Origin of the sequence: Umezawaea beigongshangensis (assembly GCF_016464305.1) — a bacterium.
In the GTDB taxonomy this organism is placed as follows: domain Bacteria; phylum Actinomycetota; class Actinomycetes; order Mycobacteriales; family Pseudonocardiaceae; genus Umezawaea_A; species Umezawaea_A beigongshangensis.
The window spans coordinates 57,672-108,250 of record NZ_JAEIOJ010000016.1; the positions used below are offsets into that span (position 1 = coordinate 57,672).

At 73.4% G+C, this 50,579-nt stretch carries 49 protein-coding genes and 1 pseudogene (1 of these 50 only partly in view); 25 read left to right on the forward strand and 25 right to left on the reverse strand.

Annotated elements, in window-relative coordinates; genetic code table 11:
- Positions 1 to 719: the 5' portion of a helix-turn-helix domain-containing protein gene (locus IMZ35_RS27415; protein ID WP_199444089.1), read on the reverse strand. Its footprint begins 124 nt before the window's first position; only the first 719 of its 843 coding nucleotides appear in the window; the start codon lies at positions 717 to 719; its stop codon lies beyond the left edge, outside the window.
- Between the two features lie 133 nt (positions 720 to 852).
- On the opposite strand from IMZ35_RS27415, the gene IMZ35_RS27420 reads away from it, so the two are divergent.
- The 4 genes from IMZ35_RS27420 (at position 853) to IMZ35_RS27435 (ending at position 3,666) form a co-directional block, all read left to right on the forward strand.
- Positions 853 to 1,194: a hypothetical protein gene (locus tag IMZ35_RS27420; RefSeq protein WP_199444090.1), complete on the forward strand. Its 342-nt coding sequence runs from the start codon at positions 853 to 855 to the stop codon at positions 1,192 to 1,194.
- Positions 1,194 to 1,511: a hypothetical protein gene (locus IMZ35_RS27425; RefSeq protein WP_199444091.1), complete on the forward strand. Its 318-nt coding sequence runs from the start codon at positions 1,194 to 1,196 to the stop codon at positions 1,509 to 1,511. Before IMZ35_RS27420 ends, IMZ35_RS27425 begins: the two co-directional genes overlap by 1 nt.
- A gap of 722 nt (positions 1,512 to 2,233) precedes the next feature.
- Positions 2,234 to 2,800 (forward strand): TetR/AcrR family transcriptional regulator, encoded by a 567-nt coding sequence (locus IMZ35_RS27430; protein ID WP_199444092.1) that lies wholly within the window; start codon positions 2,234 to 2,236, stop codon positions 2,798 to 2,800.
- Positions 2,797 to 3,666: an NAD(P)H-binding protein gene (locus tag IMZ35_RS27435; RefSeq protein ID WP_199444093.1), complete on the forward strand. Its 870-nt coding sequence runs from the start codon at positions 2,797 to 2,799 to the stop codon at positions 3,664 to 3,666. The genes IMZ35_RS27430 and IMZ35_RS27435 overlap by 4 nt, the downstream gene beginning before the upstream one ends.
- 12 nt (positions 3,667 to 3,678) lie before the next feature.
- Here the strand turns inward: IMZ35_RS27435 and IMZ35_RS27440 are convergent, their stop codons facing one another.
- The 4 genes from IMZ35_RS27440 to IMZ35_RS27455 all read right to left on the reverse strand — a co-directional run bounded on the left by IMZ35_RS27440 (position 3,679) and on the right by IMZ35_RS27455 (position 6,816).
- Positions 3,679 to 3,891, reverse strand: a complete 213-nt coding sequence (locus IMZ35_RS27440; protein WP_199444094.1) for a DUF5703 family protein — start codon at positions 3,889 to 3,891, stop codon at positions 3,679 to 3,681.
- Positions 3,888 to 4,901 carry a YncE family protein gene (locus IMZ35_RS27445; protein WP_199444095.1) on the reverse strand — a complete coding sequence of 338 codons (1,014 nt, stop codon included), beginning with the start codon at positions 4,899 to 4,901 and terminating at the stop codon, positions 3,888 to 3,890. Before IMZ35_RS27445 ends, IMZ35_RS27440 begins: the two co-directional genes overlap by 4 nt.
- Positions 4,902 to 5,003: 102 nt before the next feature.
- A complete protein-coding gene (locus tag IMZ35_RS27450) occupies positions 5,004 to 5,735 on the reverse strand; it encodes a carbonic anhydrase (RefSeq protein ID WP_199444096.1) in 732 nt (243 codons plus the stop codon).
- Between the two features lie 112 nt (positions 5,736 to 5,847).
- Positions 5,848 to 6,816, reverse strand: coding sequence for an aldo/keto reductase (locus IMZ35_RS27455; protein ID WP_199444097.1), 969 nt, complete (start codon positions 6,814 to 6,816; stop codon positions 5,848 to 5,850).
- Between the two features lie 102 nt (positions 6,817 to 6,918).
- Here IMZ35_RS27455 and IMZ35_RS27460 point away from each other — a divergent pair, with 102 nt between their 5' ends.
- The 3 genes from IMZ35_RS27460 to IMZ35_RS27470 all read left to right on the forward strand — a co-directional run bounded on the left by IMZ35_RS27460 (position 6,919) and on the right by IMZ35_RS27470 (position 9,562).
- A complete protein-coding gene (locus tag IMZ35_RS27460; RefSeq protein ID WP_199444098.1) occupies positions 6,919 to 7,968 on the forward strand; it encodes an LLM class F420-dependent oxidoreductase in 1,050 nt (349 codons plus the stop codon).
- The gene (locus IMZ35_RS27465; protein WP_199444099.1) at positions 7,965 to 8,792 is read left to right on the forward strand and encodes an undecaprenyl-diphosphate phosphatase; all 828 of its coding nucleotides are present in this window, start codon (positions 7,965 to 7,967) and stop codon (positions 8,790 to 8,792) included. The genes IMZ35_RS27460 and IMZ35_RS27465 overlap by 4 nt, the downstream gene beginning before the upstream one ends.
- Positions 8,793 to 8,872: 80 nt before the next feature.
- Positions 8,873 to 9,562, forward strand: coding sequence for a histidine phosphatase family protein (locus IMZ35_RS27470; protein WP_199444100.1), 690 nt, complete (start codon positions 8,873 to 8,875; stop codon positions 9,560 to 9,562).
- 381 nt (positions 9,563 to 9,943) lie between these two features.
- Here the strand turns inward: IMZ35_RS27470 and IMZ35_RS27475 are convergent, their stop codons facing one another.
- On the reverse strand, positions 9,944 to 10,519 hold the full coding sequence (locus IMZ35_RS27475) for a DUF4240 domain-containing protein (protein WP_199444101.1): 576 nt from the start codon (positions 10,517 to 10,519) through the stop codon (positions 9,944 to 9,946).
- A gap of 76 nt (positions 10,520 to 10,595) precedes the next feature.
- On the opposite strand from IMZ35_RS27475, the gene hrpA reads away from it, so the two are divergent.
- Positions 10,596 to 14,534, forward strand: a complete 3,939-nt coding sequence (hrpA, locus tag IMZ35_RS27480) for an ATP-dependent RNA helicase HrpA (RefSeq protein WP_199444102.1) — start codon at positions 10,596 to 10,598, stop codon at positions 14,532 to 14,534.
- Between the two features lie 193 nt (positions 14,535 to 14,727).
- Here the strand turns inward: hrpA and IMZ35_RS27485 are convergent, their stop codons facing one another.
- Genes IMZ35_RS27485 through IMZ35_RS27500 form a run of 4 tightly spaced genes read right to left on the reverse strand, consistent with a single transcriptional unit; the run spans position 14,728 to position 20,708 of the window.
- On the reverse strand, positions 14,728 to 15,606 hold the full coding sequence (locus tag IMZ35_RS27485; RefSeq protein ID WP_199444103.1) for a protein phosphatase 2C domain-containing protein: 879 nt from the start codon (positions 15,604 to 15,606) through the stop codon (positions 14,728 to 14,730).
- On the reverse strand, positions 15,603 to 18,392 hold the full coding sequence (locus IMZ35_RS27490) for a serine/threonine-protein kinase (RefSeq protein ID WP_199444104.1): 2,790 nt from the start codon (positions 18,390 to 18,392) through the stop codon (positions 15,603 to 15,605). Before IMZ35_RS27490 ends, IMZ35_RS27485 begins: the two co-directional genes overlap by 4 nt.
- 37 nt (positions 18,393 to 18,429) lie before the next feature.
- The gene (locus IMZ35_RS27495; RefSeq protein ID WP_199444105.1) at positions 18,430 to 19,407 is read right to left on the reverse strand and encodes a glutamate ABC transporter substrate-binding protein; all 978 of its coding nucleotides are present in this window, start codon (positions 19,405 to 19,407) and stop codon (positions 18,430 to 18,432) included.
- Positions 19,404 to 20,708 (reverse strand): GlnX family signal transduction membrane protein, encoded by a 1,305-nt coding sequence (locus tag IMZ35_RS27500; protein WP_199444106.1) that lies wholly within the window; start codon positions 20,706 to 20,708, stop codon positions 19,404 to 19,406. The genes IMZ35_RS27495 and IMZ35_RS27500 overlap by 4 nt, the downstream gene beginning before the upstream one ends.
- A 430-nt stretch (positions 20,709 to 21,138) precedes the next feature.
- Between IMZ35_RS27500 and IMZ35_RS27505 the strand changes: the two genes are divergently transcribed.
- On the forward strand, positions 21,139 to 21,465 hold the full coding sequence (locus IMZ35_RS27505) for a hypothetical protein (RefSeq protein WP_199444107.1): 327 nt from the start codon (positions 21,139 to 21,141) through the stop codon (positions 21,463 to 21,465).
- 4 nt (positions 21,466 to 21,469) lie between these two features.
- On the opposite strand, the gene IMZ35_RS27510 is transcribed toward IMZ35_RS27505, so the two are convergent.
- The gene (locus IMZ35_RS27510) at positions 21,470 to 22,441 is read right to left on the reverse strand and encodes a helix-turn-helix transcriptional regulator (RefSeq protein WP_199444108.1); all 972 of its coding nucleotides are present in this window, start codon (positions 22,439 to 22,441) and stop codon (positions 21,470 to 21,472) included.
- 64 nt (positions 22,442 to 22,505) lie between these two features.
- Between IMZ35_RS27510 and IMZ35_RS27515 the strand changes: the two genes are divergently transcribed.
- From IMZ35_RS27515 to IMZ35_RS27550, 8 genes are all read left to right on the forward strand, one after another.
- Positions 22,506 to 22,979 carry a hypothetical protein gene (locus tag IMZ35_RS27515; protein ID WP_199444109.1) on the forward strand — a complete coding sequence of 158 codons (474 nt, stop codon included), beginning with the start codon at positions 22,506 to 22,508 and terminating at the stop codon, positions 22,977 to 22,979.
- A 55-nt stretch (positions 22,980 to 23,034) separates the two neighbouring features.
- Positions 23,035 to 23,625 (forward strand): PadR family transcriptional regulator, encoded by a 591-nt coding sequence (locus IMZ35_RS27520; protein WP_199444110.1) that lies wholly within the window; start codon positions 23,035 to 23,037, stop codon positions 23,623 to 23,625.
- A 431-nt stretch (positions 23,626 to 24,056) separates the two neighbouring features.
- The gene (locus tag IMZ35_RS27525; protein ID WP_438816905.1) at positions 24,057 to 26,840 is read left to right on the forward strand and encodes an SCO1167/SCO6262 family helicase; all 2,784 of its coding nucleotides are present in this window, start codon (positions 24,057 to 24,059) and stop codon (positions 26,838 to 26,840) included.
- Entirely contained in the window at positions 26,837 to 28,000 is a 1,164-nt protein-coding gene (locus IMZ35_RS27530) for an SWIM zinc finger family protein (RefSeq protein ID WP_199444111.1), read from the forward strand. Before IMZ35_RS27525 ends, IMZ35_RS27530 begins: the two co-directional genes overlap by 4 nt.
- Before the next feature lie 95 nt (positions 28,001 to 28,095).
- A complete protein-coding gene (locus tag IMZ35_RS27535) occupies positions 28,096 to 28,401 on the forward strand; it encodes a hypothetical protein (protein WP_199444112.1) in 306 nt (101 codons plus the stop codon).
- Entirely contained in the window at positions 28,398 to 29,699 is a 1,302-nt protein-coding gene (locus IMZ35_RS27540) for a carboxylesterase/lipase family protein (RefSeq protein WP_199444113.1), read from the forward strand. The genes IMZ35_RS27535 and IMZ35_RS27540 overlap by 4 nt, the downstream gene beginning before the upstream one ends.
- Before the next feature lie 60 nt (positions 29,700 to 29,759).
- Complete coding sequence (locus tag IMZ35_RS27545; RefSeq protein ID WP_199444114.1) at positions 29,760 to 29,987, forward strand: hypothetical protein; 228 nt, start codon at positions 29,760 to 29,762, stop codon at positions 29,985 to 29,987.
- 67 nt (positions 29,988 to 30,054) lie between these two features.
- The gene (locus IMZ35_RS27550) at positions 30,055 to 30,831 is read left to right on the forward strand and encodes a hypothetical protein (RefSeq protein ID WP_199444115.1); all 777 of its coding nucleotides are present in this window, start codon (positions 30,055 to 30,057) and stop codon (positions 30,829 to 30,831) included.
- 122 nt (positions 30,832 to 30,953) lie between these two features.
- Here the strand turns inward: IMZ35_RS27550 and IMZ35_RS27555 are convergent, their stop codons facing one another.
- From IMZ35_RS27555 to IMZ35_RS27565, 3 genes are all read right to left on the reverse strand, one after another.
- Positions 30,954 to 31,139 carry a hypothetical protein gene (locus IMZ35_RS27555; RefSeq protein WP_199444116.1) on the reverse strand — a complete coding sequence of 62 codons (186 nt, stop codon included), beginning with the start codon at positions 31,137 to 31,139 and terminating at the stop codon, positions 30,954 to 30,956.
- 421 nt (positions 31,140 to 31,560) lie between these two features.
- Entirely contained in the window at positions 31,561 to 32,475 is a 915-nt protein-coding gene (locus IMZ35_RS27560) for an NADP-dependent oxidoreductase (RefSeq protein ID WP_199444117.1), read from the reverse strand.
- 112 nt (positions 32,476 to 32,587) lie between these two features.
- Positions 32,588 to 32,983: a winged helix-turn-helix transcriptional regulator gene (locus tag IMZ35_RS27565; RefSeq protein ID WP_199444118.1), complete on the reverse strand. Its 396-nt coding sequence runs from the start codon at positions 32,981 to 32,983 to the stop codon at positions 32,588 to 32,590.
- Positions 32,984 to 33,065: 82 nt separating this feature from the next.
- On the opposite strand from IMZ35_RS27565, the gene IMZ35_RS27570 reads away from it, so the two are divergent.
- The gene (locus IMZ35_RS27570; RefSeq protein WP_199444119.1) at positions 33,066 to 33,923 is read left to right on the forward strand and encodes an SDR family oxidoreductase; all 858 of its coding nucleotides are present in this window, start codon (positions 33,066 to 33,068) and stop codon (positions 33,921 to 33,923) included.
- A gap of 43 nt (positions 33,924 to 33,966) precedes the next feature.
- On the opposite strand, the gene IMZ35_RS27575 is transcribed toward IMZ35_RS27570, so the two are convergent.
- The 5 genes from IMZ35_RS27575 to IMZ35_RS27595 form a co-directional block, all read right to left on the reverse strand.
- Positions 33,967 to 34,425 (reverse strand): MarR family winged helix-turn-helix transcriptional regulator, encoded by a 459-nt coding sequence (locus IMZ35_RS27575; RefSeq protein WP_199444120.1) that lies wholly within the window; start codon positions 34,423 to 34,425, stop codon positions 33,967 to 33,969.
- A 121-nt stretch (positions 34,426 to 34,546) separates the two neighbouring features.
- Positions 34,547 to 35,011 (reverse strand): anthrone oxygenase family protein, encoded by a 465-nt coding sequence (locus IMZ35_RS27580; RefSeq protein WP_307868889.1) that lies wholly within the window; start codon positions 35,009 to 35,011, stop codon positions 34,547 to 34,549.
- Between the two features lie 118 nt (positions 35,012 to 35,129).
- Positions 35,130 to 35,606 (reverse strand): DUF6098 family protein, encoded by a 477-nt coding sequence (locus IMZ35_RS27585; protein ID WP_199444121.1) that lies wholly within the window; start codon positions 35,604 to 35,606, stop codon positions 35,130 to 35,132.
- A gap of 107 nt (positions 35,607 to 35,713) precedes the next feature.
- On the reverse strand, positions 35,714 to 36,544 hold the full coding sequence (locus IMZ35_RS27590; RefSeq protein WP_229373468.1) for a pentapeptide repeat-containing protein: 831 nt from the start codon (positions 36,542 to 36,544) through the stop codon (positions 35,714 to 35,716).
- A gap of 333 nt (positions 36,545 to 36,877) precedes the next feature.
- Positions 36,878 to 38,050, reverse strand: coding sequence for an epoxide hydrolase family protein (locus IMZ35_RS27595; protein ID WP_199444123.1), 1,173 nt, complete (start codon positions 38,048 to 38,050; stop codon positions 36,878 to 36,880).
- Between the two features lie 63 nt (positions 38,051 to 38,113).
- Here IMZ35_RS27595 and IMZ35_RS27600 point away from each other — a divergent pair, with 63 nt between their 5' ends.
- The gene (locus IMZ35_RS27600; RefSeq protein ID WP_199444124.1) at positions 38,114 to 38,875 is read left to right on the forward strand and encodes a TetR/AcrR family transcriptional regulator; all 762 of its coding nucleotides are present in this window, start codon (positions 38,114 to 38,116) and stop codon (positions 38,873 to 38,875) included.
- 354 nt (positions 38,876 to 39,229) lie between these two features.
- On the opposite strand, the gene IMZ35_RS27605 is transcribed toward IMZ35_RS27600, so the two are convergent.
- The 4 genes from IMZ35_RS27605 to IMZ35_RS27615 form a co-directional block, all read right to left on the reverse strand.
- Complete coding sequence (locus IMZ35_RS27605) at positions 39,230 to 40,114, reverse strand: alpha/beta fold hydrolase (RefSeq protein WP_199444125.1); 885 nt, start codon at positions 40,112 to 40,114, stop codon at positions 39,230 to 39,232.
- 77 nt (positions 40,115 to 40,191) lie between these two features.
- The gene (locus IMZ35_RS32340) at positions 40,192 to 40,464 is read right to left on the reverse strand and encodes an aromatic-ring hydroxylase C-terminal domain-containing protein (RefSeq protein WP_438816906.1); all 273 of its coding nucleotides are present in this window, start codon (positions 40,462 to 40,464) and stop codon (positions 40,192 to 40,194) included.
- 45 nt (positions 40,465 to 40,509) lie between these two features.
- Positions 40,510 to 41,796 carry a M20/M25/M40 family metallo-hydrolase gene (locus tag IMZ35_RS27610; protein WP_199444126.1) on the reverse strand — a complete coding sequence of 429 codons (1,287 nt, stop codon included), beginning with the start codon at positions 41,794 to 41,796 and terminating at the stop codon, positions 40,510 to 40,512.
- Positions 41,789 to 42,616, reverse strand: a complete 828-nt coding sequence (locus IMZ35_RS27615) for a M55 family metallopeptidase (RefSeq protein WP_199444127.1) — start codon at positions 42,614 to 42,616, stop codon at positions 41,789 to 41,791. The genes IMZ35_RS27610 and IMZ35_RS27615 overlap by 8 nt, the downstream gene beginning before the upstream one ends.
- Before the next feature lie 104 nt (positions 42,617 to 42,720).
- Here IMZ35_RS27615 and IMZ35_RS27620 point away from each other — a divergent pair, with 104 nt between their 5' ends.
- From IMZ35_RS27620 to IMZ35_RS32000, 6 genes and pseudogenes are all read left to right on the forward strand, one after another.
- Positions 42,721 to 44,526: an ABC transporter substrate-binding protein gene (locus tag IMZ35_RS27620; protein ID WP_307868891.1), complete on the forward strand. Its 1,806-nt coding sequence runs from the start codon at positions 42,721 to 42,723 to the stop codon at positions 44,524 to 44,526.
- Positions 44,523 to 45,557, forward strand: a complete 1,035-nt coding sequence (locus tag IMZ35_RS27625) for an ABC transporter permease (RefSeq protein ID WP_199444128.1) — start codon at positions 44,523 to 44,525, stop codon at positions 45,555 to 45,557. Before IMZ35_RS27620 ends, IMZ35_RS27625 begins: the two co-directional genes overlap by 4 nt.
- Positions 45,554 to 46,444: an ABC transporter permease gene (locus IMZ35_RS27630; RefSeq protein ID WP_199444129.1), complete on the forward strand. Its 891-nt coding sequence runs from the start codon at positions 45,554 to 45,556 to the stop codon at positions 46,442 to 46,444. The genes IMZ35_RS27625 and IMZ35_RS27630 overlap by 4 nt, the downstream gene beginning before the upstream one ends.
- Complete coding sequence (locus IMZ35_RS27635) at positions 46,441 to 48,066, forward strand: ATP-binding cassette domain-containing protein (protein ID WP_199444130.1); 1,626 nt, start codon at positions 46,441 to 46,443, stop codon at positions 48,064 to 48,066. Before IMZ35_RS27630 ends, IMZ35_RS27635 begins: the two co-directional genes overlap by 4 nt.
- Positions 48,063 to 48,356: pseudogene (locus tag IMZ35_RS32345) on the forward strand (class I SAM-dependent methyltransferase); the annotation flags it as partial. The gene IMZ35_RS27635 and the pseudogene IMZ35_RS32345, both read left to right, overlap by 4 nt.
- Positions 48,357 to 48,400: 44 nt before the next feature.
- On the forward strand, positions 48,401 to 48,538 hold the full coding sequence (locus IMZ35_RS32000) for a hypothetical protein (RefSeq protein ID WP_307868897.1): 138 nt from the start codon (positions 48,401 to 48,403) through the stop codon (positions 48,536 to 48,538).
- On the opposite strand, the gene IMZ35_RS27645 is transcribed toward IMZ35_RS32000, so the two are convergent.
- Together IMZ35_RS27645 and IMZ35_RS27650 are read right to left on the reverse strand one after the other, a co-directional pair.
- Positions 48,520 to 48,981, reverse strand: coding sequence for a GNAT family N-acetyltransferase (locus IMZ35_RS27645; protein WP_199444131.1), 462 nt, complete (start codon positions 48,979 to 48,981; stop codon positions 48,520 to 48,522). The two genes, IMZ35_RS32000 and IMZ35_RS27645, sit on opposite strands and share 19 nt — an antisense overlap.
- A 1-nt stretch (position 48,982) precedes the next feature.
- Positions 48,983 to 50,221, reverse strand: a complete 1,239-nt coding sequence (locus tag IMZ35_RS27650) for a GGDEF domain-containing protein (RefSeq protein WP_307868893.1) — start codon at positions 50,219 to 50,221, stop codon at positions 48,983 to 48,985.
- Positions 50,222 to 50,579: the final 358 nt, after the last annotated feature.

Consider the following 50,579-nt stretch of genomic DNA (forward strand, 5'->3'; position numbering starts at 1 on the left):
AGGGCGGCGCGGTAGCGCGCGACGTGCTCGGCACTTTCGCAGTAGGCGTTGCCGACGAGCAGTTCCTGCACCACCACGGGACGGTCGTCGACGGTGTCGAACAGGGTGAAAGCGCCGAACACGCCACCGTGGAATCCGAATCGCGACGGAACCACGCGAACGGTCGCCGGGCTCAGGAGCAGGTGCATCATCTGGTCGTGCATCACCGCCCGACCGCCGATCACGCGGTGCAGCGCCTGTTCCTCGACGTAAAAGGTGGTTTTCACCCCCCGGAGTGAACTCTCGCGGTCGAGGTGCATTTCAACCGGTACATTTGAAGTGATTGCGTGGACGTAGTCGGGAGCGCGCAGCAGGGCGGGCACGAGCATGGTGTCGTAACCGGTGATCTCGGTCGCGCGGGCCCGTTCCACCAGGAGTCTCGGCAGCCGGTCGGCCGGTTCGGGCCCCAGGGGCTGCACCCACACGTCACCGGGGGAAGCCCTGCTCAGGGCCAGGAGACGCTTGAACTCCGCCCCCGTCACCCCGCACACCGCCAGGTGGGCCGCCACGTCGACGTCGGCGGTCCCGCGCTCGCCGTTCTCCAGCTTGCTCAGCCGCGCGGACGTCCAGCCCAGCAGTTCGCACAGCGCCACCCCGGACAATCCCGCCGCCCGGCGCTTGGCGCGCAGTTCGTCTCCCAGTTGGCGGCTGCGCGCCGTCGAGTCCCGTCGCATCCCCATGCTTCCTCCCCGTGGTCGTGGGACGACAGTATTGGCGGGGTCCGACAGAAAACGGTGACCGCCGATCCGATTCCCCCGAACGAATCACATTCGCGGAATGGACCGGCCAGTGGTCACGCTGTCTACTTGACGCATGGTGCTGGAATCGCTGCGGATGCTGGTCGATCGAGGATTCTTCTTCCAGGCCCTCCGCGACCACGAGGGAGAGATCGAGGTGGTCGTCGGCTCGTTCGGGTGGCACGGGTACTTCGACCGCATCCACCTGTGGAGCGAGCACGAGGCGTGCGCGGCCAGGGAGAAGGGAGTGCGCCACCCGAACGTGGGGAACGTGGTCTGGAGCCACGAGGGGATCGCGGCCGACACCGCGCTGGCCCTGCTCGAACTGCCCGCACCGGGGGAGCCCGGCGCCCCGACGGTGGCGCGAGCGGCACCGTCGGGGCTGTGGCTCCCGCCGGGTGCGTCGAGGCTGTCGTAGTGCCCGGCCTGCCGCGGTCGGCCGTGTACGTGCCGGGGGTGAACCTGTCCTTCATCTGGTCTCGGGGCGACGCCTTCCAGCGCGTCGTGCCGGGCAACTGGCGCGACAACGACGTCCTCGCGCTGCTCGACGCCGGCGCGGGTGAGCAGTTCGAGCGGTTCGCCACCTCCAAGAAGGGCTGGGTCGACAACGTCGACGTCTACCGGGAGATCAACGCGTGGCTGCGCGCCAGGGCTCCGGACTGGCTGAAGCGGAACGGTCTGGTGACACCGGAGTACCGCGCCCCGGTGCGGGGTTCGCCCCACGCGAACCCGTAACACGGGGAACGAGGCCGCCGTGCTGCCCGCCGGTCCCGCAACAGCGCGGAACCGCGGCGCCCCGGAGCGGCCCGGCGCTGCTGTCGCAGCAGTTCACCGCGGCTCCTCGGTCGCGCACGCCCGCCGATGCCCAGTTCGACGCGGCCCTGATGTACGGGTCGTTCGTGCAGGGGGCCGGTGAACCACCTGGTGCGCAACGAGTTCGGCACGCACGTCGTGTTCTTCCCCGGTCCGATCCGCGGGGAGTTCCACTTCTGGTCCGCCGAGGACGTCTCCGTGGTGGGCGAGTGACCCGCTCGCGGCGCGTCCGTCGATCGCATGGTGGTCGTCGACCGCAGGGGTGCGCTGCGTCCGGTGCTCGCATCCGTGCCCGAGCACCCGGAGGAGGTCGTGGACACCGAGGAGTTGTGCGGCCGGTTCGCCGACTGACTCGTCCTCGCGCACCAGGTGCGCGGCCGGGGTGAGGAGTTGCGGGCGCGCGACGCCCTGGCGCACGCCCTCCGGCACCTGCTGCGGATGGCGCGGGCGGCCGCGCGACGGGTTCCGCGATGCGGAGCCCGTTCCACCACAGCTGTAGTACCACGCCCGTGGTGCTCAACGGGATCGGCGAGACCGGTGCTCGTCGTGCGGCACCGGCCAGAGCTGAACGTCCTCCATCGTATACCGACCTCTTTGGGACACGGGAGTCCCAAAAATGTTCTTCTGTGTCCTATGGTGGGAGCATGAGCACTGACGAGGAGTCCGGAACTCGCAGCCGCACCCGTCGAGCCGTCCTCGCGGCGGCCGCGCAGACCCTGAGCCGCGACCGCTCGGCGACCCTGGCCGACATCGCCTACGCGGCGGACGTCAGCCGCAGCACCCTGCACCGCTACTTCTCCGACCGCGACGAGCTGGTGGCCGCGGTCGTGGAGGACTCGCTGCGGGTGCTGGAGGAGTCGGTGGCCGCGGCGGCGATCCACGAGGGTCCCGCGATCGAGGCGCTGCGCCGCCTGGTGACGGCGCTGGTCGACGTGGGCGACCGCCTGATGTTCCTGTTCGGCGATCCGCGGGTGCTGGACGGGGGCGGCGGAGCGGTCGACCCGCAGGAGTCGGTGGTCGACCTGGTCCGGCGCGGCCGGGCGGAGGGGGTGTTCGACCCCGAGCTCAGCCCCCGGTGGATCGAGCAGGTGCTCCACGCCCTGGTCTACACCGGGGTCACCGAGGCCGCGGAGGGCGCGCTGCCCCGGCACGGGGTCGCCGCGCTGGTGACGAGAACTCTCGAACACGGAATCGGAGGTGTGCGGTCGTGACGATCCTGGTGACCGGTGCGACGGGCTTCGTGGGACGTCACGTGGTGGCCCAGCTCGCCGAGGCGGGTGAGCGGGTGCGGGCGATGACCAGGACACCGTCGACCGCTCGGTTCGCCGCCGGTGTCGAGGTCGTCGCCGGCGATCTGGACGACCCGTCCTCGCTGGTGGACGCGGTGCGCGGAGTGGAGCGGATGTACCTGTTCCCGGTGGCGCGCACGGCGCGGGAGGTGGTCGAGCTGGCGGTCCGCGCCGGGGTGCGGCGGATCGTCGTGCTGTCCTCCGGCGCGGTCGAGGCCGGGCTCGACTCCGACTTCCACCTGCCGGTGGAACGGGCCGCGGAGGACTCCGGCGTGGAGTGGACCCACGTGCGGCCGGGGGAGTTCTGCTCCAACGTGCTGCACCTGTGGGGCCCGTCGGTGCGGGCGGAACGCGTGGTGCGCTATCCGCACGACGAGATCCCCAGCGTGCCGGTGCACGAGGCGGACGTCGCCGCGGTGGCGGTTGCCGCGTTGCTGGAGGACGGGCACGCGGGTGCGGCGTACTCCCTCACCGGACCGGAGGTCCTCACCACGGCGGACAAGGTCGCGGCGATCGGCGCCGCGCTGGGGGAGGAGGTGCGCCACGAGGAGGTGACGCGGGAGCGCGCGCTGGAACTGCTGAAGGCGCAGGGCGGCTGGGCCGCGGCCAACGCCGACTTCCTGCTCGGGTTCGAGCCCTACTCCGAGGCGCAGGAGGGGTTCACCGAGCAGGAGCTCGCCGAGATGTTCTCCTCGATCGCGCCGGTCCCCGGCGTGCAGCAGGTGACCGGACGCCCCGCCAGGACGTTCGCGCAGTGGGCGTGCGACCACGTGGAGGACTTCCGCTAGCCCTCCTCCGCGTCAGGTGATCGGCCCGGCCAGCGTCGCGGCGGTGCGCTTGCGGCGCAGCCAGATCTTGCGGGTGCCGTCACCGAAGAGCAGGGTGCGGCACAGCTCCCAGCCGGAGAGCTCCGCGTTGATGGCGAGCTGCTGGGTGGCCAGCCGCCGCGACACCCCCGGCGGGAAGCGCAGCGGCCGGTACTCCCATTCCCCGTCGCCGACTCCGTCGCTCATGGCTGCACCACCTGGATCCCTCCGCGGTCCGCCGATGCGATGAACACTCGTCCGGTGCCCGGATCGACCGCGATGGAATCGGGCTGGTGGACGGTGGCGAAACGGGCGCGCTCCTCGGGCTCGCCGCCCGCGACGTCGAGACCGACGACCTCGTTGGTCCCGGTGAGGGTGATCCAGGCGAGGTCGCGCTCGGGGTCGTAGGCGATGGCCCACGGGGTGCCGGGCACCGGGTAGCGCTGCCGCATGATCACCGGATCGGTGGAGAACACGAGCAGCTCGCCACCGCGGGCGTCGGTGACCAGGACGCGGTCGTAGCGGTCGGCGACGGCGTTGGCGGCTCCGTCACCGGCGCGCAGTCCCGCGCCGAGCGTGTCGGAGGCCGGGTCGAGGTCGAACAGGGCGCTGCGCAGGCGGTCCACGACCACGACGTGGTCGCCGGTGACGAGCAGCTGGTCGGGGCTCTGCAAGCCGCTGATGCTGCGCTGCACCTCGGTGCCGCCGGGGTCTCCGCCGCTCAGGACGGTGACCCGCCGGGTGTCGCGCTGGGCGAGCAGCGTGCGGTCGCCCACGGTCGTGGTGTCGGTGGGACCGTCGGCCACGGGCACGGCGGTGGCCTCACCGCCGGGCAGGGCGACGCGCACGATCTCGTCGGCGTCCGGGACGCTCGCGGTGAGCCGGCCGCCGGCGCCGGTCAGCCGCACCGCCGGACCGGGCAGCGGCGTGCTGCGCGGCGCGGCGGCGAGGTTGCCGGTGTCGTAGAGCAGCACCGACGGCGGTTCGGCGACGGCCACCGCGAGGGTGGCCGTCGAGGCGTCGAACGCGAGCGCGGTGACCACGCCGTCCAGCGGCAGCACCTCCCCGGCGGGGGCGGTGGTCTGCTCGGGGGAGGTGGCGGGCTTCGCGGCCTCCGGGTTCGCGGCGAGCTGGAGCGGATCGTCGGACCGCTCACCGGTGGAACAGCCGGCCACCAGCAGTGCGCTGGTGAACAGCACGGCGGCCTTGCGAAGCAACGTCGGTCCTCCTGCGCCTGCGCGGAACTGGACCACCAGCATCCCCGACGAGGGGCGGGCGGTCACGCACGGGGCGTGCCAGAAGTGGCGCGGAGCACCCGATCAGCCCAAACGGGTGACCTTTCCCGTGGTGAGCTCGTAGGTCGCGGCGACGACCTGCACGCCGTGCTCGGCGACCGCGCCGCTGATGATGTCGGAGCGCTCCTGCAGGATCGCGGCGGTGCGCCGGGCCTGCTCGGCGACGCAGGCGGCCAGGAACGCGGCCGCGTCCGGGTTGGCGGGAGTGGCGCGGACGGCCGGTTCGACGGAGCGCACCAGCGTGCTGATGTCGCCGCTGACGCTGCCCGTGCCGCGCACCACGTCGATCGTGGCGGACACCGCGCCGCACTTCTCGTGGCCGAGCACGACGATCAGCGGCACGGAGAGGTGCTCGACGGCGTACTCGATGCTGCCGACGACGCTGGTGTCGAGCACCTCACCGGCGGCGCGGATGACGAACAGGTCGCCCAGGCCCTCGTCGAAGACCAGTTCCGGCGCCACGCGCGAGTCGGCGCAGCCGAGCACGACGGCGAAGGGGTGCTGGCCGTCGACCAGGCTCTCGCGCCAGCGCAGGGACTCGTGCGGGTGACGCTGGTGGCCGGAGACGAAGCGCGCGTTGCCCTCGGCGAGCGTCCGCCACGCCTGCTCGGCCGTCAGCTCGGTGGCGCGGGGGTCGCGGGCTGACTCGGTGGAGGCCGATGCGACGGCACCGGTGCCGGCGATGGTGGCCGCGGCGCCGGCGGTGAGACCGAACAGGGAGCGTCGGGTGAGTGAGGCGGGGTCAGCATTGATCACCCGATCGAGCGTATTGACAAGTGGCGCGGAGTAGTAGGCGGAGTTTCCGGGCATAGAAGACGAACATCGCGAACACGGAGGTGTCGTGCCCCACACCTCCGTGGACGCCCGGTCAGAGCATGCGTCGCTCGGGGTAGCTCAGCTCGATCGCGCTCACGTCGTCCAGCGCCGCCCGGATGGCCGGGGGCAACGTCAGCTCCTCGGCCGCCAGCGACCCCGCGAGCTGCTGGGTGTCGCGCGCTCCGACCACCGGCGCGACCACTCCCGGACGGTCGCGCACCCACGCCAGCGCCACGCACAGCGGCGAGGTGCCGAGCCCGTCGGCGGCCGTCGCCACCGCCTGCACGATGCGCGCCGCACGTTCGGTGCGGTGCTGCTCGACGTACCCGGCCATGTGCGCGGACGCGCCGCGGGAGTCCGGCGGCGTGCCGTTGCGGTACTTGCCGGTCAGCACGCCCCGTCCCAGCGGGGCCCAGGGCAGCAGGCCGATCCCGTGGTGCGCCGCCGCGGGCACGACCTCCCGCTCCACCCCGCGCTCCAGCAGCGAGTACTCCACCTGCGCCGAGACGATGGGCGTGCGGCCGCGCTGCGCGGCCGCCGCCGTCGCGAGCTGCCAGCCCGCGTAGTTCGACACACCGGCGTAGCGCACCTTGCCGCTGCTCACGGCGCTGTCGATCGTCGCGAGGGTCTCCTCCAGCGGTGTGCTGGCGTCCCAGGCGTGCAGCTGCCACAGGTCGACGTGGTCCACGCCCAGGCGTCGCAGCGAGCCCTCCAGCGCGGCCAGCAGGGCGCCCCGCGACGCGCCGCCGCCGAACGGTCCGTCGTCGCGGCGCGCCACCGCCTTGGTCGCGATCACCACGTCGTCGCGGGGCACCAGGTCGCCGAGCAGCCCGCCGAGGATGCGCTCGCACTCGCCCTCGGCGTAGACGTCGGCGGTGTCGACGAGGGTGCCGCCCGCGTCGACGAAGGCCAGCAGCTGCGTGGCGGCCTCGTCGGCGTCCGTGTCGCTGCCCCACGACAGGGTTCCCAGAGCCATCCTGGATGCGCGAAGGCCGCTGCGGCCGAGCTGTCGGTGCTGCACGTGCGGGAGCCTAAATGCTCCTGCCCCGGTCGGCCTGACCATCGCGGATCTTCGGCGAGCCCGCCCTGGCGCGAGGTGTTACCCGCCGGTAGCGTGCGCGGAGTGCGACTGGGACTGAACCTCGGATACTGGGGCGCCGGCAACGACGCCGCCAACCTCGAACTCGCCAGGGAGGCCGACCGGCTCGGCTTCTCCGTGGTGTGGGCGGCGGAGGCCTACGGCTCCGACGCCGCGACCGTGCTGGCGTGGGTGGCGGCGCAGACCGAGCGCGTGGACGTCGGCAGCGCGATCTTCCAGATCCCCGCGCGGACACCGGCCATGGCCGCGATGACCGCCGCGACGCTGGACACGCTGTCGGGCGGGCGCTTCCGCATGGGCCTGGGCGTGTCCGGGCCGCAGGTGTCGGAGGGCTGGCACGGCGTGCGGTTCGACAAGCCGCTGTCGCGCACCCGCGAGTACGTCGACGTCGTCACGAAGGCGCTGCGCCGGGAGAGGCTGTCCTACCAGGGGCAGCACCACGTCCTGCCGCTGCCCGACGGCCCCGGCAAGGCGCTCACCCTGACCGTGCACCCGGTGCGCGAGCGCATCCCGATCTACCTGGCCGCCGTCGGCCCGAAGAACCTGGAGCTGGCCGGGGAGATCGCCGACGGCTGGCTGGGCGTCTTCTTCTCGCCCGAGCACTCCGCCGACTCGCTGGCCGCCGTCGCCGCCGGCCGGGCGAAGGCCGGCAGGACGATGGAGGGCTTCGACGTCGTGCCCACCGTGCCGCTGGTCGTCGGGGACGACTGGAGCACCGCGGCCGACTCCGTGCGCGGGTACGCCGCCCTCTACGTCGGTGGCATGGGCAGCCGCCAGAAGAACTTCTACAACGACCTGGCCGTGCGCATGGGCTTCGCCGCCGAGGCCGCCGAGGTGCAGGACAAGTTCCTCGCCCGCGACCACGCCGGGGCCATGGCGGCCCTGCCGGTGGAGTTCCTCGACGCCACGTCCCTGCTGGGCCCGAAACCGCGCATCGCCGAGAAGATGCAGGCACTGGCCGCGGCGGGGGTCACCACTCTCACGCTCTCACCGATGCTGCAAGATCTGGAGCAGGGTGTCGCGGCGCTTCGTACCGCGGCCGAGGCTCTGGATCTGGCAGGAGTGGGTAGTTGAGCTGGTTGCAGGCTCTGGTCCTCGGGATCGTCCAAGGACTGACGGAATTCCTGCCCGTGTCCTCATCCGCGCACGTGCGGATCACCTCGACGCTGTTCTTCGGCAACGACGCCGGAGCATCGTTCACGGCGGTGATCCAGCTCGGTACGGAACTGGCAGTGCTGATCTACTTCGCGAAGGACATCGGAAGGCTGCTGGCGGCCTGGTTCAGGGGGCTGTTCGACGCGGCGGCCCGCAAGAGCCAGGACTACAAGCTGGCCTGGTACGTCATCATCGGGTCCATCCCGATCAGTGTGCTCGGGTTCCTGCTCAAGGACGTCATCCGCACGTCCGCGCGCAACCTGTGGATCACCGCGATCATGCTGATCGTGTTCGGTCTGCTGATGGGACTGGCGGACCAGCTCGCCAAGCACGCGCGTGACCAGCTCACGCTGCGTGACGCGGTGGGCATGGGCCTGGCACAGGCGCTGGCGCTGATCCCCGGTGTGTCCCGCTCCGGCGGCACGCTCACCGCGGGTCTGTTCCTGGGCCTGAACCGGGAGGCCGCGGCGCGGTACTCCTTCCTGCTCGCCATTCCCGCCGTGTTCGGCGCGGGGATCTTCTCCATCCCCGACGTGCTCGACCGCGGCGGCGAGGGCGTGCAGGCGTCGATCCCGCAGATGATCGTCGCGACGGCCGTGGCGTTCGTCCTGGGTTACGTCACCATCAAGTGGCTGCTGCAGTACGTCTCCAAGCACAGCTACTCGGTGTTCGTCTGGTACCGGTTGCTGCTGGGCATCCTGCTGATCGGGATGCTGTCGATGAACCTGCTGCCGGCCACCTGAGCGGACGCGCGAGGCCACCGTCGCAGGGCACCCCGGTGCCCCGGCGGTGGCCTTCGTCGTTGCTCGCCTAGGGTGGCGTGGTGGCCACCGTCATCCTGTTGAGGCACGCTCGTTCCACCGCCAACGGCTCGGGGGTGCTGGCCGGGCGCTCCACCGGCGTCGGCCTCGACGACGCCGGACGCGCCCAGGCCACCGGCCTGGTCGAGCGCCTGAAGGGCGTTCCCGTCGACGCCGTGGTCCACTCGCCGTTGCAGCGCTGCCAGGAGACGCTCGCGCCGCTGCTGGCCGACCGCGGTCTCGTCCCCGTGGCCGAGCCCGCGCTCTCGGAGGTCGACTACGGCGCCTGGACCGGCCGTGCGCTCAAGGACCTGCTCGACGAGCCGCTGTGGAAGGTCGTCCAGCAGCACCCCTCGGCGGCGGTGTTCCCCGAGGGGGAGGGGCTGGCGACCGTGCAGGCCCGCGCGGTGGCCGCCGTCCGCGCGCACGACGCGCGCATCTCGGCGGAGTTCGGTCCCCGCGCGGTGTGGATCGCGTGCAGCCACGGCGACGTCATCAAGTCGGTGCTCGCCGACGCGCTGGGCGTGCACCTCGACGGGTTCCAGCGGATCGTGGTCGACCCCTGCTCGGTGTCGGTCGTGCAGTACACCGAGACCCGCCCCTTCGTGCTGCGCGTCAACGACAACGGCGGCGACCTGTCCGGAGTGGTCCCGCCGCCGGAGCACGCGCCCTCCTCGGACGCCGTCGTCGGCGGGAGCGCCGGCGCCGCCTGAGCGGTGGTGGGGGACCCGGACCGTGCAGGGTGGTCCGGGGCCTCCGGCCGTGGTGGCGATCAGGTGAATCGTATTCAGGGATGTTTCCTCGCCAGTAGCTTGTCCCAGTCCGTGGGAACCCTCCGCGGGCCGCGGGCACCCCTTTGCAAAGGTGTCTTGCACGCCGCTGAAATGCGGAGAAGCGGCTGGTGGGGGCGGTGGGGAACGCCTCGGCGGGCACCGGTGACGGTGGTGCGATCGGCGCAGTGCGCTGAGCCGATCGCACCACTCCGACCGACCGTGCTTCTGTTGAACGTCAACAACTCATCGTGCTCGTGAAGTAACACCGGGTGATCAAACCGTTCACGGTCCGGAGCTTCCGGACTCCGCCGGCCCCGGCGATCAGGCCGTGACCCCGGCCAGCAGGGCCGTCAGCCGGGGGAGACGACGCGTCGACTCGACCGGGTCCTCCAGCTCCCACGGCTCGTCGTGCGGCGACCGGGCCGGTACCGGCCGCCACCCGGCCGCCGCCAGCGCCTCCTCCAGGCTGCACCGCACACCCGTCACCCGTTCGTGGGCGGTCGCGGCGACGTGGTCGAGCGCCTCCCACTCCTGCCAGTCCTCGACGCGCCACGCGCTCACCGGCACCCGCGCGACCGCCCGCACGCACTCCAGCCCGGCCAGCTCGTCCGGATCGGCCACGACCCGCTCGAACACCTCGCGCCCCCGGCCCACCAGCCACGACCGGAAGTGCAGGAAGCCCTCGTCGGAGCACAGACCCCGCTGCAACAGGTTCGCCGCGCCCCACAGCAGCCAGGTGTCCGCGCGGCGGCGCACCTCCTGCAACCGCACCGCGAAACCGGTGATCTCCTCCGCCGGCAGCTCCACCAGCCGAGCCGTCAGCCACGCGGCTCGCGCGTCCTTCTCACCCGCGCTCGCCGAGCGCTCCACCAGGTCCCAGAAGCCGGTGAGATCCATGTCGCGCAGCCTAGAGCGACCCACCGACACATATTGAGAGGTCGTGGTGGACCGGGCCGCATAAACTGGAAGCAGTATGGACACCCCGCTCGCCGGACCGGCACTGGCCGACCTGCACACACGCCTGCCCGAGTTGACCCTGCGCGACCAGCGGCGGCTGCAACGCCGGCTCGACGGCGCGCGCAAGCTCCGCGACCCCGCGGCCAGAGCCTCCGCCGCCGCGGCCATCGCCGGTGAGATCGAGGAGGCCGAGCTGCGGGTGGCCCTGCGGCGCGAGGGCGTGCCGCCGATCGAGTACCCCGCCGAACTGCCGGTCAGCCAGAGCAAGGACGACATCGCCGCGCTCATCCGCGACCACCAGGTCGTGATCGTCGCCGGGGAGACCGGCTCGGGCAAGACCACCCAGCTGCCCAAGATCTGCCTGGAGCTGGGACGCGGGGTGCGCGGCCAGATCGGGCACACCCAGCCGCGGCGGCTGGCCGCCCGCACGGTCGCCGAGCGCGTCGCCGCCGAGCTGAAGGGCCCCCTGGGCGGCGTCGTGGGCTACAAGGTGCGCTTCACCGACCAGTCCGGCGACGACACCCTGGTCAAGCTCATGACCGACGGCATCCTGCTCGCCGAGATCCAGACCGACCGGATGCTCTCGCGCTACGACACGATCATCATCGACGAGGCCCACGAGCGCAGCCTCAACGTGGACTTCCTGCTGGGCTACCTCAAGCAGCTGCTGCCGCGCCGCCCCGACCTCAAGGTCGTCATCACCTCTGCCACGATCGACCCCGAGCGGTTCTCCCGCCACTTCGGCGACGCGCCGATCATCGAGGTCTCCGGTCGCACCTACCCCGTGGAGGTCCGCTACCGGCCCGTCGTGGACCTCGACGACCCCGGCACCGATCCCGACCGCGACCAGACGACGGCCATCGCCGACGCCGTCGCCGAGCTCCAGGCCGAGGGCCCCGGCGACGTGCTGGTGTTCCTCTCCGGCGAGCGGGAGATCCGCGACACCGCCGACGCGCTCAACCAGCTGGAGCTGCGCAACACCGAGATCCTGCCGCTGTACGCGCGGCTGTCGGTGGGGGAGCAGCACCGGGTGTTCCAGGCCCACACCGGGCGGCGCGTCGTGCTGGCCACCAACGTCGCCGAGACGTCGCTGACCGTGCCGGGCATCAAGTACGTCGTCGACCCCGGCAACGCCCGCATCTCCCGCTACAGCCACCGCCTCAAGGTGCAGCGCCTGCCGATCGAACCCGTCTCGCAGGCCTCGGCCAACCAGCGCAAGGGCCGCTGCGGCCGCGTGTCGGAGGGCATCTGCATCCGGCTGTACTCCGAGGACGACTTCGACTCCCGCCCCGAGTTCACCGACCCGGAGATCCTGCGCACCAACCTCGCGTCGGTCATCCTCCAGATGACCGCCATCGGTCTGGGCGACATCGCCGCGTTCCCGTTCATCGACGGCCCGGACGCGCGCAACATCAACGACGGCGTGCAGCTGCTGCACGAGCTCGGCGCGATCGACCCGGCGCAGGCCGACCCCCAGAAGCGCCTCACCCCGCTGGGGCGCAAGCTCGCCCAGCTCCCGGTGGACCCGAGGCTCGCGCGCATGGTCCTGGAGGCCGACCGCAACGGCTGCGTCCGCGAGGTGATGATCATCGCCGCGGCGCTGTCCATCCAGGACCCGCGCGAGCGGCCCAGCGACAAGCAGGAGGCCGCGACCCAGGCGCACGCCCGGTTCGTGGACCCCACCTCCGACTTCCTGTCCTACCTCAACCTGTGGAACCACGTCCGGAGCAAGCAGCGCGAGCTGTCGGGCAACCAGTTCCGCAAGCTGTGCCGCGCCGAGCACCTCAACTACCTGCGCGTGCGCGAGTGGCAGGACATCTACGCCCAGCTGCGCCAGGTCGCCAAGAACCTCGGCATGCACCTGAGCGACGAGCCGGCCGACCCGCAGCACATCCACCTGTCGCTGCTGTCCGGGCTCCTGTCGCACATCGGCGTCAAGGACGTCGTCAAGCGCGGTAAGGCCGACGCGCCGCGCCGCGCGATGACCGAGTACGTCGGTGCCCGCAACGCCAAGTTCGCGGTGTTCCCCGGCTCCGCGCTGTTCAAGAAGCCACCCCAGTGGGTGATGGCCGCGGAGCTGGTGGAGACCTCGCGGCTGTGGGGTCGCATCGTGGCGCGGATCGAACCCGAGTGGGCGGAGAAGCTCGCCGGGCACCTCGTCAAGCGCACCTACAGCGAACCGCACTGGGAGGCCCGCCGCGGTTCCGTCGTCGCCTCCGAGCGCGTCACCCTCTACGGCGTGCCGATCGTGACCGCCCGCAAGGTCCAGTACGGGCGCATCGACCCCGAGCTGTCGCGCGAGCTGTTCGTCCGGCACGCCCTCGTGGAGGGCGACTGGACGACGCACCACCGCTTCTACCACGCCAACCGGGCCCTGCTGGCCGAGGTGGAGGAGCTGGAGAACCGCGCGCGGCGGCGTGACATCGTCGTCGACGAGGAGACCCTGTTCGAGTTCTACGACCAGCGCGTCCCCGCCGACGTCGTCTCCGCCCGGCACTTCGACAACTGGTGGAAGAAGACCCGCCACGACCAGCCGGACCTGCTGAGCTTCACCCGCGAGATGCTGATCAACCCCCGCGCCGGGGTCAGCGAGAACGCCTACCCCGACTCCTGGACCTCCGGGGGCGTGGAGCTGCCGCTGAGCTACCACTTCGAACCCGGCTCCGGCGACGACGGCATCACCGTGGCGATGCCGCTGCCGGTGCTCGCCCAGATCGGCGACGAGGCGTTCGCCTGGCAGATCCCCGGCCTGCGCACCGAACTCGTCGTCTCCCTGATCCGCTCGCTGCCCAAACCGCTGCGCCGCAACTTCGTGCCCGTGCCCGACGTCGCGCGCGCCGTGCTGGAGCGGATCGCGCCGGACGAGGACTCGCTGCTCTCGGCGCTGGAACGCGAGCTGCGGTCCCTCACCGGTGTCGTCGTGCCGCGCGACGCGTGGCAGCTCGACCAGGTTCCCGAGCACCTCAAGCTCACCTTCGCCGTCGTCGACGACGAGAACAGGACGCTCGCCAGGGGCAAGGACCTCGGCGCGCTCAAGCAGCAGCTCAAGCAGGAGGTCAGGGCCACGCTGTCCGCGGCCTCCGCCGACGTCGAGCGCACCGGGATGCGCACCTGGGACCTCGGTGAACTGCCGCGCACGCTCGAACAGCAGCAGTCCGGGTTCACCGTCACCGTCCACCCCGCCCTGGTCGACGAGGGCGAGACGGTCGGTGTGCGGGTCATGGACACACCGGGACGTCAGCGCGGCGCGATGTGGCTGGGCACCCGGCGCCTGCTGCTGCTCAACACGCCGTCGCCGGTGAAGATGCTCCAGCGCGGCCTGAGCAACGCCGCGAAGCTCGCGCTGACCCGCAACCCGCACGGCGGCGTCGCCGCACTGCTCGCCGACTGCATCGCCGCGTCGGTGGACCAGTTGACGACCGAGGCCGGAGGCCCGGCGTGGGACGCGGCCGGGTTCGCCCGGCTGCTGGAGCACGTGCGGCGCAACCTCCAGGCCACCACGTTCGACGTCGTCGGGCGGGTGCAGCAGGTCCTGGAGGCCTCGCAGCAGGTCGAGCTGCGGCTGGCGGCCGTGCGCGGCCCGGTCTTCGAGGCGTCCCTCGACGACGCGCGCGCCCAGTTGCGCGGCCTGGTGCACGAGGGCTTCGTGACCGAGGCCGGTGCCGCCCGGCTGCCCGACGTCGTGCGGTACCTGCGGGGGATCGAACGGCGGCTGGAGAAGCTCACCGAGAACGTCGGCCGCGACCGCGAGTGGACGGAGCGCGTGCACGAGGTGCACGAGGAGTACCGCGCGCTGCGGGCGAGCTTCCCCGCCGACGAGCCGCACGAGAAGCTCGACGAGATCCGCTGGATGATCGAGGAGCTGCGCCTGAGCTACTTCGCCCAGACGATCGGCACCCGCTACTCGGTGTCGGACAAGCGGATCTACAAGGCCATGGACGCCCTCGCGCCCTGAGCGCGTCGGCGCCACCGGCGGAAAACGGCGGTGGGCCGGGAAGAACACCACGACCAGCTCGTGGCCGGACCCGGCAGCGACGTCGCCGACGGCGGAGCCGGTCACCGACCGGTGCGACGCGGAGAGCGAGAGCCCCCGCGACTTCTGATCCGCCGGTGCGGTGGACCTCACCGAGGCCCGCCGCGCCGGCGGATCAGGCCGGTGACATCGGGATCGCCACCACCGTCACGTTGTCGTGGCCGCCCCACTCCAGCGCCACCGCCACCAGCCGCTCCACCACGTCCTGCGGCGACGCGCCCGCCGGCACCACCGCCGCCACGTGCTCCGGCTCGGGCAGGTAGTTCCACAGCCCGTCGCTGCACAGCAGCAGCACACCCGGCTCGTCCGCGTCGTGCACCACGACCTGCGGCACCAGCAGCCCGGCGTCCGCACCCACCCACCGCGACAGCACGTGCCCGCGACTGTCGGTCTTGGCCTGCTCCTCGGTCAGCACACCGTCGGCGACCAGCTGCGCCGCCCACGTGTCGTCCTCGGTCAACCGCCGCGACCGCGCCCCCGCGACCCAGTACGCCCTGCTGTCGCCCAGCCACCCGATCGTCGCCCGCGCCTCGCGCACCACGGCCGAGACGAACGTGCACGACGGCGCCGACTGCTCGGTGTCCGGGTGCGACAGCCGCGACACCGCGTTGTAGGCGGCGGCCACCGCGTCGGTGGTGGCCCGCGCCGGATCGCTCTGCTCGACCAGCGCGTCGAACAGCACGGCCGCCGCCGTGTCCGCCGCCGCCTGCGACGCCCGCTCCGACCGGTCGGAGGACGCCACGCCGTCGCAGACCACGGCCGCCAGCCCCCGGTCCGCCGTGACGCCGAACGCCATCGAGTCCTCGTTGCGCTGCCGCACCCGGCCGCGGTCGCTGATCCCGCCCACGCCGGGCAGCGTCACCACCACCCGGTTGCGGTCCTCCGGACCGCCCACCGGCGTCCGCTCCACCCGCAGGTCGCGCCCGCACTCCTCGCAGAACCTGTCCTCGGCCGCCACCTCGGCGCCGCACCGCGCACAACTGCTCTCGCTCACACCACTGTCCTCGGTCGAATCGCGTTCGCGCGGTCCACCAGCGCGATCCTCTCCTCCGGGGTGTCGGCCAACCTGGCCAGCACCCGGTACGCCTTCTCCACGCCCAGCCGCAGCTCGCGCTCCTCGAACCCGCCGCCGAGCAGCCCCTCCGAGCTGCGGCCACCGGCGAGCACCCACTCCAGCGCCGAGAGCAGCACCTCGGTGGTCAGCCGCGCGCGCAGCTCCACGTCCACGTCCAGCCGCTCCAGTCTGGCACCGGCGGCCAGGAGGTCCCGCTCGGTCAGCGGTGTCTTCGGCATCGCCGCCGACTGCGCCCGCACCGCGGCGGTCTGCGCGGCCACGTGGTGGCTGGAGGTCTCCGGCACCGAGTCCAGCACCGCGACCGCCCGCGCCCGCGCGCCCTGCTGCATCAGCACCCTGGCCAGCCCGAACGCCGCGCTGACGTAGGCGTGGTCGGTGCGCCACACCAGCTCGTAGCGGTCCGCGGCGGCGATGTCGTCGTGCGTGGCCTCCGCGCACACCGCCAGGGCCAGCTTCGGCGCGGCCTCACCGGGCACCGCGTCGCACACCACGTCGAACGCCCGCCCCGCGTCGGCCGGTCGGCCCGCGGCGAGCTGGGTGAGTCCCCAGTACCAGTGCGGGCGCCAGTCGTCCGGCTCCACCAGCGGCGGCCCGCTGTCGGCGAACATGGCCGTCGCCGTCATCCGGTGCAGCTCCCGCAGCGCGGCCTCGGTCTCGCCCAGCTCGATCAGCGCGTGGGCCAGCCGGAACCGCACCTCCACCGTCGACTGCGGGGCGGCCCGCAGCGCGGAGACCACCTCCTGCGGCCGCGCCGAGGCCGCCGTGGCGAGGAACCCCGCCGCCGGGTCCTCGGTGTCGACCTGCGGCACCGGCAGGGCCTCGGCCACCGATCGGAACGTCATCGCCACCCGCGAGCGCGACCCCTCCACGCCGAAGGTGCGGCGCTCCGGCGTGAACTGCTTGGACAGGCCCGGCCGCGGCACGCCGTCGGACGCCGCCAGCACCTCCCGCAGCACCCCGGTCAGCTGCTCGGCCATCTCCTCCGCCGAGGAGAACCGCTGGTCCGGATCGGCGTGCGTGGCGCGCTTGAGGAAGCGGTGGTAGGAGTTGAAGCGCAGCAGCAGCGGCTGCTCCTCCGGGCCGGGCAGCCGGTCGCGGTAGGTGTGCCGGAAGTCGAACGGGAAGCTCATCACCGCCAGCGTCCGGCCGACCGTGTAGAGGTCGGAGGCCACCGACGCGCCGATGTGCCGCACCTCCGGCGCCTGGTAGCCGCCGGTGCCGAAGATCGCGCTGTGCCGGTCGTCGACGTGCCGCACCGCGCCGAGGTCGATCAGCTTGAGCTGCTCCTCGGTCTGGATGACGTTGTCGGGCTTGAAGTCGCAGTACAGCAGCCCCACTCCGTGCAGGTAGCCCAGGGCGGGCAGCACCTCCAGCACGTAGGCGATGGCCTGCGCCAGCGGCAGCGACTCGGTGCCCACACCGCCGCTGCGACGCTCCTTCAGCAGCTCCTTGAGCGAGCGGCCGCCGACGTACTCCATGACGATGTAGTCCGTCAGCTCACCGGTCTTGCGGTCCTCGTGCTGCACGAAGTTGTGGATCTTGACGATGTTGGGGTGCTCGACCTCGGCGAGGAACCGCCGCTCCGCCAGCGCCGCGCGCATCGCGTCGGCGTCCCCGGAGTCGAGCAGGCCCTTGAGCACCACCCACCGGTCGCTCACGGCGCGGTCCGAGGCCAGGTAGACCCAGCCCAGACCGCCGTGCGCCAGACAACCCAGCACCTCGTACTGGCCGCGCAGCACCTCGCCCGGCGCGAGCTTCGGCGTGAACGAGAAGGGGTGTCCGCAGGCGCGGCAGAAGCCCTCCAGCCGTCCCGGACGGCCGGCGCGGGCACGTCCCACCTCGCGGTGGCACCTGCTGCAGTAGCGGCGGCTCTCCGGCACCTCGGGGTTGTCCAGGACCGCGGTCTTCGGATCGCGGTAGGGAACCCTGGGCACGTCGACCAGGCCCGCGCCCAGCCGTCCGCGCGAGGACGTCCTCGTCGACGACCGGCGCGAGCGCCCCGATCCCGACCACGACCCCGCCTGGCTCGGCGTGGACGCGGAGTGCGGCGTCGACGGGGTCGAGTGGGCCAGCGCTGGCGGAGGGGTGGCCACGGTGTCCGGGCCGGGACCGGGGACCTGCGGAGCCGACCACCCCCGCTGCGCACCCCCGGCACCCTGGCTGGCCGAGTCGTGGGGCAGCGGCGCCGGCGGCTGCGGACGGCCGGGACGCGGGGGAGGGCCGTACTGCGGAGCCTGCAGCGGTGGAGTCTGCTGGACCGGACCCTGCTGCGTCGGACTGTGCTGCGCCGGACCCTGCTGCGCCGGGGCCTGTGGAGCGGAACTCTGGTGGGGCGAGCCCTGCTGGACCGGAGTCTGCTGCGCCGGAGTCTGCTGCGCCGGAGTCTGCTGCGCCGGACTCTGCTGGGTCGGACTCTGTTGCACCGGACTCCGGGGACCGGGGTTCTGCTGCACCGGGGGGCGCTGCTGCTGCTGGGGTGCGGGCCAGACGGGGTCCTGGTGGGCCGCGACGGGCACCGACCACGCGGACGTGTGCGGTCGCGCGGCGCCGCCGGGTTCCGGCGCGGCCGGAGGTTCGGGAGAGCGGGGCTGCGGGCCGCGCGGCACCCACCCCTGCTGCGGGGCGCTGGGGCGCAGGCCGCAGTCCTGGCAGACGCCGTCCCCGGCGATGCTGCCGCCGCAGCCCGGACGCGGGCACTTCGTCATCGCGGCCTCTCCTGTCTGCGCGTGCTGTCCCACCCCGTCAGTCCCGGTAGCGCGGCGCGGGTGGCGCGGGCGCCGGCCCGAGCGTGTTCAACCAGTCCTGGTACGCGCTCGCCCACGACCCGTCCCCGCGCATCCGGTTCAGCACGGCGTTGACGAACCGGACGAAGTCCTCGTTCCCCTTGGGGATGCCCACCCCGTAGGGCTCCGTGGTGAACCGGGCCCCGACGACCTCGGTGTACGGGTCCTGCGCGGCGAGACCCGCGAGGATCGTGTCGTCGGTGGAGATGGCGTCGACCTGTCCCTGCTGGAGCATGACCAGGCAGTCCGTCCAGTCCGGCACCGACACCGCCACCGGCTTCACCGGGTGGTTCGCCACCGCGGCCAGCGACGTCGACCCCTTCGTGGCGCACACCTTCTTCCCGCCCAGACCGTCCACGCCCGAGATGCCGGAGGTGCGGTTGACCAGCACGCGCTGCCCCGCCTCGTAGTACACCGACGAGAAGTTGATCTTCTCCAGCCGTTCGCAGGTGACGGTCATCGTGCGCACGACGAGGTCGACGTCGCCGCGCTCCAGCGCCGCGACGCGGTCCTCGGAGGTGAGCACCTTGTACTGGATCTTGTTCGGGTCGCCGAAGATCGCCTCGGCGATCTCGCGGGCCATCGCGACGTCGAAGCCCTCGATCTCCCCGGAGAACGGGTTGCGGAACCCCATCAGGTAGGTGTTCTGGTCGACCCCGGCGATCAACCGGCCCCGCGCCTGGATCTCCGCCATGGTCGACCCCGCCGGCATCTGCCCGGCCGCCGGGAGTCCACCCGGCCGCAGGCTGGCCGTGGGGTCGCACGACGGCGCGCTGCTGGCGCTGGAACTCGGCGCCGACGTCAGCTCCGAGGCCTCGGCGGGCATCGGAGCGCCCACCGAGCCCACCGGGACGGCCGAGGTGTTCGGCGCGGGGGAGCAGGCGGCGGCGAGCAGCGCGAACGCCGACACCCCCGCGCCCAGGACCCGGCTCCTCATCGGTACTCCTTGAGTCGCTGCCACATGCCCCAGCCCGCGGCCGCCGCGCCGAGCAGCGCCAGCAGCAGCGAGCCGGGCGCCAGACCGGTGAGCGCCCCGCGGGCCCCGGCCACCTCCTGCGCGAACGCCGCGCGGGCCTCGGAGATCGCTCGCACGAGGTCGGCGTCGAGCTGGTCGAACGCCGCGGCGGCGTTGCCCGGCTCCCCGCTCAGGGTCAGCGTCACGGCCCCGGTGTAGTCACCGGCGTCGTCGGCCTGCCGGATCTTCTCGTGCGCCTCGCGCCACGCGCGGTTGTTCTCCACCGCCGAGTTCACCGCGTCGCGCACGGACTGCGAGGTCGCCGCGGCGGCGGCCCGGCCCAGGAGGCCGTCCGAGCCGCTCTCGCCGCCCAGTTCGGTGGTCACCTCGTCGTAGTGCTGCTCGAACGACTGGCCGCTGCCGCGCGCCACCAGCGTCAGCGTCTCGTCACCGCGCGCGTTGAGCGTGGCCACGCGCGCGTCGACCAGCACGTCCACCTGGGCCGAGCCGTCGGTGCGGCTGTCGGCCACGCCGAGGACCACCACGGTGCTGGCGACGACGATCCACAGCAGCGACAGTCCGGCGGCGCCGCCCGCGACGGCCAGACCGAGGTTGAACGTGCGGTTGGTGCGGCGGCTGAGGAAGCGGCCCGCGACGACGATGCAGGCCAGTGTCAGCAGCCCGAACAGCACCTCCAGCACGGGCAGGCCGTCCGAGGCGTCCTGGTCGCGCACCACGTTCGCGTTCTCCGCGCGGTAGATCCGCTCGGCCGCGGGCAGCAGTTGCGCGCGCATCAGCTCCGACGCCTCGCGCAGGTAGGCGGCGCCCACCGGCGCGCCCTGCCGGTTGTTGGTGCGCGCCGTCTCGACCAGGCCGGTGTAGACGGGCAGCTGCACGGACAGCGTGTGCAGGGCCTCGGCGAGCTCCGGCGCCTGCGCGCCGCCGTCGGTGACGATCGCCAGCGCGCTCTGGGCCTGGGCGATGTCGGTCTGGTAGCGGCTGCGCAGCTCGGCGGGCTCGACGCCGCCGCCGAGGAAGGCGCTCGCGGCGGAGGCGTCCGCGTCGGACAGCGCTCGGTAGACCTCCTGCGCGGCGAACGCCAGCGGTTCGCTGCGCGTGGCGAGCTCCTCCAGGGAGTCGGCGCGGGTCTGCACGCTCCACGCGGAGATCACGCCGCCCAGGGTGCTGACGACGATCATCATGAGGGCGAGCAGGGTCAGGGTGCCGGGGGTGGTCCCGGCCAGCCGGGTGACTCCGCGAGGTGCGCGCGGTGGCGCGCTCACGCGATCTGGCGTGGTCGTCACGGTGGGTGTCCACCTATCTCGGACAGGTGAGGGACTGGGATCTGCTCGTGCGCGCGATCGCCTGCGCGACCTCCCGCGATGTCGCACCCTATCGGTTGAGCAAGATCGCTCCGACGGCCCGGTCGGACACGGTTCACGCGGACGAGGGCCGCGCGGCCACCTCCCGTGAGCACGGAGGATCGCCGCCGTGCTGTGCCCGGTCCGCGCGATAGCACGAGATGCTCACCCCGGCGGGTGGGTGAACGTCACCACACCGGGCGATGCCCGGTGTGTCGCGACCGGTGCCGGGCAGCCGGAACGGGTGCAACGCTGTTCGGCCTGCCGCTTCCACTCCCTCCACGACGAACGTCTCGTGGACGAGGACGGGGTCGATCGCGGCTCCCGCACGGCGTGCAGCAGGTGCGGCCACGTGGAACGCGAGGCGCTCGTCGTCGAGGTGTGCCGCCCGCGCGGCCTCGCCCAGCTCACCGGGCGACGCCACGCCGAGCGGCGCGAGGCGGGGGACCCCGAGCCGCTGCCACCCACCCCGGTGCCGGCCGTCGGCGGGCCGGGACAGGAGACGGTGGACCCGGACGCGCCCACCGAGCGCATCCCGGTCGTGCCGCCCGTCCCCGCCGCGACCGAGCAGCGGCCCACCGGCGAGCCGGAGCAGGCCCGCGCCGCGCCGCCCGGCCCGGTGCGCACCACCCAGCGGCTCCCGGTCGGGTGGTACGACACCGATCCCGCCGAGCAGTGAGCGGTCAGGAGTACACGCGCGCCAGCGCCGCGACCTCGCACGCGATCGACTCCCGCAGCTCGGCCGGCTCCAGCACCTCCACGTCGGCTCCCAGGCGCAGCAGCTCGCCGGTGGCGTGCGCGGTGGACTCCACCGGGATCACCACCCGCACCCAGCCCCCGGCGTCCGGGTCGGCCGCATCGCGCAGCGCGGCGCGCGCCACCGCGGGGGAGACGTTGTCCGGCAGCCGCCGCACACCGCGCGGCGACAACCTGATCACCGCCTCGCCGCGCCGGCGACCCGCCTCGAACTCCGCCAGCGCCGTGCGCCAGTGCGCGGCGAGGTCGAAGTCCGCCGGCCGGGTGAACCGCTCCCCGGTGGCGTCCAGTTCCAGCACCTGCGACACGCGGTAGGTCGACACGCGCTGCTCGCCCTCGGCCACCAGGTACCAGCGGCCGCCCTTGAGCACCAGGCCGTAGGGCCGCAGGTCGCGGCTGATCTCCCGGGGTTCCCGCCAGCGCCGGTAGCGCACCCGCAGCACGCGCTCGTTCCACACCGCGTCGGCCGCCGCCGCGAGGTGCGGCACGTCCTCGGTGTCGTGGTACCAGCCCGGCGCGTCCAGGTGGAACCGGCCGGACCCCCGTCCGGCCCGGTCGCGCAACTGCGGCGGCAGCGCCGCCAGCAGCTTGAGCTGCGCGGCCGCCACCACCGGCCCCAGCCCCAGCTCGGCGGCCGGGCCGGGCAGCCCGGCCAGGAACAGCGACTCAGCCTCGCGCTCGGTCAGGCCCGTCAGCCGCGTGCGGTAGCCCTCGACCAGCCGGTAGCCGCCGTCCGGCCCGGCGTCGCCGTAGAGCGGCACGCCCGCCGCGCTCAGCGACTCCGCGTCCCGGTAGATCGTGCGGACGGACACCTCCAGCTCCGCGGCCAGCTCGGCCGCGGTCATCCGGCCCCTGGTCTGCAGGAGCAGCAGCAGGGACACCAGTCGGCTCGCGCGCACGCCACGCAGTCTGCCGACCGACACTGACAGGAGGTGTCAGTGATCCACTTCTAGCGTCGGCGGCATGGCGTTCCACGAGAAGGACCTGCGAGTGCAACCCCCGGTGGTCGTCGGGGGACGGCACGTCAAGCGGTACGAGGTGTCGACCCCCGGCCTGAGCGTCGGCCCCGACCTGCGTGCGGCGGCCGTCGAGCACCTGCCGAAGCTCTACCCGGCGTTCGACGACCCGACGCCACCGGCGACGATCGCCGTGTTGCACCTGAGCGCGGCCGGCGCCTACCTGAACGCGTACAACTGGGTGTGGGACAACGTGCTGCACTGCCGCACCGCCGCGTCGGGCGACCAGCCGTTCCTGGGCAGCACCGGCGACCTCACCACGTTCAGCCCCATCACCAAGGACCTCGTCGGCTGCGTGTGGGAGCTGCCGCCGCTGGAGCACGAGCGCAGCGCGTGGGTGCGTCACGTGCTGGAGCCCGACCGGCCCGACCTGGCCGCCTACCTCGCCGACGTGCTGGCCGAAGGGCTGGTCGGACGGTGAGCTGGAACGGCGACGCGTCGTTCGCGGCGGGGAGGGTCGCTCTAGGCTGAACGGCGTGTCGGCCACCAGGTTGCTCGTCCTCGGGGTGGTGCGCGGCTACGGCCGAGCCCACGGGTACCTGATCGGCAACGACCTGCTCTCCTGGGGTGCGGAGGAGTGGGCCAACGTGAAGTGGGGCTCGATCTACCACGCGCTCAAGCAGCTCACGAAGTCCGGCTTCCTCACCGAGGAGTGGCAGAAGCCGGGCCGGACCGACTACGTGCTGACCGAGCGGGGCGAGGCGGAGTTCCGCCGCCTGCTCGGCGACGCGATCACCCGTCCCGAGCACCGCCCCGACCTGCTCGGCGCGGGACTCGCGCTGCTCCCCGCGCTGTCCCGCGACGAGGCGATCACGCTGCTGGAGGGCAGGCTGGCCGCGCTGGAGGCCGCCCGCGACGCCGCGCTCGCCGAGCGCCGCGTCCCCGGCAGGCCGGGACACGTGCAGGAGCTGTTCGGCCTGTGGGAGCACAACGCCGACAGCGGCATCGCGTGGACGCGCGGGCTCGTCGAGCGGCTGCGGGCGGGCGCGCACCCCATGGCGGGCGAGGCCGGTTCGCCCGGTCGCGCGGGCAGCTGGCAGGACCCCGAGTCGCGCGCTCGACGGTGACGCACCGTCAACTCCTGGCCCGGTGCCGTCGACGAGATCGAGGACGGGAACCGGACGGTGGAGTGGTCCGCCCACGACCTCGCCCGATCCTGCTGCTGCGCGATCTCGGGCTCGGCCTCGCGGCCGTCGCCGAGGTCCTGCGCGGGCAACGGCCCGCGACGCGATGAGGGTCTGCGCGCAGCGTCACCTCGACGACCGGGGCGCGTGTCAGAAGGCCGTGTCCGGCGTCCCCGCTCAGCACCACCGGGAACCACGCCGACCACGACCGCCACCGAACGGGACCTCCGGAACACGACCCGGCGCGGGTGCGAGCGGGGCTGCGGACCGCTCGCCACCAGGCCGCCGTTTGCGTTCCCCCTCCCTCCTCGGCCAGACTCCGCGTGCTCGAATTCAAGTTTGAGCACCGGGGACGCGGGGAGACTGGGGAAGTCGTGGCACGAGTTTCCGAGCAGGACGCGCGGCGGCTGGCCCGCTGCGAAGCGGTGTTCGAACCCGCAGATCCGCCCCGCACCGGACGGATCGCCTTCCACGGAGACCCGCCCGAGGCGGTGGGGGAACCGGGCCAGCTGACCGTCGCCGTGCCGGACGGGTTCAGCACCCGCGTCGTGGACGCCGTGCGCCTGCCGGTCACCGACGCCGTGCCGGTGCTCACCAGGGCGCGGCACGACGACGCGGCCCACCCGGCCACCGCCTTCTGGGGAGCGGCCGCCCTGGTCGCGCTCCAGCTCGTCGCCCGAGGCCGGGTCCTGCCCGGCGTGTCCGACGGCGGGTTCGACGCCTGGCGTGCCGGACCGCTCGACGCCGACGACGCCCGCCGCGTCCGCGACCTGGCCGACGCCATGCCGCCGCAGGCCCGAGCCGTGCCCGAACCCGGCCACGACCCCCTCGCGCTGCCCGACGCGCAGGTGCTGGTGCGCGGGTTCCTCGACGCCGTCGCCGACGGCCTGCCCCGCTCCACCGCCACCGTCCGAGCCACCGGCTCGACGGTCTTCGCCTCGCCGACACCGCAGCGCGTCCCGCACCTGCGGTCGTGGTCCGACGAGGTCTCCGCCGGACTGGACTCCGGCGTGCGGGTGTCGCTGCGGGTCGAGGTCTCCGGCGGGGACTTCGCCGCTGGCGCCTTCCGCGCCGTCGTGCAGGCGCACAGCCTGGCCGACCCCGCACTCGTCGTGGACGCGGGCGAGCTGTGGACCGGCGCCCCGCACGGCTTCGGCCCCCGCTCCCGTCTCGACACCACCCTCGCGCTGCGCCGCGCCGTGCGCGCGTGGCCGGTGCTCGGGCGGCTGCTGGAACAGGCCGTGCCCGACGCGCTGGTCCTCGGCGACGACGAGATCGGCGACCTGCTGGCCGCCGCTCCCCGGCTCACCGCCGGTGGCGTGGAGGTGCACTGGCCCCGCGACCTCGTCCGCGACCTGACCGCCCGCACCACCGTCGGCGGAGACGCCCCGCCCTCCGACCTGCCGAGTCTGCTCGGCGGGGACGCGCCGCTGTCCTTCGACTGGCAGCTCGCCCTCGGCGACGCGCCGCTGACCGGCGCGGAGATGGACCGGCTCGCCGAGGCGCACCGACCCGTCGTGCGGCTGCGGGACCAGTGGGTGCTCGTCGACCCCTCCCTCGCCCGCAGGGCGAGGGAGCGCGAACTCACGCCCCTGAGCCCGGTCGACGCCCTCGCCGCCGCCCTCACCGGCACCGCCGAGGTCGACGGGGAGCAGGTGCCCGTCACGCCGACGGCCTGGCTCGACGCGCTGCGCGAGCGGATCGCCGACCCCGACGCCGGTGGCGACCCGGTGCCGCAGCCCGCCGCCCTCACCGCCCAGCTGCGCGACTACCAGCTGCGCGGCCTGCGCTGGCTGGAGCGCACCACCTCCCTCGGCCTGGGCGGATGCCTGGCCGACGACATGGGCCTGGGCAAGACGATCACGCTGATCGCACTGCACCTGCACCGCCAGGAGCACCCCGCCACCACCGGCCCGACGCTGGTCGTGTGCCCGGCGTCGCTGCTGGGCAACTGGGAGCGCGAGATCGCCCGCTTCGCCCCCGGAACGCCGACCCGGCGCTTCCACGGCCTCGGCCGCACCCTCGACGGCGCCGACAGCGGGTTCGTGCTCACCACCTACGGCACCATGCGTCTGGACGCCGCCCGGCTGGCCGAGCACCCGTGGGCGCTGCTCGTCGCCGACGAGGCCCAGCACGTGAAGAACCCCGCGTCGAGCACCGCGAAGGCCCTGCGGCGCATCCCCGGCCGCGCCCGCGTCGCGCTGAGCGGCACCCCGGTGGAGAACAACCTGTCCGAGCTGTGGGCGATCCTCGACTGGACCACGCCCGGCCTGCTCGGCACGCTGCCCGCGTTCCGCTCCCGGTGGGCCAAGCCGGTGGAGGCCGACCAGGACGGCGAGACCGCCGCGCGGCTCGCCCGGCTGGTGACGCCGTTCCTGCTGCGCCGCCGCAAGTCCGACCCCGGCATCGCCCCCGAACTGCCGCCCAAGACCGAGACCGAGCGGCCCGTCGCGCTCACCCACGAGCAGGCCGCCCTCTACGAGGCCGTCGTGCGGGAGACGATGGAGCAGATCGCCTCCGCCTCCGGCGCGCAGCGGCGCGGCCTGGTGTGGAAGCTGCTCACCGCCCTCAAGCAGATCTGCAACCACCCCGAGCAGTACCTGCGCGGCGACCCGGACCGCCTGCACGGCCGGTCGGGCAAGCTGGAGCTGCTCGACGAGCTGGTGGACACGATCGTCGCGGAGGACGGCGCGGTGCTGGTGTTCACCCAGTACGTGGCGATGGCCAGGCTGCTGGAGCGCCACCTCACCGGTCGCGGTCACACCGTGCAGCTGCTGCACGGCGGGACACCCGTGCCGCGGCGCGAGGAGATGGTTCGCCGCTTCCAGGACGGGGCCGCGCCGATCTTCCTGCTCTCCCTCAAAGCGGCGGGCACGGGGCTCAACCTCACCCGCGCGGACCACGTCGTGCACTACGACCGCTGGTGGAACCCCGCGGTGGAGGAGCAGGCCACCGACCGCGCGTACCGCATCGGCCAGACCCGCCCGGTGCAGGTGCACAAGTTCGTCGCCGAGGGCACGGTCGAGGACTCCATCACGGCGATGCTGCGCGCCAAGCGCCACCTCGCCGACGCCGTCCTGTCCTCCGGGGAGCGCGCGCTGTCCGAGCTGTCGGACGCCGAACTGGCCGACCTGGTCCGGTTGAGGGGCGCGCGATGAGCGAGCGAGCACGCGGGTTCCCCGCGTTCGGTCCCGGCACCCGGCGCTCGGGGGGCTTCGCCCGGTCCTGGTGGGGCCGGGAGTGGATCAGAGCCGTCGAGGACGCCGCGCTGGACGCCCAGCAGCTGCGGCACGGACGCAAGTACGCCCGCACCGGCTACGTGGGTGCCATCACCGTCAGTCCCGGTCGTCTCGCCGCGTCCGTGCGCGACTACGAGGACGACACCGCCTACCGGACGGTGGTGACCCTCTCGCCGCTGTCCGACGCCGGGTGGGACCGCTTCCTCGACCAGGTCGCCACCAGGGCCGGGCACATCGCCGCGCTGCTGGACGGCGACGTGCCCCACGACCTGGTCTCCGCCGCCGCGGACGCGGGCGTGCGCCTGCTGCCCGAGATCGGCGACCTCGACCCCGACTGCACGTGCCCCGGCTGGGAGCTGCCGTGCAAGCACGCCGCCGCGCTGTCCTACCAGGTCGCGTGGCTGCTCGACGAGGACCCGTTCGTGCTGCTGCTCCTGCGCGGCCGCACCCGCGACGAGCTGCTGGACGAACTGCACGGCCGCGACGCTCCCGTCTCCGCCGCGCGGCCCGTGCCCGCGGCGGAGGCGTTCGCCGCGCCTCGAGCGGCCCTGCCCGATCCGCCACCACCGCCACCACCGCCGACAGAGCCGGCCGCGACACCGGCGGTGCCCCCGGCCGAGGGCGTCGACCCGGCGGTGCTGGAGGTCCTCGCCTCCCACGCGGCGCTGCGCGCCCGCGACCTGCTCACCGGCGAACCGGCCTCGACGACGTGGCAGGACACCGTGCGCCTGGCCGCGCTGCACCCGCGGGTGCTGGCGCGTCTGCCGGAGCTGGACCTGCCCGCGCGGGCCTGGACCTTCGGCGGCAGGGTGGCGCTGGACGTGCTGGAGACGTCGTGGACCCCGGCCAGGACCGAACTGGCCCGAGCCCGTGCCGCGCTCGCCGCGGGGTGGGACGGTGACGACGGGCCGGACTTCGACGTGCGGGGCAACCGGTGGACCGCGGCGGGCCACGGCGTGCAGCTGCGCCTGGGCCGCGACGGGCGCTGGTACCCCTACCGCGACCGCGACGGCACGTGGTGGCCCGTCGGCCCGCCCGCGCCCGACCCGGTCACCGCACTGGCCGACCTGCTCGCCTGACCACCCGGCAGCGGTCGCACGGTCGCACGGCGACAGGAGTCGTCGCGGCGCACCGGGGACACCGGGGTCTCGCGACGCATCCGAGGTGAGCAGACGTGAACGCGATCAGCGGGGCGGCCGTGGCCGCCGGAGTGGGGCTCGGTGCGAACCTCGCGCGCAAGCGCATCGCGGCCGAGGGCGGGGACGGCAGCAGGTGGCTCGCGGGGACCGTCACCAGGTCGTCCGCCGGGGTCGGGGCCCTGGCGACCTGCCGGGCCCCCTCGCCGAACTCGGTGACCGCGTGGAGGTCCGCATCCGTCCCGCCTCCGGGGACGAGGGCGCGGAACCGGCCGCGCGGCGACGGCGGGGTCCGGGCGGCCTCGCCGCCGCTGGCGCGTCCGGGCTCGGGCGGTGTGCGATGACCGAGGTCCGCACGGCCTCCGGTGTGCTGCGCGGTGAACCCCTGGCCGGGGGAGTGACGGTCTTCCGGGGCGTCCGCTACGCCGCGCCGCCCTTCGGCTCGTCGCGCTTCGAACCTCCCGTACCGCCCGCGCCGTGGCGGGGTGTGCGCGACCACGTGCGCTTCGGGCCGATCTCCCCGCAGTCGGCGCGCCTGCCCGGTGCGCCGACCTGGTCGCCGGGTGACGAGGACGTCCTCACGCTCACCGTGTGGGCTCCGCGTTCCGGCCACCCGCTGCCGGTGCTGTTCTGGGTGCACGGCGGCGCGTTCACCTTCGGCTCCTCCGCGCAGCCCGACTTCGACGGGGCCCACCTCGCCCGCAGCGGTCTGGTCGTGGTCACGGTCAACCACCGGCTCGGCTTCGAGGGCTTCGGTCACGTGCCGGGGCGCCCGGACAACCGCGGACTGCTGGATCTGGCCGCCGCGCTGGGATGGGTGCGCGACCACGTCGCCGCGTTCGGCGGTGATCCGGAGCGGGTGACGGCCGCCGGGCAGTCCTCGGGAGCCTCGGCGGTGCTGTGCCTCGCGGTGATGCCGGCCGGGCGCGGCCTGTTCCGGCGGATCGTCGCGCACAGTCCGGTGGAGGCGTTCTTCACCGTCGCCGAGGCCCGCTCGATCGCGGGTGAACTGGGCACGGGCACACCCGCCGAGCTGGTGGCCGCGTCCGATCGGCTCGTCGCCCGCTACCGCGCCGATCCGCGCGCCGGACGACCGCACCACGAGCAGGTGCTCCACGCGCCCGTCGTCGACGGCGACGTGCTGCCCGCGCCCGTGCTGGAGAGCCCGGTGCCGCAGGTGGAGCTGCTGCTGTGCAGCACGACCGAGGAGAGCCGGCTCTTCCACGCGGTCGGCTCGCTGCCCGCCGTCACCGAGCGGGAGGTGGCCGAGTACGCCGCCGTGCTGGGGCGCGACGTGCCGGTGCGCGACACGGTGCTGGAGTCCTACCTCGCACTGCACGACACCCGGTACGCCGGGTACGCCGACGCGCTCGCCCGCTGGCACGGCGGCGCGTTCGCCGCGCGGTTCGACCGGCGGCGCGGCGGAGCGGTCCGGGCCTGGCACTGCGCCGACGTGCCCTTCGCGTTCGGCAACCTCGACGCACCGGGAGCGGACTTCCTGATCGGCGGTCCGCCGGACCAGCGCGACCGCGAGCTCTCCGGCCGGATGCTCCGAGCCTGGCGCGACTTCGCCACCTCGGGTGTTCCGGGCTGGGCCGCCGGGAGCGACCACACGTGGGACGTCCGGCCCGGACGACGGTGACCGCATCACGAGACGGCAACGACGGGGTTGACGGCGTCGCGCCGCGGACATCCCCCGCGCATGAACGCGATCGCGAGGGTGGTGCGCCGGTTCGACCGACCGGTTGTGGCGCTGGCAGCCGTGTACCTGTTGGTCGCGGCGGTGAACGTGGTGCTCGCGGTGACGCAGACCGCGGTGTGGCAGGGGCTGCTCGGTGTGCTGCTGCTGTCCGCGGCCGTCGGGCTGATCGGGTACGAGATCAAGCGCCAGGCCGGGGCACGCTCCCGCACCGGGACCAGGCGTATCTGACCCGCTCGTCGATCCTCCTCCAGTCACGGGACGGTGACCGCCGTCACAGGAGCGGACGAGGATCGCTGTGCGCTACCGACCGATGGACGCCGAGCCGGACGAGCGCCGGTTCGGTCGCCACGTGCCCGACGACTGGCGGCACGTCGACGACTACCCGCTGACCGCGCTGCGGATGGCGGAACGCCCGGTGCGCACGCCCGTGGTGATCGGCGTGAACTGGTACGCGGAGATGGACGAGCGGATCGTCGACGAGCGCAGCGGGGAGACGTTCATCGCCCGCTCGGGCGCTGCGTCGCTGACGAGGATCAGGGGCGGGCACTGCGTGTGCCTGGAGCCGGGAGGCGAGCCCGACACCGCGGCGGAGCACGAGTTCTACGACCAGGGAGCCGAGGGCGCGTGCGTGGGGTTCGGCTGGTCGCGGTGCATGACGCTGCTCAACGGCGGCCGCTACGCCGCCCGCTGGCTGTGGGACCGCAGCAAGGAGCGCGACGAGTGGCCGCAGACCAACCCCGGTGACGACCAGGGCACGTCGGTGCGTGCCGCGGCCGAGGTGCTGATCTCCGCAGGTCACGTGCCGTGGGAGGACGTGCTGACCGGCGACGACCACGTCGCTCGCGCCGCGTACCGCGCCGACACCGCCCAGGGCATCAGCGCGTACCGCTGGGCGAGGTCGGTCGACGAGGTGCACGCCGTGCTCGACAACCCCGTCGCCGACCAGCTGGGCGCCGTTCCGATCCTCAACTCGTGGGGGCGGGAGTACCCCCACCGCGTGTGGCTGCCGGACGACGTGTTCGACCGGTTGATCGCGGAGGACGGGGAGGTGGCGGTGCCGACCGACCGGTGACGGTCGATCGGGTGCTGGCCGGTGACGGTCGATCGGGTGCTGGCCGGTGACGGTCGATCGGGTGCTGGCCGGTGACGGTCGATCGGGTGTCGATCGGGTGCCGACCGGTGATGGTCGGGGCGCTATTCCTTCCGCTGCAGCAGCGACGGGCCGATGATGCGGCGGACGATGCGCTTGGCGATGGGCTTCTTGCGCTGCGGCGCCGGGACCGCGGGCGCGACGGCGTCGCGGAAGTGGGGTGCGGGGTGCGGAGAAGCTGCTGCCTCCGGGATGGTGGTCGCGAACAGGTTCGGCTCACTGCCAGGCATCGAGGTCGACACGGGGTCGATCTTGCCAGTTCCCCGTGAGGTGTGGCGGGGTGGGTGTCTCCACGACCGGGTGACGCTGAACAACGCGTGGTCGCAGGTCGGTTCACTCGTCCGGGGTGGTCGGCCGACCGGTTGCCGACCGCGTCGCCGGGGAACTCGACGCGCAGCACCGCCTCCGGTCCGGGGGCGGCACCTCGCGCCGGCTCGCCCCGCGGCCGGGCGAGAAGCAGGCGCCCGCGCGTGGACCACGTCGACGGAGGCGTCCGGCGGCGGCAGGCGCTCGGCGAGCACCCGCGCCGCCGGCGTGCGCCGCCGGGCGTGGTCGAGCGGGTCGCGGTCGGACTCGGCACCGATCAGCCGTCCGGCCACCGGAACGGTCGTGGGGCGGGTCACCGAGCCACCGTCCCGGTGACCCGGTGGCTCATCCGACGAGCAGGACGACCTTGCCCCTGGCGTGGCCGGACTCGACCTGCTCGTGCACCTTCGCCGCGTCGGCCAGCGGCGCGGTCGAGGCGACGGCGATCGTGAGCCGGCCGGAGGCGGCCAGCCCCGCCAGTTCGGTCAGCAGCGCGACGTTCTCCTCCGGCGTGCCTCCGCCCGAGGAGAACGGGACGCCGAGCTCGGAGGCGGCGGGATCGGCGATGGTGACGATCCTGGACGTGCCGCCGCGCAGTTCGATCGAGTCGGGCAGCGCGCCCCGGCCCGCCACGTCGTAGACGGCGTCGACGCCGTTCGGCGCGATCTCGCGCACCCGCTCGACGAGGCCGTCGCCGTAGAGCAGGGGGGTGGCGCCGAGCGCGCGGAGGTGCTCGTGGTTGGCCTCGCTCGCGGTGCCGATCACCGTCGCGCCGCGGGCCACGGCGAGCTGGACGCCGATGGTGCCCACACCGCCCGCGGCCCCGTGCACCAGCAGCACGTCCCCCGCGGTGACGGCGAGCAGGTCCAGGGCCCGCTGCGACGTCTCACCCGCGACGGGCAGCGCCGCGGCCTCCTCCCAGCTCAGCTCGGCCGGCTTGCGCACGACGCGCGTGGCGAGCACCTGTTCGGCGTAGGCGCCGGTGTCGCTCCACCCGAAGACCTCGTCTCCGACCGCGAGTTCGGTGACGCCCTCGCCCAGCTCCTCGACCACACCGGCGAACTCCGCGCCGGGCGTCGACGGCAGCGGCGTGGGGAACACCTCCCGCATCGCCCCGGAGCGGACCTTGACGTCGAACGGGTTCGCACCCGCGGTGCGCACGCGGGCCCTGACCTGCCCCGGACCGGGTGACGGAACGTCGACCTCGGCCTCGTGCAGCACGTCGGGACCGCCGAACTCCTCGAAGATGATGGCCTTCACGTCGTCTCCTCCGTCGCGATCATCCGTGGCGTCTCGCCCAACTGAGCGGCGCGCGCACCTGTTCCGCGAAGCGGTGCGCTGTGACCTGGTTCACATCTCGTGGTCGGGAGGATCAGCGCTCACGGGCGTCGTAGGCGGCGCGCGCGGCGGTGACCTCGGCTGCGGACTCCTCGAACAGGTCGGCGAGGGCGCGCAGCTGCGTCGAGACGCGTGCGCCGAGCGGGGTGAGGGAGTACTCGACGTGCGCCGGGATGACCGTCACGACCTCGCGGGACACCATGCCGTCGCGCTCCAGGGTCTGCAGGGTCTGGGCGAGCATCTTCTCGCTCACGCCGTCGACGCGGCGGCGCAGCGCGTTGAAGCGGTGGTCGCCCTCGCCGAGTGCGAGCATCGCCAGTGTTCCCCACTTGCTCGCCACGTCCTCCATCGTGGCGCGCGACGGGCAGTCGCGGGCGAACACGTCGGCGACCAGCGCGTCGGACGGGGTGATCTGGCACGTCTCGGACATGCCCCCACGATACCGCAGCACCCGATGAATGGTGTGTACTGTGGAATAGTTAGTACATGCCAGATGTGGTCAAGGGAGAGACATGAGCACCTGCGCCGTCACCGGAGCCTCCGGTCACCTCGGTCGCCTCGTCGTCGAGGAACTGCTCGCCAGGGGCGTCGCGGCCGCCGACGTCGTGGCGATCGTCCGCACACCGGACAAGGTCGCCGATCTCGCCGAGCGGGGTGTCCGGGTCAGGACCGCCGACTACTCCAGCCCGGAGACGCTGTCCGCGGCCGTGCGCGGTGCGGACGTGCTGCTGCTGGTGTCCGGCAACGAGGTGGGACAGCGCGTTCCCCAGCACACCGCCGTCGTCGAGGCGGCGAAGGCCGAGGGGGTGGGGCGCGTCGTCTACACGAGCGTTCTCCGTGCGACGGAGACCGACCTGGCGCTGGCGCCCGAGCACGCGGCGACCGAGGAGGTGCTGCGGGCCTCCGGCGTCCCGTTCACCCTGCTGCGCAACGGCTGGTACACCGAGAACTACACGGATCGCCTGGAGCAGTACCTGGCCACCGGGGAGATCGTCGGCGCCGCGGGGACGGGGCGCATCGCCGCCGCGACCCGTCAGGACTACGCCGAGGCCGCCGTGGCGGTGCTCACCGGTGAGGGCCACGAGAACGCCGTCTACGAGCTGGGCGGCACGCCGTTCACCCTCGCCGACCTCGCCCGGGTGATCACCGAGGTCACCGGGACGGAGGTCGTGCACCGCGACCTGACCGCGGAGGACCTCACGCAGGAACTGGTGGCGGCCGGGCTCGACGAGGACACCGCCGGGTTCGTCGTCTCGCTGGACGTCAGCACCGCGGGCGGCGCGCTCGACACCGACAGCGACGACCTCGCCACGCTCATCGGCCGTCCTCCGACGTCGCTGGTCGACGCGGTCCGGGCCGCGCGCGCCTGAGACCGGCCTCGGGCCGTCGTGCTCCGCGACGGCCCCGAGCGGTTCAGGAGGAGCGCGGACGCGCGGGCAGGTGGTGCAGCGCCTCCACCAGCGGGGCCAGTTCTGCCTGCTCCGCCGCGTGGGCGAGCGTCGTCTCCAGGGTCGCGTCGTGCGTGGGGTGGGCCGCGCGCAGCAGTTGCTCGCCCAGCGGGGTCAGCTCCGTGTAGACGCCGCGCCGATCGTCGGCGCAGATGATCCGCGTGAGCAGCCCGCGGTCCTCCAGGCGGTTGACCAGGCGGGTGGTGGCGCTGCTCGACAGGGCGGTGGCGCGAGCCAGCTGCTGCATCCGCATGTGCCACCCGTCCTGGCGCGACAGCGCGTCGAGCACGGTGAACTCCACGACGGACAGCTCGTGTCCGGCCTGCAGGGCCTTCTCCAGCGCCGAGTCGATCAGGCCGTGCAGAGCGGCCAGCGTCCGCCAGCCCTCGGCGCGGATCTCGACGGCGTCGTCCGCGATACCCATCGGACCCTCTCCTCGGGATTCTCGGCCCATCTTAGCAGCTCACGCGCACAAAGAGCGTCTGCAACTACCTGGTGGGACGAGCGGTGCGGCGGACGGACGTTCTTGCGCGGGTCCGCCGCGATCACCGCGCGAGCGCCACCACCAGGCAGAGCAGAGCGCACACCGACACCACCGTGCGCACGGTGTTCCAGCGCACCCACCCGGACTCGAACGCCGCCCGCGCCGCCGTCGCGTCGGCCACCTCCGCCGCGTCCAGCCGGTTGTTCATCGGCACGTTCACGGCGACGGTGATGCCCGTCTCGACGACGAGCAGCACGAGCGCCACCGCGATCCACCTGGTCGCGGCCCAGTCGTCCGCGATCCCGTGCAGCACGGCGGCGAGCGCCGTCAGCAGGGGTGCGCCGAGGAAGCCGAGGAGGAACCGGCCGTTGAGGATCGCGACGTTCATCCGCTGCATCGCGACCACGAACGTCCGGTCGTCGGTCCGGGCCAGGCCGGGCATCACGGAGGTGCTGAAGGCGTGGAAGACGCCGGCGAGCACTCCGGTGGCGACCGTCGCGGCGATCAGCGCGCCCGTCGTCAGCACGTGTTCCGCCCGCGCCCCGCCCCGCGCGGCCGCGCGCGGCGGCTCGCTCGTGCGGATGTCGTGTCCTCGTTCACGGCACCAGTCAACCGGTGCCGGCGCGTCGCACCGTCGTCGGGGGTCAGCGACGGAGGCTGCCGGGCGGGGCGCCCCGGTCCAGCGAGCCCCAGTCGGGTGCGGCCTGCCGCCCGACGAGGTCCTCCGCCTCGCGCAGCGCGTCGTCGCCGATCTCGGCGATCGCCCTGCGGACCACCACCAGCGGCTCGTTGTCCGGTCCGCGCCCGCACTCCGCGCCGTCCAGGACCCACGGGTGGGTTCCGACCGCTCGCAGGTGCCCGTAGTCGAGCAGCTTGCGCGCGAGCCACAGGCGCGGAGACCGGTCGGCCCACCACGGCTCCACGGCCAGGGAGTTCGCCGACAGCCCCGTCAGCGGCACTCCGGTGAGGCTGTCCCCGCTCACGCTGCCCGCGTCGGCGAGCGGTCCGAGCGACCAGCGCACGTAGAGGGCCTCGGCCGGTCCGGCCGACGCCACCAGCAGGACGAGCGCGTCGAGGTCCTGGAGGACGGGGAGGTCGGTGGAGGACGGCTGCACGGGCATCGGGTGCCCCGTCCGAACCCGCTCATGCCGGCGCGTGCGCGTTCGGTCGCGCTCGTCGGACGTCCGACCGGGACCCGGTCGACTCGCCGGGCCGGCGGGACGAGAGGTCACCAGTGCGCGGGGCGGGTCAGCGACGGCGGCAGAGCGGTCTGGGCGTCGCCCCGCGCCGCGTCGAGCTGGGCCTGCACCAGGAAGAGGCTCTCCCGCAGGTCCGCGCCCGACAGGTCGGCGCTGCGCAGGTCCGCGCCGATGAGGTCGGCCGTCCGCAGGTCGGCACGCCGCAGGTCGGCGCCGATCAGGTACGCGCCCCGCAGGTTGGCGCCCCGCAGGTCGGCCCCCCGGAGCTTGGCGCCGATGAGGTCGGCCCCGCGGTGCTCCTTCCTGCGGCGACCGGCACCGGCGCGGACGAGTTCGCTCGTGCGCACCAGCAGGCCGTTGACCTCCTGCCGGTGCGCCGCCACGTCCAGCTCCAGCAGGGCGTCGGGGCCGAGTCCGGCGAGCCGCTCGGTCTCGTCGCGCGCCCGGCCGAGCTCGGCGCGCAGCGCCCTGGCGGGCGGCAGCGTCAGCGCCTCGGTGAGGTGGTGGAGCAGCTCGTGCAGCTGCCGCACGACCGGGAAGACCTCGAACATCTGCTTCGCGGTGTCCGGCGCCTGCCGCCAGCTCGTGCCGCCGAAGGTGATCTGCGAGACCTGCTGACCCGCGCCGAAGCAGTCGTACACGGTGCACCCGGCGAAGCCCCGCTGCCGCAGGCGGGTGTGGATGCCGCAGCGGAAGTCGTCCTGGAGGTTGGGGCAGGCGTGCCCCGCGCCCTTGTCGATCGCGAAGTCCGTCGACGCGGCGAAGGCCGGTGCGACGCAGCACAGGGCGAAGCACCGTTCGCAGTCGGCGCGCAGCTCGGGATGCCCCCGGTCGGCGGGGCGTTCGTGGTTCTCGGACAACGTGCTGCTCTCCCGTGCGCGGTGACCCGTGCTGCGACGGATGGTGTGAGCAGCACCTTCGGTGCGAAATCCTAGTCGACGCCCGACCTGCGGGTGTCCCTCGGTGCGGTCGCCGGACATCGCCGGTCCGAGGCGGACGGCGTGTCCAGGAGCTTCTCGCTCACCGTGGACCGCACCGATCCGACCGCGCCGATCCGGTTCTGGGCGGATGCGCTGGGGTGGGAGGTCGAGCGTCCGCCCCGGTCGGCGCGGGGCCGCACCCCGGAACCACCGCGGCGCAGCTCCGCGCGGACCGCCGCGGTGCCGTGGCACGGCGGCGGTCCGCGCTCGGGATCAGCGCACCAGCGCGAAGAACGCGCGCACGTCCGCGGTGAACAGGTCCGGCTCCTCCGCCGCCGCGAACGTGCCGCCCCGGTCGTGCTCGGTCCACCGCACGATCGCGCGGTGGTCCCGCTCGGCGAAGCGCCGGACCGGTCGCAGCACGTCGCGCGGGAACACCGCCACCCCGGTGGGCACGCTCGTGGGCCGCACCTCGGTCTCCAGGTCGGCCTGGTCGGGGTTGTCCGGCGTCTCCACGAACGAGCGGGCCGCCGAGCCCGCCGTCGCGGTCAGCCACCACAGGGTGACGTTCGCCAGGATGCGGTCCCGGGCGATCGCCTCCTCGGGGGAGTCCACGCAGTCCGTCCACTCCTTGAGGACGCTCATGGTCCAGCCGAGCAGACCGGCGGGGGAGTCGGTCAGCGCGTACGCCAGCGCGGCGGGCCTGCTCGACTGGATCAGCTTGAACCCGTACAGCTCGCGCTGGTAGTGCTCGCCGAACGCCAGCCGCTCGCGGTCGGCGTCGGACAGACCGTCGAACTCGCCCGGCGCACCCACCGGAAAGGTGATCATGCCGTTGGTGTGCACGCCGACGACCCGGTCCGGTGCGAGCACGCCGATCTCCCGGCTGATCCACGAGCCCCAGTCACCGCCCTGCGCGCCGAAGCGGTCGTAGCCGAGCCAGGTCATCAGCTCGATCCACGCCCGCGCCACGCGGGTGGACCCCCACCCGGTCTCGGTGGTGGGCCCGGACAGGCCGTAGCCGGGCAGCGACGGGACCACCAGGTGCAGCGCGGTCGCCGGGTCTCCGCCGTGAGCGCGCGGGTCGGTCAGCGGCCCGATGACGTCGAGGTACTCCAGGGGGGAGCTCGGCCAGCCGTGCGTGACGATCACCGGCAGCGCGTCCGGCTCGGGGGAGCGGACGTGCAGGAAGTGCACGTTCTGCCCGTCGATCTCGGTGGTGAACTGCGGGAACGCGTTCAGCTCCCGCTCCTGTGCCCGCCAGTCGAACGTGGTGCGCCAGTGCTCGGCGAGCGGCCGCACGCGGCTCACCGGCGCACCGTGGGACCAGCCGAGGCCGGGCACCTCGTCCGGCCAGCGGGTGCGGGCCAGCCGGTCCGCCAGGTCGTCCAGGTCGGCCTGCGGGAAGCCGACGTGAAAGGGCTCGATGCTGCTGTTCAACGCCACGTCCTAACTCCGTACGGTGTACCGTACGACCTACGGTACACGCTTCGCTAGGGTCGGGGACCTATGACGACGCAGTACGGCGGCAGCGGAGATCCGGCGCGCAGTCTCGCGCTGCTGTGGCGCACCGGGGAGAAGGCGAGCCGCAGGGGCAAGCCGGACCTGGGCGTGGACCGGATCGTCCGCGTCGCGGTCGAGGTCGCCGACGCCGAGGGACTGGCCGCGGTGTCGATGCGGCGCGTCGCCGAGCGGCTCGGCGTCGGGACCATGTCCCTCTACACCTACGTTCCCGGCAAGGCGGAGCTGGTCGACGTCATGGTGGACACCGTGACGGGTGAGCTGCCCACCTCGGGCGCGGTCGAGAGCGGGTGGCGCGCTGCGCTGGAACGCGTCGCCAGGGAGAACTTCGCGCTCCACCGGCGGCACCCGTGGCTGCTCCAGGTCGCGACCAGCCGACCCGTGCTGGGGCCGAACGTCACCGCGCGCTACGACCACGAGCTGCACGCCGTGGACGGCATCGGTCTCACCGACGTCGAGATGGACTCGGTGCTCGGCCTCGTCGCCGGACACGTCCAGGTCGCCGCGCGCCGTGCGCTGGACGAGGCGCACGCCGAGACGCTGACCGGCGTGTCCGACGAGCAGTGGTGGACGGCGCACGCGCCGCTGCTGTCCCGGATCATGGATCCGCAGCGCTTCCCGCTCGCCACCAGGGTGGGCACGGCGGCGGGCCAGGAGCACGGGTCGGCGCAGGACGCGACGCACGCGTTCGAGTTCGGCCTCCAGCGGGTGCTGGACGGCGTGGAGGTGCTGGTCGGATCACGGGCGTGACCCCGGTCCACGCTCCGCTCCCGACGAGGTGCGGCACGAGCGCGGCGATGTTCGAGGAGTCGCCGCCGCCGTGGTGGCGGCCATCCAGCGCCCGAGCCGTGCGGGGACGCCTGCGCGACCCGCGAGCCGTGGTGGACACGGCCCCGGCACGGGTGTGCTCGCTGCTGAGGGGCTGCTCGGTGTTCGTCGCCGCGCACTGCCGGGTGAACCGGCCGCGGTCGTGGTCGCCCCGGCTCACCCGTGGCAGCGCACCCGCCCGGTGCTCGGCGGCCACTGTGCGGCAGGCCGCGTCGGCGTCGGCGACGCGGCCGCGCCCCGGCGGTCACACGGTCGTGCGGTCACGCGGCAGTGCGGTCACGCGGTGTGCGTCAGCAGGGCCGCGACCAGCGGGCCGTGCACGGCACCGGACAGGGCGTGCCCCATGCCCGGCACCTCCAGCAGCCGTGCGCCGGGGATCAGGTCGGCGAGGTGGCGGCCGTGCGGTGGCGGGTTGATCGGGTCCAGCGGCGCCTGCACCACCAGGGTCGGTGTGCTCACCCCGGCCAGCTCGGCGGCCCGCGAGGTCGGCACCGGGGCGTCGTGGCCGTGGGCGCTCGGCTGCGACGTCGTCCCGGCGTGGGCGGTGGACCGCTGTTCCCAGAGTCGGAACTCCGCCTCGTCGAACGGCAGCGCGTCGCCCGCGAGCACCCGCAGTTCCGCGATCCTGCGGTCCAGCTCGTCCTCCGCTGACCGGGCCGGTGTCGCCCGGTCCGCCCACAGGTCGAGGATCTCCCGGCGCGGCGCGGGCAGCCCCGTGGGAGTGGGTTCGCCGGAGTGGGCGCACCGCGTGCTCTCGGCGAGGTCCACGTCCAGCGCCGCACCGGCCAGCAGGCTCAGGGTGAGCAGCCGGTCGGGGTGGTCCAGCGCGAGCACCTGGCCGATGGTGCAGCCCAGCGAGAACCCCACGACGTGGGCCCTGGGCGCACCCCACCCGTCCAGCACGGCGACGGCGTCGGCCGCGACCTCCTGCAACGAGCGGGGGGACCGCGCGCGGTCCTGCCACGTCGAGCGCCCGGTGTCGCGGTGGTCGTAGCGGATGACGTGCCGCCCGCTGTCGGCGAGCAGTTCGACGAACTCGTTCGGCCAGCCGAACGCCGAGGTGTTCGCGCCCGCGATCAGCAGCACGGTGGGGTCGGCGGCGTCGCCGAAGTCCTCGCTCCACAGCTTGATCCCGTTGGTGGCGATCAGGCGTTCTCCCACGGCGTCGAGACCTTCCCGTCGGTGCCCCTCGCCGAGCGCGCTCCGGAGCGGAACGCGGCGCGGAGGTCACCGCGAGCCTAGAACGCCGCGGCGAGCTGGGGCAGCCCGAACCAGGTGCGCAGGGCGTCCTCCAGACCCCCGGCGTCGGCACCGGCGAACGCCACGTGCCCGTAGGGGCGCACCAGGACCACGTCGGCGGACGGGGCGGCGTGGTCGCGGTGATCACGTCGACGCGGTCGGCCCAGCAGCCGGCGACCCCCGTCGGGTCGTCGCGTCCCGCGAGGTCCAGCACCTGCCCGGAGGTGGTGGTGACCTGCTCGTCGGTGGTACCGGGAAAGCCGGTGCCGCAGACCCCGCGGATCGTGCTGCGGCCACCGTCCGCGGCCGCGGGCGGATCAGGAGAGCAGGAAGCGGTCCAGCACCCTGGCGCCGAAGCGCAGGCCCTCCACCGGCACCCGCTCGTCCACGCCGTGCGCCATCGCCCGGTAGTCGAAGTCCTGCGGGATCGCCAGCGGCGCGAAGCCGTAGCAGGCGATGCCCAACCGGCTGAACGCCTTGGCGTCGGTGCCCCCGCCCATGCAGTAGGGCACCACCACGGCCTCGGGGTCCTCCGCGCGCAGGGCGTCGGCCATCGCGCTGAACCACGGCGAGTCGATCGGCGCCTGCACCGGCCGCGCGTCCTGGATGAACTCGCGGGTCACGTCGGGCCCGAGCAGGCCGTCGATCGTGGCCAGCAGCTCGTCCTCGGTGCCGGGCAGCGTGCGGACGTCCAGCTCGGCGGTCGCGCTGCCCGGCACGACGTTGACCTTGTACCCGGCGTCGAGCACCGTCGGGGTGGTGCTGTTGCGGACGGTGTTCTCCGCGAGCTTCGCGGCGGGACCGAAGCGGGCCAGGGTTCCGTCGACGTCGTCCAGGTCCACCCGCACGCCCAGCGCCTCGCCGGTCCGCTCGAGGAACGCCTCCACGGTCGGCGTCAGCCGCACGGGGTGGCGGTGCGCCGCGATCCGCGCCAGCGCGTTGACCAGCTTCGTCACCGCGTTGTCGTCGTTGCGGCGCGAACCGTGCCCCGCGCGTCCGGTGGCCGTGAGCCGCAGGTGCGACGTGCCGCGCTCGGCGGTGCCGACGGGGTAGAGGCGCGCGCCCAGCGCGTGGTGGGTGAACCCGCCCGACTCGCCGATGGCCGCGGCGCACCCGTCGAACAGCTCCGGGTGCCGCGCGACGAGCCAGTTCGCGCCGAACTCGCCGGTGGCCTCCTCGTCGGCGACGAACGCCAGCACGACGTCGCGCTTCGGCCGCGCGCCCCGCTTCGCCCAGCCCGCGAGGACCGACAGCGTCATGGCCGTCATGTCCTTCATGTCCGTGGAGCCCCGGCCCCACAGGAACCCGTCCTGCACCAGACCGGAGAACGGCGGCACCGACCACTCGGCCGGATCGGCGGGCACCACGTCCAGGTGGGCCTGCAGCAGCACCCCCGGCAGCGACGGGTCGGTGCCGGGTACGCGGGCCACCACGTTGCTCCGGCGCGGGGCGGACTCCAGCAGTTGCGCGGAGACGCCGCTGGACTCCAGGTGGGTCGCCACGAACTCGGCGGCCTCCCGCTCGCCCCTCGCCTCGCCGCGGCCGGAGTTGGTGGTGTCGAACCTGATCAGCTGTGCGCAGAGGTCGACGGCGTCCTCAGCCATAGATCCCTTCCACGGCGCCGGCCGCGACGGCCGTCACGATCTTGAACGCCTGCACGGCGTCGGTCATGGTGGCCGCGTCGAACCCGACACGGCGCACGTCCACGAGCTCCACCGTAGGCACGACGGCGGCCGCGTGCGCGAGGTGCGTGGCGTCGAACTCCACCTCGATCCGGTGCGCCGACACGACCGGCTCGACCCTTCCGGCGCCGGTCATCGCCCTGCTCGCGGCCTCGGCGATGCGGGCGGAGGTGATGGCGGGAGTGGCGCAGATCGCGGCGTAGCGGCTCACGCACTCCTTCACCGCCACCACCTCGGCCGCGGGGGCCCAGCTCCGCGCGTCCTCGCACGCGCGGTCGTCCCCGGTGACCAGCAGGACGGGCACGCCGTGCTCGGCGGCCAGCGCCGCGTTGAGGCGGCCCTCGCTCGCCGGCCGCCCGTCGAGCCACACGCCGGTGATCGAGTTCTCCAGGTAGGTGTGGGCGAGCACGCCCTCCTCGCCCGCGCCCGCGTGGTAGCCGAGGAACACCACGCCGTCCACGCCCGAGTCGACGCCCTGCATCATCGACAGCGGCTTGTGCCTGCCCGTCAGCATCGACGCGCGGTCGTCCAGCGCCTCCAGCAGGAGGTTGCGCTGCGAGGAGTGCGCCTCGTTCACCAGCACGCTCTCCGCGCCACCCGCGCACAGGCCCCCGACGCAGGCGTTGACGTCACCGGTGAACAGCGCGCGGAACCGCTGCCACTGCTCCGTGCCGGGAAGGACGTCCGCCGTCCAGGTGACCCCTGTTGCGCCTTCCATGTCAGCCGAGATCATGATCCGCACGCGGTGCACGTTACGGCCTCCGGCCGTTGAGGGGGGACTCGTTGACTCCGACATGGTCCCAGTGGTTACTTCTTGACACTTCGGAGCGGAGAGGGGTGGTCACCGTGCGTGCGCGACGGTGGAGCTTGGCGGCGGTCGTGGGCGTGCTGGGGGCGGTGGTGGCTCCGGCCGCGACAACACCGGTGGCGGCCGCCCAACCGGTGGGTCAGCAGGGGGTGACGCTGCGGGTCGCGCTGACGCGCCAGGTCGACTCGCTCAACCCCTTCCTCTCGATCACCCAGGTGGGGACCGAGGTCGGGCGTCTCATGTACGACTTCCTCACCGCCTACGACCCGAAGGACCAGCGCCCGGTCGAGGGCCTGGCGAACGGGTGGACGACCAGCGACGACGACCTGACCTGGACCTTCACCGTCCCCGAGGGCAAGAAGTGGTCCGACGGCGAGGAGATCACCGCCGAGGACGTCGCGTTCACCTACAACCTCATGCTGACGAACGAGGTGGCCCGCACCGCCAACGGCAACTTCGTCGCGAACTTCGAGTCGGTGACCGCGCCCGACCCGCGCACCCTGGTCGTGAGGACGAAGACGCCGCAGGCGACGATGCTCGCCCTGGACGTCCCGATCGTCCCGGAGCACGTGTGGGCCGGTGTCACCGACGTCGAGAACCACGCCAACGACCAGGCCCCGGTCGTGGGCAGCGGGCCGTTCCTGCTCGCGGAGCACCGGCCCAACGAGTTCATCAAGCTCACGGCCAACCCGAACTACTGGCGGGGCGCGCCGAAGATCTCCGAGCTGCACTTCGTCAGCTACAAGAACCTCGACGCCGCCGTGCAGGCCCTGGGCAAGGGCGAGGTCGACCTGATCAACCGCCTCGGACCCGCCCAGTACGACTCGTTGCGGGACGCGGACGACATCGGCCTGAACAAGGGGCGGGGAAGCCGCTTCAACGAGCTGGTGTTCAACTCCGGCGCCGCGACCAGCACCGGCGAGCCCATCGGCGACGGCCACCCCGCCCTCCAGGACGTGCGGGTGCGCCAGGCGCTGGCGAAGGCCGTCGACGTCGACACCATCGTGGAGCGGGTCAACGGCGGGTACGCGGAACCGGGCACCGGACTGATGCCGCCGTCCAACGCCAGGTTCCACTTCACGCCGGCCCGGCCCAGGACGTTCGACCTCGACGCGGCCAACGCCGACCTCGACGCCGCCGGGTACGCCAGGGGAGCGGACGGCATCCGCGTGGGACCCGACGGCAGGGCGCTGAACCTCCGGCTGGTCGGTCACGCCAACCGCGCCTACGACGAGCAGGCCGCCGAGTTCCTCAAGCGCTCGTTCGCCGACGTCGGCGTGGGCGTCGACGTGCAGCTCGTCGACGACAACCAGCTCAACGACACCTCGACGTCCGGCGCGTTCGACCTCCTGTTCTCCAGCTGGGGCACCAATCCCGACCCGGACTTCATCCTGTCCCTGCACACCTGCGCGCGGCGGCCCAACGCCGCGGGCACGGGCGGCACGACCGACACGTTCTTCTGCGACGAGACCTACGACCGGCTCTACGCCCAGCAGGCGACCGAGGTCGACCAGGACGCGCGCGCCGAGATCGTCAAGGAGATGCAGCAGCGGTTCTACGACCAGGTCCCCGCGGTGATCCTCGGCTACGACAACGTGCTGGAGGCCTACCGCGAGGACCGGTTCGCGAGCTTCCAGGTCCAGCCCGACCCCGGCGGCTCGATCATGGAGCAGAACGGTGTGTGGGGCTACTACGGGGCCACCCCCACCGACGCCGCGACGGCCCCGCGCGGCACCAGCACCGGCCTGGTGGTGGCCGTGGTCGCGGGTGTGGTGATCGTGCTCGCCGGTGGCGCGTGGCTGATCGGCCGGCGGCGCAGGGCGACCGCGGAGGACCGGGAGTGACCGACGCACTCGCTCCCGCGGCGGACGCGCACGAGACGGGACCGTCCCGCACGGGACGGTCCGGCGCGCACGCGACGCTGCGGCACGTCGCCGGTCGCGTCGGCGGCGCGCTGCTGAGCCTGCTGCTGGTCGTCGTGCTGGGGTTCCTGCTGTTCCGGGTCGTCCCCGGCGACCCGGTCGTGGCGATGACCAGGGGCCGGCCGATGAACGCCGAGCTCATCGCGGAGATGCGCGCCAGGTTCGGCCTGGACGACCCGCTGCCGGTGCAGTTCCTGGAGCACCTGGGACAGCTGGTGCGCGGTGACCTCGGGACGTCCTACTTCTACCGGCGTCCGGTCGCCGAGCTGATCGGCGAGCGGGTCGGGCCGACGCTGCTGCTCGCGGGCACCTCGACCGTGATCGCCGTCGCGCTGGGGCTCTGGCTGGGGGTGCGCAGCGCGTGGCGGCGGGCGAGCCGCTTCGACCAGATCTCCACCGGTGTGGCGCTCACGCTGTGGGCGATGCCGACGTTCTGGCTGGGGCTGCTGCTGCTCGTCGTCACCGGCGACCTGTTCCCCAGCGGAGGCATCCGCTCCTCCGGCACACCGCCGGGCCTGCTCCCGGAGATCCTCGACGTCGCCCACCACATGGTCCTGCCGTGCCTGACGATGATCGCCGTCGTCTACGCGCAGTACCTCCTGGTGATGCGCTCGTCGCTGCTGGAGGAGATGGGCGCGGACTACCTGATCACCGCGAAGGCCAAGGGGCTGCGCGACGACCAGGTGCGCCGCCGGCACGCCGTGCCCAACGCGCTGCTGCCCACCGTGACCCAGGTGTTCATGCACCTGGGCCTGGTGGTGTCCGGCGCGATCACCGTGGAGACGGTGTTCTCCTGGCCGGGGCTGGGCCTGCTGACCTACGAGGCCCTCAGCGGCCCCGACCTGCCGCTGTTGCAGGGCACGTTCGTCGTGCTCGCCGGAGCGGTGATCGTGATGAACCTGCTCGCCGACCTGCTGCTGCGGGTCCTCGACCCACGGGTGCGCGCCTCATGAGCGGTTCGAGCATCGTCTGGCGGCGCCGCCGCTCCGCCGCGGCCGGCGTGTGGCGGGAGTTCCGCGGCAACCGCGGCGGCCTGGTGGGGCTCGTCGTGCTCGGCGCGGTGGTGGTGCTGGCGCTGCTGGTCCCGCTGCTGACCGACGAGGCGGGCCTGGACGTGACCAGGGTCGACGCGCCGCTGTGGGCGCCACCGAGCGCGGAGCACTGGCTGGGCACCGACAACACCGGTCGCGACGTGCTGCTGCTGACCTGGTGGGGCACGCGGGTGTCGCTGGTGGTGGGCCTGGCGGCGACGGTGCTGTCCGTGGGCATCGGCTCGCTGATCGGCGTGCTCGCCGCGCACTTCGGCGGCTGGGCCTCGGCGACGCTGCTGCGCGTCACCGACTTCTTCCTGGTGCTGCCCTCGCTGGTGCTCGCCATCGCGCTGTCCACGGTGCTGCCCCGCGGGCTGGGCACGATCGTGCTGGCCATCGGCGTGACGTCGTGGCCGTCGACGGCGCTGCTGGTGCGGGCGCAGACGCTGACCATCGAGGGACGGCCGTTCATCGAGCGCGCCAGGGCTCTCGGCGGCGGCCACCGCCACGTCATCGGCCGGCACGTGCTGCCCGCGGTGCTGCCCCTGGTGTTCGTCAACACCACGCTCACCGTGGCCAGCGCGATCGTGGCGGAGTCGACCCTGTCGTTCCTCGGACTCGGAGACCCCACCCGCGTGTCGTGGGGGTCGATGCTGCACACGGCGACCGTGCAGGGCGCGGTGTCCAAGGGAGCCTGGTGGTTCCTGCTGCCACCGGGCCTGGGAGTGGTGGTCGTGGTGCTGGCGTTCACGTCGTGCGGCCGGGCGCTGGAGACGGTGCTCGACCCGAGGCTGAGGGGAGAGCGGTGAGCACCCGACGGGAGACCGAGGCGGGGCACGGGCACCTGCTGGAGCTGCGCGACCTGGGCGTGCGCTACCGCTCCGGCCGGGGCGACGTGCAGGCCGTGCGCGGGGTGAACCTGACCCTGGACGCCGGTCAGACCCTCGGCCTGGCCGGCGAGTCGGGCTGCGGCAAGTCCACCGTGGCCATGTCGGTGCTGCGGCTGCTGCCGCCCACCGCCGAGGTCACGGGGAAGGTCCTGCTGGAGGGCGAGGACGTCGCGGCGATGAGCTGGGGCAGGCTGCGCGCGGTGCGCTGGGCGCGGGGCTCGGTGGTGTTCCAGGGCGCCATGCACGCGCTCAACCCGGTGCGCCGCGTCGGCGAGCAGATCGCCGAGCCGATGCGCGTGCACGGCACCGACGGCAGCGTCGCCGACCTGCTCGCCCAGGTCGAGCTGCCGGTGAGCAGGGCGCGCGCCTACCCCCACGAGCTGTCCGGCGGGCAGAAGCAGCGGGTGATGATCGCGATGGCGCTGGCGTGCTCACCGCGGCTCGTCGTCGCCGACGAGCCCACCACCGCGCTGGACGTGATCGTGCAGAAGCAGGTGCTGGGCGTGCTGAACCAGCTCGTCACCGAGCGCGGCATCGGCCTGGTGATGATCAGTCACGACCTGTCCGTGCTCACCAGCACCTGCGACCGGCTCGCGGTCATGTACCGGGGCGAGGTCGTCGAGGAGGGACCGGCGCGCGAGGTCGTCGCCTCCCCGCGGCACGAGCACACCCGTGCGCTGGCCGCCGCGTTCCCCACCGTGGGCGATCCGGCGTTCCGCTACGCGAGCACCGGCGCCTCCGCGCTGACCGAGCCGCTGCTGCGCACCGAGGGACTGCGGGTGTCCTTCCGCGACCGCGGCGGCGAGCTCGTCCGCGCGGTCGACGGCGTGGACCTGGAGATCCGGCCGCGGGAGATCCTGGCGCTGGTCGGGCAGTCCGGCTCGGGCAAGACCACGCTGGCCCGCACGCTGCTGGGGTTGCAGAGGGCCGACTCGGGGCGGGTGCTGTTCGACGGTGCGCCGCTGCCGACGTCGTCCAGGGGGCTGCGGGAGTACCGCAGGCAGGTGCAGCTCGTGCTCCAGGACCCGACCAGCGCGCTGAACCCCCGGCACTCGGTGTACGAGGCGGTGGCCGAGGGGCTGCGCATCCACCACACGCCCGGCGACGAGGCCGCACTCGTCGCCGACGCGCTGTCGCGGGCGGAACTGCGACCGCCGGAGGAGTTCTCCGGCTCGCTGCCGCACGAGCTGTCCGGCGGGCAGCGGCAGCGCGTGGTCATCGCCGGAGCGCTGGCGCTGGGGCCGCGCCTGCTGGTGGCCGACGAGCCGGTGGCGTCGCTGGACGCGTCGGTGCGCGGGGAGATCCTGGCCCTGCTGCTGCGGCTGCGCGACGAACTGGACCTGGCGGCGCTGGTGATCACCCACGACCTGGGGCTGGCCTGGAACATCGCCGACCGGGTCGCGGTGATGTACCGCGGTTCGATCGTGGAGCAGGGGCCCGTGGAACAGGTGCTGCTCGCCCCGCGCCACGAGTACACCCGCGCACTGCTGTCGGCCGTTCCCACCACCTCCGGCGGCTCACCGGTCGAGGCGGGGGCGTGAACGGGTCCGTCGTCACCGAGCGCCCGTGGCCCTGGTGCGGCGGACGGCGAAGAGCGACCTCGCCGGCGAACGGGCCACGCTGCACGCCAGGGCGCTGGACGCGCGGTCGGCCGAGCCGCTCCTCGGGGACACGACGGCTCGACACGTGGACCCGCGAGTTCCTGGTCGAGCACCGGCGGTGCGTCGTGCTGCACCTCGGCTGCGGTCTGGACAGCCGGGCCCACCGCGTCGATCCGGGTCGCGGTGCGCGGTGGTTCGACGTCGACCACCCCGACGTGATCGCCCCGCGCGACCGGCTCCTGCCGCCGCGCGAGGGCTGCGAGTCCGTCGGCTCGTGCAGGCCGCGGGGGCGACGTTCCACCGGGGGATCGAAGGTGGCCCGGACCTGGAGTCGATCCACCCGCGCGTGCGTCGCGCGACGGCGCTGAGCGCCGTCGCGCGGACCGCGGTGTTCTACCGGCTGGACTTCTGAGCGGTCAGCCGCAGCAGCGCCAGCCGCACGCCCGGCTCCGGTTCGACGTGCCGGACGAGGACGAAGCCGAACCGCGCGTAGAGGGCGAGCGCGGGGAGGTTGGCCGCGCCCGTGCTGACCAGGACGTCCCGGCCCTCGTCCACGACGCGTTCCAGCAGGCGGGAGGCGAGTCCGCGGCGGAAGTGCGCCGGGTCCGCGCAGAGCCGTTCCACGTCGATCGTGCCGTCGCCGAGGTCGCTGCGAGCCAGGAACGCCGCCAGCCGCCCGTCGACGTGCGCGCCGAGCCACCGCACGGGCTGCGCGCGCATCTGCGCGAGGCTCTCGGACAGGGCGGGAACGGCCGTGGAGCCGATCAGCGCCGCCTCCACGGCGCAGGCGCGCAGCCCGATGGTGCGCACGGCGCTGGCGGTCGCGTCGTCGGACGGGTCCAGGTCGGTGATCACGTCAGTCCGACGGGCGGCGGGTGTCCGGCACGAGCGCGACCCTCGTGCGGTCGCGGCCGGTGTTCTTCGCCTGGTAGAGCGCCTCGTCGGCGGCCAGCAGCAGCGGGCTGAGCTCCTTGGCGGTCTCCGGGTACACCGCGGCTCCCACCGAGCAGGTCAGGCCCGCGATCGTCTGCGGGGAGCCGCTGCGGTCGACCACCCGGACGGTGAGGACGCTGATGGTGGCGCGGACGCGTTCGGCGGCCGCCTCTGCCGCACCGGTGTCCACCCCCGGCAGCAGCACGGCGAACTCCTCGCCGCCGAAGCGGCCCACCAGGTCGTGACCGCGCACGACCTGCCGCAGCGCGGTGGCGACGGCCTTGAGGACCTCGTCACCGGCGAGGTGGCCGTAGCGGTCGTTGATGTGCTTGAAGTGGTCCAGGTCGACCAGCAGGACACCCAGGCTGCTGGAGAGCCGGCGAGCCCGGTCCAGTTCGCGGACCGCCACGTCGTTCCAGAAGGTGGCGTCCACCAGGCCGGTCTTGCCGTCGGTCCGCGCGGCGGTGCGGAACTGCGGCAGCAGCAGGCCCAGGTGCAGGGCGAGCACGGTGACCAGCAGCAGCGGCATCGACCACGGCCGCTCCACCACGACGGTCGTCACGGCGTGGCCCAGTCCGATCGAGGCGGCGATGATCAGCTGGTCGGACGGGTGGCCCAGCGCGGTGCGGGCGGGCCGGTCGGGGTTGGTCACGACGATCGCGGTCACGATCAGCGCGTAGTTCACCAGGCGGTAGAGCAGCCCGGCCACCAGGACGGCCGCGAGCCCCAGCGGCCCGTCGACGACGGCGGCGTAGGGCTGACCGGCACCGGGGTAGAACGCCCCGAGCGCGAGGACAGCCGCGCCGCAGCCGAGGACGACCGTGCACGCCGAGTAGACCTTGCGGTAGACGACGGCGCGACCGCGGAACACCCGCCACCACTCGTGGCTGAAGCTGATCAGGATCAGCGCGGTGATCAGGGGGAGCGGCAGCAGCAGCACACCCGCGAAGAACCACACCGACTGCATGTGGGTGTAGGGGGTGCCGTCCGCGGCGATCTCCCGGATGCGCTCGATGCCGCGCGCCGCCTCCAGGTGGATCACGGCGGCGGTGCTGAGCAGGCCGAACCAGATCCACGATCGGGTGGTCACCTGATCGAGGTGTGTGGTGGTCGCGAGGACGACGAGGGTGGCGGCTTCGACGCCCAGGACGAGGGTTAACACCCAACGGGACAGGGACCACACTCGCCACCGGCGTGGGTCCATTCGATGCACGCCGTCACCCCCCAGGCCCTGTCCGGTGTCACCGACCCTAGCCAATCGATGACTCAGTGTCGCGGCTCCGGACGGGGGTCACACCCCACGTGAACCAGGAGCGAGTCATGATCAACCGCACCGAGTCCCCCCGCACCGGCCGCCCCAGCGAGTGGACCCGCACCTCCCGCCCGAGCGAGTGGACGCGTCGCTGACACCCGTCGGTCAGGTCGTCGGCCGCGGCCCCACCGCGCCGACCTCGCCGAGACCCTCCAGCTCGAAGATCTTCCAGTGGCGCAGCAGCGGCCACACCACGTCGTCGTGGTGG

Excerpts from the sequence above, each read along its gene's own strand:
- IMZ35_RS27420 (WP_199444090.1), top strand. The coding sequence starts at position 853 with ATGGTGCTGGAATCGCTGCGGATGCTGGTCGATCGAGGATTCTTCTTC.
- IMZ35_RS27430 (WP_199444092.1), top strand. The coding sequence starts at position 2,234 with ATGAGCACTGACGAGGAGTCCGGAACTCGCAGCCGCACCCGTCGAGCC.
- IMZ35_RS27440 (WP_199444094.1), bottom strand. The coding sequence starts at position 3,891 with ATGAGCGACGGAGTCGGCGACGGGGAATGGGAGTACCGGCCGCTGCGC.
- IMZ35_RS27475 (WP_199444101.1), bottom strand. The coding sequence starts at position 10,519 with ATGGATCTCACCGGCTTCTGGGACCTGGTGGAGCGCTCGGCGAGCGCG.
- hrpA (WP_199444102.1), top strand. The coding sequence starts at position 10,596 with ATGGACACCCCGCTCGCCGGACCGGCACTGGCCGACCTGCACACACGC.
- IMZ35_RS27490 (WP_199444104.1), bottom strand. The coding sequence starts at position 18,392 with ATGACGAAGTGCCCGCGTCCGGGCTGCGGCGGCAGCATCGCCGGGGAC.
- IMZ35_RS27495 (WP_199444105.1), bottom strand. The coding sequence starts at position 19,407 with ATGAGGAGCCGGGTCCTGGGCGCGGGGGTGTCGGCGTTCGCGCTGCTC.
- IMZ35_RS27515 (WP_199444109.1), top strand. The coding sequence starts at position 22,506 with ATGGCGTTCCACGAGAAGGACCTGCGAGTGCAACCCCCGGTGGTCGTC.
- IMZ35_RS27530 (WP_199444111.1), top strand. The coding sequence starts at position 26,837 with ATGAGCGAGCGAGCACGCGGGTTCCCCGCGTTCGGTCCCGGCACCCGG.
- IMZ35_RS27540 (WP_199444113.1), top strand. The coding sequence starts at position 28,398 with ATGACCGAGGTCCGCACGGCCTCCGGTGTGCTGCGCGGTGAACCCCTG.
- IMZ35_RS27545 (WP_199444114.1), top strand. The coding sequence starts at position 29,760 with ATGAACGCGATCGCGAGGGTGGTGCGCCGGTTCGACCGACCGGTTGTG.
- IMZ35_RS27555 (WP_199444116.1), bottom strand. The coding sequence starts at position 31,139 with ATGCCTGGCAGTGAGCCGAACCTGTTCGCGACCACCATCCCGGAGGCA.
- IMZ35_RS27565 (WP_199444118.1), bottom strand. The coding sequence starts at position 32,983 with ATGTCCGAGACGTGCCAGATCACCCCGTCCGACGCGCTGGTCGCCGAC.
- IMZ35_RS27570 (WP_199444119.1), top strand. The coding sequence starts at position 33,066 with ATGAGCACCTGCGCCGTCACCGGAGCCTCCGGTCACCTCGGTCGCCTC.
- IMZ35_RS27575 (WP_199444120.1), bottom strand. The coding sequence starts at position 34,425 with ATGGGTATCGCGGACGACGCCGTCGAGATCCGCGCCGAGGGCTGGCGG.
- IMZ35_RS27585 (WP_199444121.1), bottom strand. The coding sequence starts at position 35,606 with ATGCCCGTGCAGCCGTCCTCCACCGACCTCCCCGTCCTCCAGGACCTC.
- IMZ35_RS27600 (WP_199444124.1), top strand. The coding sequence starts at position 38,114 with ATGACGACGCAGTACGGCGGCAGCGGAGATCCGGCGCGCAGTCTCGCG.
- IMZ35_RS27610 (WP_199444126.1), bottom strand. The coding sequence starts at position 41,796 with ATGGCTGAGGACGCCGTCGACCTCTGCGCACAGCTGATCAGGTTCGAC.
- IMZ35_RS27630 (WP_199444129.1), top strand. The coding sequence starts at position 45,554 with ATGAGCGGTTCGAGCATCGTCTGGCGGCGCCGCCGCTCCGCCGCGGCC.